Below are 53,018 nucleotides of genomic sequence, written 5' to 3' on the forward strand. Positions count from 1 at the left end.
CCTTTCTGGTCACTGCGTCGGGGATGTCGCTGGCGGGTATCGGTTCCGCCTTCTGGGGGCTGGTCGCTGGCGCGCTGTGCCTGCTGGTCCTGCGGCCACGTGAGCCCCGCAGCTAGGCGCCGCCGAAGAGGTCCAACGCCTGCAGTGCGACGCTGAACGCGATGCCCAGGCCCAGGGCCAGCCGGCTGACGCCGCTGCGCCGGTCGATATAGGCCTCGACGCGTGCGCCGTCACCCGCGCCGTCGGCTTCGGCGCGGGCGATCACCGCCCTGCAGCGGCGCAGATACAGCGCATTGGCCGCCAGTGACACTGCGATCTTCAAGGCCAACGTCAACCCCCATATCGCCGCGTCGTCCATTCCGGCCAGCACGATGGCGGCACCCCCCACCATGCTGATCAGGACGTAGGCCACCGCCATGCCGTACATACGCCGGTACAGCAGCCACTTGAAGTCGAACAGGAACGCGGCCCAGTTCCAGGGACGCGGCCAGCCCGGCGGATCCCGACGCAGCCGCCACAACTCGGCATAGACAGCGAAGTTGTCGGCCACCACGCGGGCGAGCCGTGGATGACGGTCATAGACCGCCATTGCGGCGTCCAGGCTCGACGGCGCATCGCCGGCAACCGGCGCAGCGTAGGGATTGCCATCCGTGGCCGGATGTCCACTCACAGTGGCGAGCTGGACAAGGTCTGTACCAGCACGTGGCGACCGGCCGGTGCGATGGTGATCACGTCGGGCCCGGCATTGGCCGCTTCCAGGCAGACGTAATCGCGCCAGCCGTCTCCCACGTCGGCCATCTTCGCTGCCGCTTCCGCGCCAGGATTCCAGGCCACCAGCGAGCGGCTGCCTTCGGTACGGATCGTGATGCGACGCTTCAGCACCGGATCGCGCAGGACGTAGTGGCCACCTGCCCCGGTATAGATGCGGTCACTGCGGCCCGGGTCGCGCGGATCGCGCAGGGACCACGGGCCCTGCTGGCGCCGCGCCTGTGCATAGTTCTCGAACTTGTCCAGATACTCCAGCCCGTCCACGCCATCGACTTCGACCTTGCTGGCATCGCCCACGCGGAAGTAGTTGTGCAGCGCCTGGGTGATCGTCACCGGCACGGTGCCGGGATTGTCGGTCACCAGCTGCTGCCGTAGTTCACGGCCGATGCGCAGGGTCATGGCCAGGCGCAGGGCGAGGTTGTCCAATGCAGGGGGAGCCAATACGAGTTCGATGCTGCCGTCGTCCAGCCGGCGGGCCTCCTTCAGCTCCCACGGCAGGGTGCGCACGAAACCATGCGCGGGCACATCGTCGCCTTGCCCCTGTCGCCCGAAATACGGCCAGCACACCGGGCTGCCGCCGCGGATGGGGGTCGGCAATGCGGCACGGCGTGGCGAAAGCCACAGCAGATCGGGCTGCCCCTTGGGTACGAAGGAGAGCAGCTGGCCGCCGAACACACTGATGGCTGCGGTGGCCTGGGGGGTTTCCACCAGCCAGGCATCAAGCCCCTGGAACTGGCCACTGCGTACGCCCTGGATCTGTTGCACGTTGGATCGACTCCGTATGGCCGGCGACTGCACGGCACTGTAGTTGCTGGGAAGCGTGAAGCGGGTGGAGGCCACCGCAGGCGGCGCCGCGCTCTGCAGCGCGCGCAGGATGCGTTGGCCGGCTCGTCCATCGGCCGTGCTCCATCCCAGGCGGCGCTGTTCGGCCTGGATCGCCCGGCGGCTGGCTGTGCCGATCATGCCATCAGCGGTACCGATATCATGCCCCCGCGCCAGCAGTAGGGTCTGCAGCTGACGGCGCTCATCACGGCCCAGCCCGGGGTCATCGGTCGGCCAGGCGGTGGCCAGGCCGCTGCCGCCGCGCAGGCGATCAGCCAGCGTCGCGATCGCCAGCGCATAGCTTTCGGCGGCGTTGTAGCTGTAGATCGCATCGTAGTTGCGGAACACCAGCAGGGCCGGCCCCTTGATGCCGGCGGGCAGCAGCAGTGCCGCCCGCGCGTCGGCAGCCAGACCCGCCGGAGCCAGCGCGCTGCCGTCCAGCGCTGTCACGCCCTGCGTACGCCATTCAGCCAGTGACCGGCGTTGGGTACGGCCGGCCAGGCTGGTATTGAAGCCGTCGGCAACACGCACCTCCATGCCCCACGGTTCTCCCGTGCGCCAGCCGGCGCGCTTGAGGTAGTTGGCGGTAGACGCCAGTGCGTCGGGAATGCTGCCGACCAGGTCACGGCGACCGTCGCCATCGCCGTCGACGGCGATGCGTGCGTAGGTGCTGGGCATGAACTGCGTATGGCCGAACGCGCCGGCCCAGGACCCGGTCAGACCTTGAGCCTGCAGATCACCGCGATCGATCAGCGTGAGCAGGGCCAGCAGTTCGCCACGGAAGAACGCCTGCCGCCGGCCGGCGCAGGACAGCGTCGCCAGCGACTGCAGCAGCGGACGCTTGCCGAATACACGGCCATAGTCGCTCTCCACGCCCCAGACGGCGACGATGGTGACCGGATCGACGCCATACTGCGCGGCGATGCGATCAAGCAGGTCGCGGTGCTGCTGCAGCATGGCCCGTCCATCGTCGACGCGCTGGCGGTCCACCAGTGCAGCCAGGTAGTCCCAGATCGGGGTGGAGAATTCGGGCTGCGCATCCAGCAAGCCGAGCACGCTGGGATCAGGACGCAGGTCGGCGGTGATCGCACCGAAGCGGTCTGCGGCAATGCCCTGGGTAGCTGCCGTTGCCTGCAGCTGTGCCAGACACCGGGTGAACGCGGGATCGGGCGGGGTCAGGTCGGGCGCCGTTGACGGCGCGGCCAGTGCCGCGGCCAGGCCGAGTGCGGTCAGGGTGGGCATGGCGTCCTCCGTGTTGCCGGTGCTGACACCATACTAGAGGCTGAGCGACCGGCGATGCTGAAGCAGTTGCCGGCCGTTGGCCTCTCTAGAGCGTACGCAGCAGCCGCAGGCCGTAAGCTGGACTGTCAGCGTCCCAGCGCTGCGCAACCTGCAGGCCGGCCTGCCGCACCAGCGCATCAAAGCCGTCATCGGTGTACTTGTGGCTGTACTCGACGCGGATCGCCTCACCGGCCTCGAAGTGGAAGGTGCGGCCATCGAGGTGGACGTCCTGCGCCCGCTGGCTGACCAGATCGGTCTCGATACGCAGACGTTCGGTGCTGTAACGGGCACGGTGGCGGAAGCCGTCCAGATCGAAGTCGCTGCCCACCTCACGGTTGAGGCGGACGAGCAGGTTGAGCGTGAATGCCGCGGTGATGCCTTCGGCGTCGTTGTAGGCGGCTTCGATCAGCGCGGGGTCCTTGTGCAGGTCGATGCCGATCAGGGCCAGGCCGTGGTCACCCATGGTCTGACGCATGGCCCGCAGCAGGGCGAGGGCGTCCTCGCCGGCAAAGTTGCCGAGCGTGGACCCCGGGAAGAACAGCAGGCGCCGCGCGGGCTCGCGCTCCGGTGCGGGCACGTCCACCGGACGGGTGAAGTCAGCGCAGACCGGCAGCATTTCCACGTCGGGAAGCGCGGGAGCGAGGTGATCGATGCTCGACAGCAGCGCCGCCCGGGAGATCTCGATGGGGGTGTAGGCCACGGGATCCTGCAGCGCGGCCAGCAACAGCGCGGTCTTGCGACCACTGCCGCTGCCCAGCTCGACCACGTGCAGGCGCGGGCCCACCACGCGTGCGATATCCGGCAGCACCCGATTCAGCAGGGCCAGCTCGGTGCGCGTGGGGTAGTACTCCGGCGTGTGGGTGATCTGTTCGAACAGGCGTGATCCGCGCGCATCATAGAAGTACTTCGACGGCAGCTGGCGCGCAGTGCGCGACAGTCCGGCCAGTGTGTCGGCGAGGATCTGCTCGCGGCTGGGCGTGAGATCGGTCAGCGCCTGCAGCGCATCCTGTACGGTGCTCACGGCAGATCCCTCGCCAGGCGCAGGCCGGAGAACTGCCAGCGCGCAGGTGGCATGAAGAAGTTACGGTAGCTGGCGCGCACATGCCCGCGCGGGGTGGCACAGCTGCCGCCGCGCAGGACCCACTGCCCGCACATGAACTTGCCGTTGTACTCACCCAGATTGCCGGCGAACGGACGGAATCCGGGGTACGCGCCATAGGCGCTGCCGGTCCATTCCCAGACGTCGCCGAACAGCTGCCGCAGTCCCCTGCCCTGTGCTGCAGCAGGATGCAGATGATCGTCCTCGGCGAAATGGCCGGCGATCGGCTGCGACGTCGCGGCGGCCTCCCACTCGAATTCGCTGGGCAGGCGCGCACCGGCCCAGCGGGCATACGCATCGGCTTCGTAGTAGCTGAGATGGCACACCGGCGCATGCGCGTCGAGGTCGCGCCAGCCGCCGAGCGTGTATTCGCGCTGGAGGGCGTCATCCCAATAGAGTGGATGCTGCCAGTCCTCGCTTTCGCGCAGAGCCCACCCCTCACTGAGCCACCAGCGCGGATCGCGGTAACCGCCGGCTTCGACGAAGTCCCGGTACTCCGCGTTGCAGACCGGTCGATCAGCCAGCATGTGGGCCGGCAACAGCACGCGATGCGGTGGCGATTCGTTGTCGTAGGCGAAGGCGGCGTGTTGTGGCCATGCCGGTGCGCCGACGGTGACGATGCGCTCGGGAGATTCGATCCAGCCCAGCGGACTGGCTGCGCTGACGGCGGCGCGCAGGTCCTGGCGGTAGGGCGGATGCAGCGGATTGCACCAGAGCGCGTGCTTGATGTCGGTCAGCAGCAGCTCCTGGTGCTGCTGCTCGTGCTGCAGGCCCAGCTGGAGATGCTGCAGGGCTTCATCGTCAAGATCGCCATCGCGGAGACGCGTCAGCAGGTGTGCATCGACCTGCTGCCGGTAATCGAGTACCTGCTGAAGCGACGGGCGCGAGAGCAGGCCACGCTGCGGCCTGGCATGCGCCGGTCCAATACTCTTGTAGTAGCTGTTGAACAGGTAGTCCCACGCGGGGTCACATGCCGGTGCGCCGGATAGACCGGCCAGCACGAAGCGGTCGAAGAACCACGTGGTGTGCGCCAGATGCCATTTGCTCGGGCTGGCGTCCGCCATGCTCTGCAGCATGGCATCTTCGGCACTGAGCGGTTCGGCCAGCAGCACGCTGCGGGCGCGCGTCTGCGCATAGCGGTGGGCGAGTTCACGCTGCGGAGCAGCGACGGCGACGGTAGCGCTGTCCATGCAGCCAGCATCCAGCGGTGCGGGTGAGCGCAACGTCATGGCGTGACATCACGCCGTTCACATCGATGCCGTCGCGTAACCGGTTCAGATCGCGTCGAGGTAGTACCAGCGTCCGTCGATGCGCTCGAACCGGCTGTGCTCGTTCATTCTCACCGCACTGCCGCCGCCCACCCGGTAGCGGGCGGTGAATCGCACTTCGGCATGGTCGGGCCCATTCACCTGGTGCTCGTGGACGGTCAGGCCAAGCCAGTGCGTCCGCTGGCCGGGCGCCTCGTCCAGTGACAGCTCGGCGGGACGGGTGGCCGGATGCCAGGTGGCCCGCAGGTAGTCGGCCAGACCACGCACGTACGCGCTGTAGCGCGAGCGCATCAGGCGCTCGGCGTCCGGTGCGGGCTCGCCGGCATGGAAGCGGCCGCAGCAGTCGGCGTAGTCCGTGGCGAGGCCACAGGGGCAGGAATCGGCAGGGTTTCGGCTCATGAGGGTATTGTCGCTCGAGTCACGTCGGGCATCCATCGGCGATAGGCGTATGCTGTCGCGCCCCCACATTGAATGATCCCCGTGCTGGAACTGGTTCCCCCCGAGTTGTGGTGGCTGGTGGTGATCGCCTTCATTGCCGGCCTGGTCGATGCTGCCGTGGGTGGAGGGGGACTGGTACAGCTGCCCGGCCTGTTCACCGTGCTGCCCCAGCAGACGCCGGCGATGCTGTTCGGTACCAACAAGTTCAGTTCGATGTTCGGCACGGCGGCGGCGGCGTGGCGCTATGCACGCAACGTGCGGTTCCCCTGGAAGCCGGTACTGTTCGCCGCGGGCACGGCATTCGTGTTCTCGTTCGCCGGGGCTACGGCGGTGAGCCTGCTGCCCAAGGATGCCGTGCGGCCGCTGGTGCTGGTGCTGCTGGTGGCGATGCTGGCCTACACCCTGTGGAAGAAGGATTTCGGCGCGCTGCACCGGCCGCAGGAGATCGGCCGGCGCGAACTGACCATCGCGCTGGTGATCGGCGCTGCGATCGGCTTCTACGATGGATTCTTCGGGCCAGGCACCGGCAGCTTCCTGATCTTCCTGTTCGTGCGCTTCTTCGGCCTGGACTTCCTGCGTGCGTCGGCCGCATCGAAGGTCGTGAACCTGGCGACGAACATGGCGGCGATCTCGTTCTTCGTGCCGACCGGCAACATCCTGTGGTTGTTCGCGCTGCCGATGGCCACGGCCAACATCATCGGTTCGGTGGTGGGCACGCGGCTGGCACTGAAAGGCGGCACGCCGTTCATCCGCAAACTGTTCGTGGGCCTGGTGGTGGTGCTGATCGCGCGGATGGCGTGGGATACGTTCCGCGGTTCGTGAGGGACGTTATGAAATGGTAGGTGCCAACCTTGGTTGGCACGTTGTTTCAGGTCGCGAAGAGCAGCCGAGCATGGCTCGGCTCTACAGGTGGATTGCCCGAGGCGGTCAGGCTTCGGCTTCCTCCGGTTCATTGGCCTGCTGGCGGCTGCGCTCGGGCAGCTTCAGGCGCCTTCCTTCTTCGTCGTACTCGATCAGCAGCACGCCCGAATCGTGGCGGCCACTGATCTCGACGAAGCAGGCACCACCGATGAAAGGCTCCAGCGTCATCACCGACTTCAGCGGCGTGGCGACCACCATCTGGAAACCGAAGTTGTCGAAGATGTTCATCGCCAGCGCGGTGAACTCGTTGTCGGCCTTGTCGAAGGCCTCGTCGAGCACGACCGCCGCGTAACTGGGCAGCTGGCTGTCAGCGCCGCCGAGCTGGTAACGCAGCGCTGCGGCCAGGCAGGTGGTGGCGAGCTTCTGCCGCTGGCCACCGGACTTGCCGGCGCCGCTGCGGTAGATTTCCACCTGCTGGCGCGTTTCCGCATCGAGTTCGACGCCGATGAACTCCACATGCATGCGCACGTCCAGGACCAGCTCGCGCCAGCGCTTGTCCTCACCTTCCTGCGAACCCAGGCGGTTGACCAGCTGGCGCAGCACGGTGAACTGTGACTCCGCCAGTTCACGCTGCTCGGTCTGCTGCTGCGACAGCACTTCGCGCAGCTGCAGCTGGAACTCCAGCACTTCCGGCAGCCGGCGGTCGCTCAATTCGATGGTCAGCAGGGTGCCCCGGTTGAACGGCACCTGCTCCAGGCTGGCGTTGACTTCGTCCAGGCGCTGGCCAATCGACTTGCGAGCCTCGGCGCTGTGGCGCTGCAGGGCCAGCAGGTTGTTCTTGCTCTGGTTCTGCAGCAGATCGAAGAAGCGTTCCTCATGCTGCGGCAGGCCATCGCGTTCGAGACGGTCGAGGCGGGCGAGGAAGTCCTCGGCCGACGCCACCGATGCGGTGAAGTCGCCGGATTCTTCCGGCCACTGCTGGATGAAGCGGCGGAAGCAGCCGACCAGCTGGTTTTCGATACGGTTGAGGTCCTGCTGCGAGGACGACAACTGTTCGTTCAGCGCGTTGCTGACCTGGCGCATGTGCGCTTCCAGCGTTTCCAGGCTGAGCGGGCCCTGTTGCTGCAACCGCTCTGCCAGGCCGCTCTCCTGCGCTTCGGCCAGCGTTGGCAGAACCAGCGCGCGGCTCTGCTGGCGCGCGCGGTCGAGGCGGTCACGTTCCCGGACCAGCTGGCCGCGCTCGACGCGGACATCCTCATAGGTGCGTCGGGCCTGCTCGATGTCGGCGCGCACGGCGTCGATCTGCTGTGCCAGCCTGGCCAGGTCGGCATTCCCTTCGCGCAGGTCGCGCAGGCTGGCTTCGATGTCGGTCAGGCGCTGCTGGGGCGCGGCGACGTCGATCTCGTTCCATTGGATACCCGCGAGCTCGTGGCAGGCCAGGCGGCGCTCGTTGTCACGATCGCGCTGGCCACGCAGGCTCGCGATATCGGTCTCGCAGCTGGCGATGCGCTTGGCCAGTTCCTGCGCCTCACGTTCGAACGCACCGACCTTGTCGTGATTGTTGAAACCGAGAATCCAGCGACGGCGGTCGCCCACGGCACTGCGGTCGTCCTTCTCGAAGCGATCGCCCGGATGCTTGACCTGGCCTTCGCGGGTGATGCCGCGGTCGACGTTGCGCAGCTGCCTGGCATCCACGCATTCGTAGTCGAATCGCTTGCCCAGCTCACGCCGCAGCCAGCTCTCGAACACGTGGTCGCGCAGCTCCAGCTTGTGCAGCAGCGACTTCGCCGATGGTTCGCGGGCGAACGCCTCGTCGTTGCGGCGCACGCGGTAGTAGGTGAAGCGCATGCCGAGGTGGGTGCGGTTCACCCAGTCGGCAACCGCGTTGTAGTGCTTGTCGTCAACCAGCAGCGACAGCGCGAAGCCACCCAGCACGCGTTCGATCGCACCCTGCCAGCCCTGTTCTTCGGAGCGGACCTGGATCAGCTCGCCGACGAACGGCAACGCCACCTCGGAAATGCCGGTCTCTTCCGCCAACCGTGCACGCAGCTTCTGCATCGGCGCCGGAATGTTGGAGGGCGTGCGCTGCATCGCGTCAAGTTCGAGGCGGACTTCAGCGAAGCGACGCTCGTCATCGCGCTTGCCACCGAGGCGCTCGCTGATGGCATCGTCCAGCGAGGCCGAAGCGCGCTGGCGATCCTGCAGTTCGTTCTGCGCACGCTCGACCAGTTCGGCGAAGCCATGGGCATCGTCGGGCAGTTCGGCCTGCAGTTTCCGTGCGGCTTCCTGCGCCTGGTCGCGCTTGGCCTTGCGGCGATCGCGCTCGGCTTCGGCGCGGCCCTGCTCACGCTCCAGCTCTTCGATGCGCTCGCCGCCCTGCTGACGCCGCTGCAGTTCCAGCTCGGCCAGGCGTTCGCTGTGGTTGTCCAGCGCAGCGCGGCGCTGCGCCTCTTCCCCCAGCAGGCCACGGTCACGCACGTCCATCTCGCGCAGGCGCGCTTCGATCAGCGCCTGACGGCGGCTCTCGCGGAAACTGTCGACGCCCAGCTTGAGCGCCTCGTCGTCACCGCGCTGCCGGTGCATTTCCTTCAAATCGGCGTAATAGGCGCGCGCCGGCAACAGCGTCTCCACCTGGCGACGGGCGGTGACCACCGCCTGATGGGCCCCGTCAAGCTCGGCGAAATCACTCACCAGGCGCTCGGCGGCGTCGAACGTCTTCGGCGTGTCGAGCATGAAGTCGCGCAGGAAGACGTTGAGATCACCCAGGTTCTTCGCTGATTGCGTCTTGTGCAGCAGGCGCAGCGCCATCTCGTTGTCGATGCCGAGCAGGTCGCGGAAGCGCTCGGCATAGCCGGAGAAGGTGTCGAAGTGGTGGACGTCGGCCAGCTTCTGCTTGAGCTTGCGCAGGTCCAGATCGAAGCCGCCCAGATCCTTGGCGATGTCGAACGGACGCTCGGCGATCATGTAGTGCTTGCGCACGTCGCCGGCCGAGGTGCCGTTGCCGGAGATCCACAACAGGCGCACCAGGCTGACCACGCGGCCGTCGCCGGCGCGGTACTCCAGCACCAGTGCGGTCCAGGTCGCACCCTTGCGCAGGTACTGCGTGGCAATCTCGCCGGTGCCACTGTCCTGCTGGTCGGCCCACGCGCCGCGCACGTAGGACACCAGGTTGCGGTCGCGGCCACTGCGCTCGGCTTCGCGTGCGGCCGCGTTGAAGTCGACGATGGCCGGCGGCGTCAGCAGCGCGGACATGGCATCGAGCAGGGTCGACTTGCCCGAGCCGGAACGGCCGACGAACAGGAAGCCACGCTCGGCGATCGGTACTTCGGTCAGGCCGTTGAAGGTGCCCCAGTTGTGCACCTGCAGGCGGCGCATGCGGAACTGCTGCAGGCGCGGGTCCGGCAGGCCTTCATTGAACAGGGCGGGGGTGTGCTTGGAAATGGCCATGCGGTGTTCGGGTCTCTCAGGCTTCGGCGGCCGGGGTTTCGCGCAGCTGGCGGTACACCGCCGAAAGCTGGGACACGTCTTCGGCGGAGAACAGCAGCTTCAGCGCCGGCGAGACTTCGTGGCGGTCGTCCTGGCCGCTCAGGCGGGTCAGGATGTGGTTGTCCTTCATCTTCTGCACGGCCGATGCAACGCGGCGGTTGAAGCCGGCGCGGTCGGTGGACAGGTTCTTCTCGTAGATGGCCAGCGCTTCGGCCATCTCGGCGTCGGCGACCACCGCGCGGTTGCCGCGCGCGTCGGCCTCAGCCAGCTGCTGGCGCAGGAACAACAACAGCACCGAGTCGATGAAGGTCAGCGGCGAGGTCCGCAGCAGTACCGGTGCATCGACGTCTTCGGTGTCGGCCTGGCGGGTGAATGCCACACCGCTTTCGCGGTCGAGCACCAGTTCCAGGAACAGGTCGGACAGCGCTGAACGGATGCCCGCCTCGCTGCGCACCAGTGCCGGCCACAGCTTGGCGTGGCGCAGCTGGTCGATGCTGGGACCGATCAGCAGCTGGCACAGCGCGCGCCGGGCATCCAGCGGCAGGCGGCCGGTATCACCCAGGTAGTACACGCTGTTGCCGCGCCGTGGCTGCGCTTCGAGCATCGCCGGCTCGGCCTCGTAGGCGTCCTCGGCCTGGTCGGCAGACGGTGCTTCGATGGGGTCTTCATGCCAGCTCATGGCGTCTCTCCTGGGTGAACCAAACCAGCGGGATGCGTGCGCGGCGCAGTTGGCCGTCGCCGCCACGCCATTCGGCGAGCTCCTGTTCGCCAGCGACCACGCTGCCGAAGCGCGTGCCCAGCGACAGGTAGCCGATGACGCTGCCCAGGCCCTGCGGCGCTTCGCGCTGCGACAGCGCCTGGGCGATGCTGAGCCGCGGCTGCGCATCGAGCAGGTCGTGCAGGTCGCGGCGCAGGGTGCGGAAATCGATTTCGGACGAGGCCACCAGATCACCGACGCTCTCCAGGCTGATGCTGGCCGCGTCGTTGTACTCGACATTGCCATCGACCTGGGCGCTGCGGGGGTCGTGCAGCTTCCACTGCGACCACGAGCGCAGCCGGCTGGTCGTCAACTGCAGGTCACGGCCAATCGTGCGCTGGGCCGGGAACTCGTCGCGCAGAGCCAGCGCTTCGGACTGGGCCTGCTTGAGCAGCTGATTGAGGCGACGCTGTTCAAGATAACCGCGGCTCTGCACGAAGCCGCGCAGGCTGCGCGCGAAATTCTGCAGGACATCGTGTACCTGGCCGCCGCGTTCAAGCATGGTGCTGGTGAAGCTGCGCAGGAAGTTGCGCTCGTTGCGATCCAGGCGGCGTGCAAAGCCGCGTGCCAGCACGGCTTCCAGCGCGGCATCGAGCTGCGCGCTCTGCTCGGCATCATTGAGCAGCCGCCAGAATGCCTGGAAGCTGCGGCCGGCATCGCTTTCGCCGATCACGTCCACGCCCTCGAACAGCTGCGACAGCACATCGCCACGTTCGCCTTCGTCATCGATGATGCGCTCGCGGAACTCACGGTTGAGCTGCTCGAAGCCGTCGCGCACCCGGCGGAAGTCTTCGGTCAGCTCGTCGGCCAGACCGATGATCTGGCGGGCGCGCTCCAGTGCACGCTTGCCGTCCAGGGCGACCACACGACCGGCGCTGACCCGCGCGATCTCGGCGTCAATGCGGTCGCGCTCGTCGCGCAACGCAGACAGGCGTGCGTCGGGATCGGATTCGGTCTGTGCAGCCAGCTGCGAGAGCTGTTCGATGACCAGTGCCAGGCGGCTCTCGGTGGCAGCCACGCGCGCCTGTTCGAGGCTGTCGGCGAAGCGGATCGCCTGCAGGGCCTGGGTCGACAGTTCGTACTGCTCCTGGTCGGCACCCTCGGGCAACCGCCGCTCCAGCCAGCCCTGGGACAGCCAGTGTGCGATGTAGGCCTGCGCCGTGCGCGGCAGGTCACGGGCCAGTTCGTCCCCATTGAGCTGGTCCAGCGCGCGCTGCAGGCGCTCGTTGAGCACCGAGGACGGCAAGGTGCGTTCGCCGTCCATCAGCAGGCTCTGCAGCAGACCGATGATTTCGGGCGCGTGGTCGGCGGCAAGCAGCTTCCATTGGGGCTGTTCGCGCAGGTGACGGTAGCGGGAGATGCGTTCGCGATGCTTCATGCAGCGAGGGGATCGGGAAAGACAGGCGGCTGCGGGCAGCCACGCACGGCCGTCGCGGGGACAGCCGTGGGCAGGCCGGCCACCATGGGCCGGCGGTGAGGGGAGAAGCGGCTCAGCGCTTGCCGCCCACTTCGATGAAGCGCAGGAACTCGGCGCGGGTACGCGCATCGTCGCGGAAGCTGCCGAGCATCTTGGAGGTGACCATGCTGACCCCACGCTTGTGGATGCCGCGGGTGGTCATGCACTCGTGGGCCCCTTCGACGACCACCCCGACGCCGATCGGCTGCAGCACGTCCTGGATGCACTGGGCGATCTGCGCCGTCATCTTTTCCTGCACCTGGAAACGGCGGGCATAGGCCTCGACGACGCGCGCCAGCTTGCTGATGCCCACCACCTTGCCGGCCGGCAGGTAGCCGACATGCACGCGGCCGATGATCGGCGCCATGTGGTGCTCGCAGTGGCTTTCGTACTCGATGTCACGCAGGACGATCAATTCGTCGTAACCGGCGACTTCCTCGAAGGTCCGCTCCATGTAGGCGCGCGGGTCATCGCGGTAACCGCTGAACCAGTCGCCATAGGCTTCGGCGACGCGGCGGGGGGTGTCCAGAAGGCCTTCGCGGGACGGGTCCTCTCCGGCCCAGCGCAGCAGGGTGCGCACGGCATCCTCGGCCTGGTCCTGGGTCACGTCGCCCTGCGGGGCGGCCTTTTCGTTGTTCTTGCTCATTGCGTACAGCGTCCCGAACGGGGGGCGAGCATCGTACCTGACCGGGGGGTGGGTCGTCCTGTAGGGATGGTTCATCGGGGGTTCTTCCGGCGCCTCGTGGCTGCTGAGCGAGAGGGGGAAGGGCAGGCCGGGCAGGACACGCCGCAAGTACGTCCCTGTAGGCTCGGCCACGGCATCCATGCCGTGGACGGTCCTGCCCGGCCTGCCCCTCCCCTCTCCGACAATGTCCTGCTGGCGCGGTCGGCCCCCCGAAAGCGGGGTCAAAAGCGGGGGTTCATGGCTTCGGAAGCGGCGCGCCGCTGCCCTGGTGGGTGCGGACCGTTGGTCCGCACTGCTTCTGCTCTTGCCTTTAAGGAGCCAACCCACCGCGTTCGCGGGATGTGGGGCGGGTGGCGGAGGACCGGGGGTGGGTCGTCCCGTGGGGATGGTTCATCGCGCCCCGGCAGTCGGGGTCGAGGGCCGACGTTCATGGCTCGGGAACGTGCCGTGGTAGCGCCGGGCCATGCCCGGCGGGCTCTATGGACGGGCCCCATGCCGCTCGCCGGGCATGGCCCGGCGCTACCGCAATGGGGCGCCCATTCAGAAAACATATTGATAGGAATGAAATTAGTAGTATCCTATCTATCTATGGACCGCCCCCTCGACGAGCGCACCGTGCTGCAGATGCAGCTCAGCTCCGGCCTGCTGTATGCAGGGCGGCAGTGGCAGCGCCTGGCCGACAGCCGGTTGGGCAGCTACGGGATCTCCACCGCCTGCACCATGCCCCTGCTGATGATCGGCCGCTCCGGCGGCGGCATCCGCCAGGTCGCCCTGGCCCAGCAGTTGGGCATGGAGGGCCCCTCGCTGGTACGCCTGCTGGACAAGCTCTGTGCCAGCGACCTGGTCCGCCGTGAAAGTGATGCAAGCGACCGTCGCGCCAACCTGCTGTGGCTGACCGAGGCCGGCCAAGCCCTGGTGCAGGAACTTGAAGATCAGTTGATCGACCTGCGTCAGGACGTGTTCGGCGCGCTTTCCATGGATGAACTGCACGCCGTGCTGAAGGCATGGCGCCTGCTGGCCGAGGCCGCCGACCGCATCACGTGAGACCGATGTCCCCGGATGCCGCCGCTGCCGTTGCCACGCCAGCGGCTGTTACCCGTTGTTGTTGTGCCGTTGTTCCTCCCCTCCCCCATCTGCCCTGCCCTACCGATGCCTGGTGAATTCAGTCTCCACGGAGTGTTCATCCCGACCCTGCTCGGGTTGATGCTGCTGGCCTATCTGCTCAACAGCGGTCTGCACGCGCTGCTGCAACGCGCCGGTGCCTACCGCCATGTCTGGCACCCGGCGCTGTTCAACCTGGCGCTGTACGGGATCGTGCTGGGCCTGCTTTTCCACCTTCTGCGCTGGATGCAATCGTGAACAAGATCGTGAAGAAGTCCCTGCCGGTGCTGCTCACCGGTGCCGCCGTGATCGTCGCGCTGCTGGTGCTGCGCCAGCTGTGGGTCTATTACATGGACGAGCCCTGGACCCGTGACGCCCATGTCGGCGCGGACGTGGTGCAGATGGCGCCGGATGTGTCCGGCCTGGTGGAGACGGTGAACGTCGCCGACAACCAGGCGGTGAAGAAGGGCGACCTGCTGTTCGTGGTCGACCGTGCGCGCTACCGCATCGCACTGGAGCAGGCACAGGCCAGCCTGGCCGAGCGCCAGGCGTCGGTGGCCCAGCTGAAGCGCGAGATCGGTCGTGATCGCAGCCTGCAGGACCTCGTCGCTGCCGAGGACGCCGAAGTGCGCCGGGCCAAGCTGCAGGCCGCACAGGCCGCGCTGGCCACGGCACAGGCCGCAGTCGATCTGGCCGAACTCAATCTGGGCCGCACCGAAGTGCGCGCACCGGCAGACGGCCGGGTCAACGACCGTACGCTGCGCGTCGGAGACTACGTGGTGGCCGGCAAACCGGTACTGGCGTTGCTGGATACCGGCTCATTCCGCATCGATGGCTATTTCGAGGAGACCCGCCTGCAGGGTGTGGTGCCCGGGCAGCGCGTGGACATCCGCCTGATGGGTGAATCCAGGCCATTGCAGGGACATGTGGAGAGCATCGCCGCCGGCATCGAGGACCGCTACCGCAGCAACGGCAGCAGCCTGTTGCCGAACGTCACACCCGCATTCGACTGGGTGCGGCTGGCGCAGCGCATTCCCGTGCGGATTGCCATCGATGATCTTCCCGCGGGTGTTGAGTTGATCGCCGGCCGCACTGCCACCGTGACGGTGGATACCGGCCGCCGCGCGGATGACAGCAAGGCCGGCCCCACGCCGACGCGGGGCCGCCTGTGAATACCGCACTGTCCCGCCTCGGCCTGATCGTCGCACTGGCCAGCCTGGCCGCGTGCAGGACCGTTGGTCCCGACTATGCACTACCGGAAGGCTCGGCATTCAAGCGCCCGGAGGCGAATGCGGCGTTCATCGATACGCAGAACCCGCAGATCGCCGCCAACCAGCCGCTGCCGGCGCGCTGGTGGTCGCTGTACGACGATCCGGTGCTGGACGGCCTGATCAGCCAGGCGCTGCGCGACAACGTTGAGTTGAAAGCCGCTGATGCCCACCTGCGCCGCGCGGCGGCCGTGTACGAACAGGCACTGGACGCCGGTGGCTTCGAGTACGAGGCCGAGGCCGGCGTCAGCCGCGCGCAGTTGTCGGCCGAATCGTTCCTGCAGGAACACGAACTGCCGGTGATCAACCTGGCCGATGGCAAGTTCGCGGTCAGCTATCAGTTCGATCTGTTCGGCAAGCTCAAGCGCGGTGCGGAAGCGGCGCGGGCCGACGAGCAGGCAGTCGCTGCGGCGCGCGACCTGGCCCAGGTCAGCGTGGTCGCACAGGTGGCCGACAGCTATCTGGAGATCTGCCACGCCAATCACGAACTGCATGTGGCCGAGCATTCGCTGCAGCTGCAGCAGCGCGGCCGCTCGGTCACCGAGCGATTGATCGCGGCCGGCCGCGGCACGCCGCCGGAACTGGCCCGTGCCAATGCCCAGGTCGCCCTGCTGGAGGCCGCGTTGCCGCCGTTGCGCGCGCAGCGCTCGGCGGCGGCATACTCCCTGGCCGCCCTGCTCGGCCAGACCCCCGGCCAGTTGCCGGGCGGAGTGATCGACTGCGCACAGGCACCGTCGCTGACGCAACCGCTGCCGGTCGGAGATGGCCGTGCGCTGCTGCAGCGTCGTCCGGATGTGCGCCAGGCCGAACGCAGGCTGGCCGCGGCCACCGCGCGCATTGGCGTGGCTACTGCCGAACTCTATCCGGACATCCGTCTGGGGGCTTCGATCGGCGCCGCCGGCCTGCTGGAAGATTTCGGCCAGCCCATGACCCAGCAGTGGTCGATCGGGCCGCTGATCTCGTGGACGCTGCCGTCATCGGGCAGCCATGCACGCATCCACGCTGCCGAAGCGGGCGCCGATGCGGCGCTGGCCGAGTTCGACCACACCGTGCTGCAGGCACTGCGTGAGACGCAGACCGCTCTGGACCGCTACGCACAGGACCTGCGCCGACTGCAGTCGCTGCGCATCGCCCAGGAACAGGCCGCGCTGGCAGCCGAGCAGAACCGCCGGCTTTACCAGGGTGGGCGGACACCGTACCTGGCCAGCCTGGACGCCGACCGCAGCCTGGCCACCAGCGATGCCACACTGGCCGCGGCCGAAGCACAGGTCTCGCGCGATCAGATTCACCTGTTCCTGGTGCTCGGCGGTGGCTGGCAGGCGACGGCCGCTCCACGGGCCACGGCGAACTAAGTGATGAACGCCGTGACCGATCGCCAGGCGTGGCTGTTCTCGATCAAGACCTACCTGGCCGCGATCGCCGCCCTGTACATCGCCATGGCCGGCAACCTGTCGCGCCCGTACTGGGCGATGGGTACGGTCTACATCGTCAGCCAGCCGCTGCTGGGACCAACCCGCGCCAAGGGCGTATACCGCATCGTCGGCACCCTGGTGGCCGGCCTGGCCACACTGCTGGTGCTGCCCGCGCTGGTGGAAACCCCACTGCTGCTGAGCGCGGCGATGTCGTTCTGGCTGGCCGGCTGCCTGTTCCTGGCCCTGCTCAACCGCGGCCCGCGCGGCTATGCCTTCCTGCTCGCCGGCTATACGACCGCCTTCATCGGCTTCCCCGCCGTGACCTCGCCGGAGACGATCTTCGACACGGTCGTGGCACGCAGCGAGGAGATCATCCTCGGCACGGTGGTGGCGGTGCTGTTCGCCTCGCTGCTGTTCCCGGCTTCGGTGCGGCCGATGCTGCGCGCACGCATCGGCACCTGGATGGAGGATGCGGCGCAGTGGTGCCGGCAGATCCTGGAGCGAGGCCGCGCGCATGCACCGCGCAACCGCCTGGCCGCCGATCTGGTGCAGTTCGAGGCATTGATCGAGTTCCTGCGCCGCGATGATCCGCGCCACACCGGCGCGGCGGTCTCCATGGAGCGGCTGCGCGAGCGCATGCTGTTGCTGTTGCCGGTGCTTTCCTCCATTGCCGATCGCCTGAGTGCGCTGCGAAGCAATGGCCAGTCGCTGCCCGATGGGCTGCCGGCAGTGATCGACGACATTCACGAATGGCTGCAGCAACCGGCCAGTGCCAGTGATTACGCCCGCCTGCGTGCGCGCATCAGCGCAGTGAAGCCGCAGGTGGACCGCGACCTGCAGCACCTGCAGTTGGCCAGCCTGCTGCTGCGGCTGGAAGAGCTGGTGGACCTGTGGCAGGACTGCCGCACGCTGCAGCAGGCGATCGACCACGGCAACGCGCCGCTGGACCGCGCGCACTATCGCATCCGCACCGACCGGGTCGCCGCCGACAGGCACGTCGACTACGGCATGGCGCTGTTCTCGGCGCTCAGCGCCGGCGTGGCGCTGATGGGCTATTGCGTGCTGTGGATCGCGCTGGGCTGGGAAGGCGGTGGCAACGGCGCGATGATGGCTGCGGTGACGGCGGCCTTCTTCGCGGCACAGGATGATCCGGCACCGAGCATGGTCTCGTTCCTGGTGTGGGCGATGGTGGCTTCGCTGGTCGCAGGCGTGTACCTGTTCGGTGTATTCCCCGCCGTTCACGACTTCGGACTGCTGGCACTGGTGCTGGCGGTGGCGTTCCTGCCGCTGGGCCTGCTGCTGCACCACCCCAAGAGTGCGTTGTTTGCGCTGCCGCTGACGGTCAATCTGGCCGCGCTGCTCAGCCTGCAGAACACCTACAGCGCCAACATCCAGACGTTCGTGAACTCGTCAGTGGCGATGTTCATCGGCATCGGCTTTGCGGTGGTGATGACCCGCCTGTTCCGCTCGGTAGGTGCCGAATGGACCGCGCGGCGGCTGGTCCGGCAAGGCTGGACCACCCTGGCGGAAGCGGCCGAAGGCCGCGGACAGCAGGACAGGCAGCGCTTCGCCGCGCGCATGCTCGACCTGCTCGGGCTGCTGGCCCCCCGGCTGGCGGCGACGCCGGAAGGCAGCGACATCGCGTCGGTGGACATGCTCAATGAAGCCCGCATCGGCCTGAACATCCTGCAGCTGCGGCGTGCCCGGCTGGAACTGCCCGACCGCAGCCGCGAGGCCGTTGAGCAGATCCTGCAGGAGATTGCCGCGCACTATCGGCGCCAGGTCGCGGCACGCCGGCCGATCACCGCCGATCAGACGCTGCGCGAGCGGTTGGATGCCTCGCTGGGGCGGGTCGGCAGCGTGGCGGCCTGCAAGGCACGCGACGAGGCGTTGATGGGCCTGGTGGGCCTGCGCTTCGCCCTGTTCCCGGAGGCGAAAGCGTTGGCGCCGGGGCTGGCGGATGCTGAATCGCCGTCCATGTGATGCGATCCGCCGGGCATCGCCCGGCGCTACCATCGCTACCCCGTAGCGCCGGGCGATGCCCGGCGGCCTTTCGCCCCGACAACAGGACGGTTCAATGAGTTACGACATGATGGTGTTCGAGGCCAGCGTCGCCCCGCGTGAGGCGGCAGCGTTCATCGCCTGGTTCGAGAAGCAGACCGCCTGGGGCGAGAACCACGAGTACGACGATCCGGTGGTCAGCAGTCCGGCGTTGCAGGGCTGGTTCGCCGCGATGGCACAGGAGTTCCCGCCCTTGAATGGTCCGCTGAGCAACGATGAGGACGATCGCGCCGAGGTCACCGACTACAGCATCGGCCGGCACGTCATCTACGGTGCGTTTGCCTACTCCGTGGCCGAGCGTGCGCATGGCCGGGTACAGGACCTTGCGGAGGAGCACGGGGTGGGCTTCTTTGATGTCAGCGCGGATGAAGCGGCCATCGTGTTCCCCGATGGCCTGGTGCTGATCGCGGAATGACGCCGGGTCGGATCCCGTTCCCGTTGGGAAGGGGATCCGACCCCGGTTCAGAACAACTGGCCCTGCACCGTGGGCTGTTCCATGCGCGCTGGTTGTTCGGCCACCTCTTCTGCACCCAGCCGCCAGGCCAGGCCGCCGATTCGACTGGCATGGCGCTTGAGCGCGGCCTGCAGCACATCGGCACTGGCCGCCACATGCAGGACCTGGCGGGCACGGGTCAGCCCGGTGTAGATCAGCTCGCGCGACAGCACGCGACTGTCCTGCCGTGGCAGTTGCAGCCAGACCTCATCGAACTCCGAGCCCTGTGCCTTGTGCACGGTCATTGCGAACGCGCTCTCGTGCGCCGGCAATGCGGCCGGATGGAAGGCGCGCGGCTGATCGGCGGTGTCGCCGGGGAACCACGCCACCATCGCGCCCGTGCTGTCGCGCAGGCAGATGCCGACATCGCCGTTGAACAAGCGATGCCGATAGCTGTTCTCGGTTACCAGCAGCAGGCGCCCCTGGAAGTAGCCCGGGGTGGTGCCGGCCAGCAGCTGTTCGATCCGCTCGTTGAGGCCACGGGCTCCCTGCGGCCCTTCACGCAGCGCGGTCAGCACGCGCAGGCGGCCGGCCTGCTGCAGTGCCAGGACCGGGTCCCGGATATCGGCCAATGCACGCCAGCGGCCCAGCAGATGCTCACGCTGGTCACGCAGCGGATCCGGCTCCCCTTCGTGGAAGCGGACTCCCGACAGTTCGCCACTGCGCAGCAGTCGCAGCGTGGTGACGCTGTCGCCATCGCGGACGGCACGCGCCAACGGTGCCAGATCCAATGCGTCGCTCTGCCGGTAACCGCGCTGCAGCTGCACCCGCCGACCGGTGAATGCATGGACCGGCGCCGGCGGCTGCAATGCCGGTGCCGCCAACACCCCCTGCAACGCCAGTGCATCATCGACGCGCGTGCCCATGCCATCACCGCTGGCTCGCAGGATCGCGCCCAGCACGTCGCCGGCTTCGACCGAGGGCAGCTGGTCAGGATCGCCGAGCAGGATCAGGCGGGTGCCGCTGGCGATGGCATCGACCAGCTTGGCCATCATCGGCAGATCGATCATCGACGCTTCGTCGATCACCACCACATCCAGCGGCAGCGGATTATCGGCGTGGTGGCGGAAACGGGGCGAGTCGGGAATGACGCCCAGCAGGCGATGCAGCGTGGTACCGGTGGTAGGCAATGCGGCGCACAGCGCCGGGTCCAGGCCCTCCTCCTGCAACCGCTGCACGGCCAGACGCAGGCTTTCGGCCATCCGCTCGGCGGCGCGGCCGGTCGGTGCGGCCAAGGCCACCTTCGGCGGTGGCTGGCCGGTATGCGCTGCCTGCGCAGCCAGCAACAGCAGCAGACGCGCGATGGTGGTGGTCTTGCCGGTGCCGGGTCCTCCGGTCACCAGCGCCAAGGGATGACGCAGGGTCACGCCTGCCGCGCGCGCCTGATGATCCTCGGCATCCCGGGCCTGCGGGAACAGCCGTGCGAACAGAGGCGCCAACGCGGGCAGATCCGGCGCCGGCAGCGGATGGCCGCCGATGCGCTGCAGGCCTGCCGCCAGCTGCCGCTCGTACTCGCGATAGCGGCGCAGGTACAGCAGGCCATTCTCCATCACCAGCGGGGCGTCATCTGCGACAGCATCGGCGCGCACGGGGGTCGCGACCCAGGGCGAGGCGCGCAGCTGCTCGATCCAGGATTGCGGCGCCGGCCAGGCGGATACGCCTTCCAGCAGCCGGTGCGGCTGCGCCGGATCGAAACCGGCATGCCCCAGCGATACCGCCAGCGAGGCCAGGGCCGCCGCCAGGGCCACGTCCTCCGGGGTGTCCGTGCGCAGGCGCTGCAGGCCGGTCGCCAAGGCGTGGTCGATCGTCCGCAGCTGGCCATTGCGGTACAGATCCCTGAGCAGGCTCATGCGCTGGCTCCAAGCGCGCGTGCCGCCAGCTCGGCCTGGGCCTGCCTGCCTCCGGCGAACAACGCATCGAGCGCGTCCACCAGTTCGAGCGGGAAACGATCGGTGTAGACACCATTGCCAGTGCCATCCAGGCCGCGGCAGAACAGATAGCGGATGCCGCCCATGTCGCGTTCGTAGCGGTAGGCCGCCCCCAGCCGGAAGCGCAGCCAGCGATGCAGCGCGACGGTATAGATCAGGGCCTGCAGGTCGTACTCGCTGTGGCGCATGGCGATGGCCAGCAGGTCGGGGCTGTAGCCCGGCAGCCGGTTGGATTTGTAGTCGAGCACGTACCAGCGGCCATCGCGCACGTAGGTGAGGTCGATCATGCCGGTCATCAGCCCTTCCAGCCGGCGGCGCTGGCCGAAGCCCCGGCGCGCGCTGGCGATGCCATGGGCATGCAGTACATCCAGCAGCGCCGGCACAGCGGTCGGCTCGATGGCGAAGTGGAAGTCGATCTCGGCACGACGATCCTGCGCGGGCACGCTGTACAGCGCGCCGCCCTCCGGCAGCTCCGCGATGAGGGTCTGGCCGACCAGTGGCACCAGCACCGCGATGCCGTCATCCAGGTCCGCATCTGCATAGCCCTCTTCGCGCAATGCCTTGCGCAGCACGGCGGCCTGGCCTTCCGGCGCTTCCTGGCCAGGCTGCCAGGCGCCCCATGCGGCGAAGTCGACGTTCTCCATCGCTTCGTGCAGCACGTTGCCGAAGCGGCTGCCCATGAAACGCGGGTCGACCGGCGCGGCCTCTTCGGTCGCGGCAGGATCCGGCAGCGCGGGCTCCAGGGGCAGCTCCGCGCCAACCGGTTCGTCGGCCGCCGGCGCCGGAAGTTCGGTGGCGGCCGCCTCGATGTCACTGCCACTGCCGGCATCGGCATGGGCCAGCTGGGTGAAGCTGTATACCCACCAGTCGTGGGGCACGCGACGCGCCTGCGTGCGCACTGCCGGAAGTTCGCCGTCCATTTCCACCGCCAGCTGCGGCAGCTGCGCCACCGGCTCGCTGTCGTCGACCTGCACATCGGCGCACCCGCGCAGGGCCTGCAGGTCGCCCAGCAATGGCGCCAGTGCGGTCCTGGCAAGACCGGCGAGGTCACCGATGGCGATCCACAGCGCGTGCTCGGCTCGGGTCATGCCGACGTACAGCAGGCGCGCGTCCTCTGCCTGCTGTTCGTGCCGCGCCTGGCGGCTGACGGCGTCCCACACCTCGTCCCTGTCGAGCTTCCAGTGCAGCTGGCGCTCGCCGTCCAGATGCACGGTGCAGTGTGCAGCGCTGTTGTTCGCGCCGCGCTCGATGCCCACGAACGGCAGGAACACCAAGGGGTATTCCAGGCCCTTGCTCTTGTGCAGGGTGATGATCTGCACACGGCGCGCGTCCGATTCCAGGCGCAGCAGCTGCTGCTCATCGTCCTGGTCGGCGCTGGCCATCCGGCCCTGCAGCCAGTCCAGCAGGCCATGCATGCCCAGCGCCTGTGCCGACGCCTCCTGCAGCAGCTCGCCGAGCTGGAGGTAATTGGTCAGCCGGCGCTCGCCATCGATCAGCGCCAGCAGGCGTTCGCCCTGTGCGGCGCAGACGTCGGCGATCACCGCGAACGGGCCGCCGCGTTGCCATCGTTCGCGCCAGTGCAGCAGCTGCGCCTGGAATCCCCGCTGCAGGTCGCCTTCGCGTTCCATCGTTGCGATCGCACTGGCAGGCTGGCCGAGCAGCACGGTGGCCAGCGCGGTGCGCAGGCGGCCTTCGTCGGCCGGTTGCAGCAGGGCCAGCAGCAGCGCGCGCAGGTCGCGGGCTTCGCTGGTGGCGAACAGGCTCTGCCTGCCGGCTGCCACCGCGGGAATTCCAACAGCCGCCAGCGCACGCTGCACAAGCGTGGCCTCGCGATGCGAACGCACCAGAACGGCGATGTCAGCCGGCTGCACCGGGCGACCACGCAGCAGGGCCCTGCCGGCGCGCGCGTCCACCAGCACCTGGTGAATGGCGGCCACACACGCCCGCGTCGCTGCCTCGCGGGAGGCATCGGCAGCCAGCGGCCTGTCACCGCCGCTGCGCAGCACGCGCAGGGTCAGGGCTGCGGCGGCATGGCCATCACGCTGGTAATCCGCATCTACACGTACGCCGCCCGGCCGCACCGGCTCGAAGCGGATGTCACGCTCGAGGAAGGCGTCCTCACCGCCGTTGTCGTACAGCATCTGCAGCACGCGCAGCAGCGCAGGCCGCGAGCGGAAATTCTGGTCCAGTGCCGGCGCAGGCTGCGCAACCTGCCTGGCCTTGAGGTAAGTATGGATGTCGCCGCCGCGGAAGCCATAGATCGCCTGCTTCGGATCGCCGATCAGGAACAGCGCTGGCGCCAGTCCCAGTTCGCGTACCTCCGGCGAATCGCCGAACAGGGTGTGGAAGATGCCCCATTGGCGGTCATCGGTGTCCTGGAACTCATCGACCAGGGCAATGCGGTACTGCGCGCGCAGCCGTTGCACCAGCGTCAGCCGTTGCGGCCCCTGCAGGGCAAGCGCCACGCCGTCGATCAGGTCATCGTAGGTCTGCACCCGTCGCGTCTGTTTCAACAGGGCCAGTCGCTGCGCGGCTTCGGCGCGCAGGGCGTGCAGGAAGCGGATCGCGCGCTGGCGAAGCCACGACATGACCACGTCGGCGGCATCCCACCAGGCCTGCAATGCGTCGAAGAGGGGCGCATCCGGGCAGGCGCCCTGCTGATCGTTCCGGCAGAGTGCCTGCATCGAAGTGGGCAGCAGCTTCTCCAGATGGAGTTTTCCATCGCGTGACCAGTCCGCGACCGCCTGCCCGGCGACCAGGGTGGAGAATGCCTTGTCGAAGCTCGGCCGCTTGGCACGACGTCCATCGAAGACCTTCTTCTCGAACGCCGTGGCGATCTGCCCACGGGCCGCATCAAGACCAGAGTCGATGGCGGACGCGAGGACCTGCGCGGCCTGCAGCATCCGCGGCCGCGGATCGTCCGGCAGCGTCGGCAATGGCAATGGATGCAGCGGCGGTGCGGCCAGCAGCGCGCGCAGGTCGCCTGCCAGTGCGTCCGGGCTCGACCACAACAAGGTCAGCGGCTCCAGTGTGGCCGGATCGTTGGCGTGCACGCGCCACAGGTCAGCCGCCAGTTCCTCCATCAGCTCGCGGTCGCTGGTCAGCAGCTCCGGAGGATCGAAGGTGTGGCCGCTCTCCAGTGCGTGCTCGCGCAGCACGCGGGTGCAGAAGCCGTGGATGGTGAAGATCGCGGCCAGATCGATTTCGTCGGCAGCGACCTGCAGGCGACGCTTCAGCGCCGCCGCGCTCTCATTGCCGGCATCGAGATGGCGCCTCAGGATCTGCCGGGTCAACCGCATGTCGGGTGCCTCGCCGTCGCCCGGAGGCAGGTCGACCATCCGCGCGGCCAGCGCCAGTCGCTCACGGATGCGCTTGCGCAGTTCCTGGGTAGCGGCATCGGTGAAGGTCACCGCCAGGATCTGGCCGATACGCAGGCCCTGCTCGACCACGAGCCGGGTGAACAGCGTGGCCAGGGTGAAGGTCTTGCCGGTGCCGGCACTGGCTTCGATCAGGCGGACGCCATCCAGGGGCAGTGCGAGATACGGGTCGATACCGGGATGTTCGATGGGGCTGCCTGCCACGGTAGCGTTCATCCGGTGACCTCTGTATGTGAACCGGCGCCGGGCACGCGGCCTTCGCGCAGCGCGCCGAACACCACCTGGCTGTTGTGCAGCAGCTCGGCATACCGGGCATCGTCTGCGAAGGGATCGGCACCGCGCATCAGCAACTGCCAGGCGTCACTGCGGGATTCGCCCCAGCTGCGGTCGCTGCCATGCCACTGCTTCCAGCCCTCGCTGCGCTGTTTCTCGCCGCTGGTCGTGTACAGCACCCAGCCGGTGTAGGGAGCGAACCACAACGGCTCACGCAGGCCACGCCGGCGCAGCTGCAGCAGCGCGCGCAGGGCGGCCCGCGCCGCGGGCACGGACAGTGCCGGCAGGACGTGCGGACCCTGACCGGCGTCACCGCCGTCGTGGAACTGGACCAGCGGCAACGCGTCGCCTGCCGCATTGGCCAGCAGCCAGTCCAGCCCCTGGCGGATCACCGCGTTGCCGTTGAGCGTGCCCGCGCGCAGCCGCACCAGACCACCGGGATGGCGATCGGCAACCCGGCCGTGCAGGCGCACGCCGTCGATCTGGACCTCATAGCGGCGGCTTTCCGGCTGTACGCCCTGCATCCAGCCCAGCATTGCGTCGGCATAGGGGCGGGTCTTCGATTGTTCCACCTCGAACTGCCGCTCGCCCAGCGCGCCGGATGGCACCAGCGCGCGTGCGCGCAGCCTCGGGTAGAGCGGGTCGTCATCGCCGGTGAGGGTGGCACGCACCACCGCGGCCTGCACACTGCGCGTGTCCGGCCCTCGCGCGGACAGCACCAGCGGCTCCAGATCGACGACGTCCTCGACCTCATCGGCCAGTCGAAGGCCCAGAGACTGCGACAGGAACTGCCCAGCCGGGTCGCACAGGAACCGGCGCAGGCTTTCCAGAGACAGTTCTTCTTCCACCGCAGCTTCGACCGGCGGCGGCAGCGCCGCCGCGTCGAACCACGGCGACAGCCCGCCACGCTGCCCGGCCAGGCGACCGGCTGCCGGATGCCATTGCCGGCGGTAGCTGAAGCGACGCGGGTCGCCATCGCCGAACGCGGCGGGGGAGAACGGCTGCAGCGCGTGGCGGACCGTGAATGCCGCGGCGGCGGCGGCTGGATCGAGGTGGTAGGCCGCCACGGCGTCGATCAGCTCGCTGACCAGCACCGACGGTTCCCGCACGCTGCCATCGCGCGGATCGGCGCCGAGATAACTGAGGTAGAACACGTCCTGTGCGGCGGCGAACAGCTGCAGGAACAGGAAGCGATCGTCCTCGCGGGTGGAACGGTCGCCCGGGCGGCGTCGGGGCGTGTCCAGTTCGGCGGTGAGCTGGTTCAGGCCGGCCGCCGGATCGCGACGCGGGAAATCGCCATCATTGAGGCCGAGTACGCAGATCACCCGGAACGGCAGCAATCGCATCGGCACCATGCGGCCGAAGCTGATGCCGCCGGTCAGCAGAGGTGCACGCGTGTCGGCTTCGGCCAGGGCGGAGCCGAAATGCGCACGTATCACTTCAGGAGGCACCCCGTCGCTGAAGCCGGCCTTGTCTGCGTCTTCGGCGAACTGGTTGAGCAGTTTGCGCAGCCGCTCCAGCGCGCGCTGGCTGTTGGGTGAGCCGGGCGGGGTCGGCAGCAGCGCATCCAGCAGCGACAGCAGGCGCTGCCGCCACTGCGCCGGAGTCAACGTCTCGCCAAGACGGCGCTGGTAGGCGGCCAGTACCCGCAGCAGGCGCAGCAGGCGGTCCAGCGCATCCAGCGCGCCACCTTCCAGCCCGGTCCACGGCGCGACGCCGGCCAGGTCGGCATCGCTGCCGGTGGCATGGCCCAGCAGCAGGCGATCCAGCGCGAACTGCCAGGTGTAGGCATCATCCGGTGGCGCGCCGTGCTGGGCGCGATGGTCCGCATCCAGCCCCCAGCGTGCGCCCGCCTGCTGCAGCCAGCCATGCAGGCGGTCGAAGTCGGTCGCGTCCAGTCCGGCTGCCTCGGCCAGGGGCGCGCTGGCCAGCAGATCCAGCATTTCATTCAGGCCGAACCGCGAGACCGGCAGGCCAATCAGGTGCACGAACACATCGGCCAGCGGTTCGCCCGCCAGCGGACTGCTGTCGGCCAACGCGTAGGGAATGTGGTCGTCCTCGCCACCACGGCCACCGAACACGGCCTCCAGGTAGGGCACGTAGGGATCGATGTCCGGCGCCAGCACGGCGATCTCGCGGGCCTGCAGCGGCGGGTCGAAGCGGTCATCCTCAAGCAGGCCACGCAGCTGGTCGTGCAGGACCTGCAGTTCGCGCAGGCGGGTGTGGCAGGCGTGCACCTGCAGGCTGGGATCATCGCCGGCCAGGCCATCACGCAGTTCGCCGGACGGCAGCGCCCGACGGTGGAACAGATCGCGCTGCAGGCGGTGCAGCAGGCTGTCGGACAGGCCGCCGTCGGCCATCGTCGGCCGCGCGTCGTCTTCCGGGTCGATGTAGGCGGCGATCTCACCGGCCGGGTGTACCACTTCATAGCTGCCCAGCACCGCCATGAAGTCGCGGCCGGCTGCGCCCCAGGCTTCCAGCAGGCGGTTTTCTCCCGCCGCTTCGCCGAAGGGATCGGGAGCGCCGCTGCGCAGCCGCTCGGCCAGGGTCTGCAGGTCGCCCCAGTACGACTGCACCGGGGTGGGCAGGTAGAAATGCAGTTCGCCCACCCGCGCCTGGGTCGCCATGACCCGCAGCACGTCCGGGGAGATGTTGAGCGTCGCGAATGCGGACATGCGCGGCGGCAACCCCTGCGGCAACGGCTGGCCGGCGCCCTCGAAGCGGTCCAGGTAGGTCTGGATGCGGCGCGCGCGGTAGCCATGCCCACCGGCAACGGCGCGCCACAGGATCGCCTGGGGATCGGCCGGGTCGGCCCCGGCCTCCCAGCGCAGCAGCCAGTCGCGCCGCCAGGCCTGGTATTTCTCGAACACCGACGCCAGCTCGCCGGCCAGGGCCCAGGGTTTCAGCCCATCGCTGCCGGCAAGATAGGACTGCAGCGCGCGCATCGGTGGTTGCCCGAGCAGCGCCGGATCGCGCAGCGCCCGGTACAGCCGCCAGTGCAGGCCGGCAGCATCGAGATCGTCGGCTTCGCCATCGACGTTGGCGTTGAGCGCACGGGCGACGAACTCACCCGGGGTGAGGAATTCGAGGTTGGCGGCGACACCGTATTCGGCGGCCAATGTCGCCTGCAGCCAGCGCCGCATCGCTACCTGCGGGATCAGCACCACGTCCGGTGCGAGCAGCGGCTGCCCTGGCATCGGCGCACGGACGTTGCGTGCCAGCAGCGCGGCCAGCACATCCAGCGAGTTGGAATGGTAGAGGCGGAAGTCGCTGCCCGGGTCACTCATCATGCACAGTGTGCAGCACGGCTGGCAGTATTCAATGGTCAAACCTGTCACCGGCACGGATTGTTCCGGGTCGCCCGGCGATTGTCCCGACCTGCCCGGGGCCCTGCCGTGCCACAATACTGCACCGTCCAGTCTGCTTATGTTCAGCCGGCTGACCCGATCCTTCGATGTCGAAAAAATGTTAATGGTGCCCATGTCGGCTTCCACCTCCAGTCTGGTGCAGTTGTCCAACGTCCGCATCGACCGGAGCGGACGCACGATCCTGCGCGACGTTTCCCTGCAGGTGCCGAAGGGCAGCATCACCGCCGTGCTCGGTCCCTCCGGCAGCGGCAAGTCGACCCTGCTGGCCGCGCTGACCGGCGAACTGCGCCCGGCGGCCGGCGATATCACCCTGTTCGGCAAGCCGATCCCGCACCGCAGCGCCGAGCTGCTGGAGATGCGCAAGAGCGTCGGCGTCCTGCTGCAGGGCAATGGCCTGCTGACCGACCTCACCGTGGCCGAGAACGTCGCCCTGCCGCTGCGCACCCACACCCGCCTGCCGGCGGCGGTACTGCGCCGGCTGGTGCAGATGAAGCTGCATGCGGTGGGATTGCTGGCCGCAGCCGACGCCTGGCCGCGCGAGCTGTCCGGCGGCATGGCGCGCCGCGTGGCGCTGGCCCGTGCGCTGGCGCTGGATCCGCCGCTGATGATCTATGACGAGCCGCTGACCGGGCTGGACCCGATCGCGTCCGGGGTGATCATGAGCCTGATCCAGCGTCTCAACCACAGCCTGGGACTGACCAGCATCATCGTCAGCCACCACGTGCACGAGACGCTGCCGATCTGCGACCAGGTGATCGCCATCGCCAACGGCGGCATCGTCTTCCAGGGCACGCCCGACGCGCTGCAGTCCAGCCAGGACCCGTTGCTGCGTCAGTTCCTGCACGGCCAGCCCGATGGCCCCATCCCGTTCGACGCCGAGCCGCGCGCGAGGGTCGCCTGATGCCCTTCATCCAAGCCACCCGCTCGCTGGGCCGCGCCGGCCTGTTCTCGCTGACCGTGCTGCGCGGTTCGCTGCCGACCCGTGATTTCCTGGCCGAACTGACCCGCGAGATCTACAAGATCGGCGCGCGCTCGCTGCCGATCATCGCTGTCGGCGGCGCCTTCGTCGGTCTGGTGTTGACCCTGCAGGGCTACCGCACGCTGACCACCTTCGGCGCGGCCGATGCCCTGTCGACCCTGCTCGGCTTGTCGCTCTACCGTGAACTGGCCCCGGTGCTGACCGCGCTGCTGTTCATCGGCCGTGCCGGCAGCTCGATCGCCGCCGAACTGGGCCTGATGCGCGCCACCGACCAGATCAAGGCACTGGAGCTGATGGCGATCGACCCGGTGGCCAAGGCCGTGGCGCCGCGCTTCTGGGCAGCCGTGCTGACCGTGCCGCTGCTGACCGGCATCTTCTGTTCGCTGGCGATCAGCGCCAGCTACTTCGAAGCGGTGCACGTGCTCGGCCTGGACAATGGCGTGTTCTGGTCGGCGCTGCGCAACAGTGTCGACTTCTGGGACGATTTCGGCGTGGCGATGCTGAAGTCGGCGATCTTCGGCGGCACTGCAGCCCTGGTCGCCGCCTATGTCGGTTTCCACGCCGAGCCGACCATCGAAGGCACTTCGGTGGCCACCACCCGTGCGGTGGTCAATGCCTCCCTGCTGGTGCTGATGTTCAACTTCGTGCTGTCGGCAATGCTGTTCACCTAACCCTTCCATCGGCGGTGCGCGGTGCGCGCGGCCACAACGACTCGATCAGGTACTCCCCATGGCCATCCGCGGTCCCAGACTCGAATTCTCCGTCGGCGCATTCCTGCTGCTGGCCCTGGCGTCGCTGCTGGTGCTGGCCGTGGCTTCCACCAACCAGCGCTGGAGCTGGGGCGGTGACGGCTACGAGCTGAAGGCGCGCTTCTCCCAGGTCGGCCAGCTGCGCAAGCAGGCGCCGGTCAAGATCGGCGGCGTTACCGTCGGCCAGGTTGCCGCGATCGACCTGGACCCGGTCAAGTTCGAATCCATCGTGACCCTGCGCATGGATAGCAAGGTCAAGGACCTGCCGGCGGATACCTCGGCCGGCATCTTCACCAGTGGTTTGCTGGGCGAGAGCTATATCGGTCTTCAGCCCGGTGGTGATCCGGAAGTGCTCAAGCCCGGTGAGGAGATCGTCTTCACCCAGCCGGCGGTGGACCTGATCCAGCTGGTCGGCAAGTACATGTTCAGTGGCGGCGCCGGCGGCGGCGCAGACCCGAAGCCCAACGATGGCGCACAGGCGCCTGCAAAGGAACCGCAACCATGAAGATGAAACTGATCCCGGCCCTGCTCGCGTCCTCGCTGCTGCTGGCGACCCCGTTGCTCGCCCAGGCGCAGGCCGCGGCCCCCGCTGCCGCCGCTCCGCAGGCCCAGGCCGGCAAAGTGGTGATCGATGCCAGCAGCCGCATCCTGTCCACCCTGCAGCAGCGCAAGAGCGAGTTCAGCAGCAATCCGTCCAGCCTGCGCTCCTACATCGACAGCGAACTGAACCGCACCTTCGACCGCGACTACGCGGCGCGCCTGGTGCTGGGCACGCATGCACGCGGCGCGTCGGATGCGGACATCAAGCTGTTCGCCGATGCGATGGCCGACAGCCTGATGCAGCGCTACGGTTCGGCCCTGCTGAACATCCAGGGCAGGCCGAGCTTCCGCCTGAAGGGTGAAAGCCCGCTGCCCGGCAACCGCGGCGTGCGCGTGAGCACAGAGCTGGTGCGTGCGGGCAACGAACCGACGCCCGTCGAGTACTGGATGCGCAACGTGAACGGCCAGTGGAAGATCTTCGACGTCAACATCGAGGGCATCTCCTACGTGCAGACCTTCCGCAACCAGTTCGACAGTCCCCTGCGCCAGAAGGGCATCCGACAGGTGGCCAACGAACTGCACAGCGGCAGCATCCAGGCCGGACCGGCCGGCAATGGCAAGTAACGCGCTGGCACTGCTGGAAGGCGGCACCCTGCGCCTGCGCGGGGCGCTGGATCGTGCCGCAGTGATTGCCCTGTGGCCGCAGCTGCAGGCGTTGCCGGCGCAGCTGGCACGGCTGGAACTGGGCGAGGTCGAGCGCGTGGACAGCGCCGGCCTGGCCCTGCTGGCCGAACTGGCCGCGCGCGCGCGCAAGGCCGGCCACCCCCTGGTGATCTCCGGCATGCCCGCCGGCTACAACGAACTGAGCGCAGCCTACCGGCTGTCGCCCGACCTGGATTTCAACGCTACTTCTGCTGCGAGCTGACATGAACGTCGTACGCGCTCTCCCCCTGATCGTCCTGGCCGCCGCGCTCAGCGCCTGTGCCGGCAAGCCCGCGCGCAGCGATGCGCCGGTTGCCGATACGCTGGTTCCGGCCAGCCCGACCGCCGCCACCGATACCGCCACCGATGCCCCCGCACCGGCAGCGGAGCCCACCCCCGTGGCCAGCGGCGAAACGGCCACGGCCAATACGCCTCCGGCCACGGACGCGTCTGCTGGAACCAGTGCCTCGGCTGCCGCTGCGCAGCCCGGCGGCGACGATGATTTCGACGCGCTGTACGGCGCCGACGGTGCGGCTGGCAACGCGGTGGCCTACGACCCGTGGGAACCGTTCAACCGCAAGGTGCACCGGTTCAACGTGGCGGTCGACAATGCCGTCGCGCGACCGCTGGCGACGGCTTACACCCACGTGGTGCCACGCTTTGCCCGCACCGGTGTGAGCAACTTCTTCAGCAACCTGCGCTCGCCGGTAACGATCGTCAACCAGCTGCTGCAGGGCCGTCCGGATGATGCCTGGGACACGCTGGGTCGCTTCCTGATGAACTCGACGCTGGGTATCGGTGGCCTGTTCGATCCGGCCAGCAAGGCGATGGTCGCCAACCGCAAGGAAGACTTCGGCCAGACGCTGGGTGCATGGGGCTGGCGTCGCTCGCGCTACGTCGAGCTGCCGTTCTTCGGTCCCCGCACCGTGCGTGATGTGTTCGGCCTGGCCGGCGACATGCCGCTCTCGCCGATCCGCAACATCGAAGAGGACAAGGTCCGCATCGGCCTGCAGGGCCTGCAGCTGGTCGACAGCCGCGCGCAGCTGCTGGCGGTGGACGATCTGCGCAGTTCGGCGGTGGACGAGTACGCGCTGGTCCGCGATGCGTGGCTGCAGCGTCGCAACTACCAGATCGAGAACGATCTGCGTGGCAAGCGCAACCGCGGCCAGGACGATCCCAACTCGCCGATCCCGATCGATGCGATGCCGATGCCGCAGTGGGGCAACTGAGTCCTGCCGGCACCCCATGAAAAAACCCCGCCTCGGCGGGGTTTTTCATGGCGGGCGATCAGGCGCCCAGTGCGGCGTCGACGGCCTCGCGCAGACGCGCATCATCGGCGGCCACATCCGGCGCGAAGCGGGCGATGACCGCGCCGTCGCGGCCCACCAGGAACTTCTCGAAGTTCCACAACACCGCCGGCGCCGGGTGGATCGGAATCTCCTTGCTGGACAGTCGCTCGCGCAGCGGGCCTTCGCCGATGGCCTGCGGCTGCGCGGCGATCAGCTGCTGGTAGAGCGGGTGCGTGTCATCGCCGGCCACGCTGATCTTGGCGAACATCGGGAAGGTGACATCGTAGGTCAGCTGGCAGAACTGCTGGATCTCCGCCTCGCTGCCCGGCTCCTGGCCAAGGAAATTGTTGGCCGGGAAACCGAGCACTTCCAGCCCCTGTGCCTGCTTCTGCGCATACAGCGCCTGCAGGCCCTCGTACTGCGGGGTCAGGCCGCACTTGGAGGCGACGTTGACCAGCAGCAGCACCTTGCCCTGGTAATCGGCAAGACTGGACGGCTGGCCGTCGATGGTGGTGAGGGGAATGTCCTGGATCGGGGTGCTCACGCGGGGTGCTCCGGCAACAGCGGGGAATGGCCCATCAGCATAGCGCCACGTGGCTGCGCCGGAACGCCTCAATCCACGCAGAGCGTGCCCTGTGCCTTGCCGTCGTCGATGCGCTGACGACAGCCGAAGTTCTGGCTGACGTCACGCTGGCAGGTGCCGGTGGCTGCCGTGCCGGCGGCGATGCCGTCGCTGGCCAGGCATTGGCCGGTGCAGTCACGCTTGCTGCTGCAGGTCTTTCCTGCGTCGGCGTATGGAATCACGCACTGCAGGCGCTGCAGGCGTCCCAGCGGCTGCAGGGTGCCGCCGGCGGCCTGGCAGTCCACATCACGCGCGTCCTGGTAGGCCTGCGTGGCCTCCGAGCCTGGCTGGGCATCACCGGCCTGCGTGGCAGGCGGTGTACTGCTGCATGCAGCAAGCACTGCCGCCAGGGCGGCACTGGCGGCAAGGTGGAAACGCATGGCGGTACCTGTTGGCGATGGACAGGCCGCCAGCATACGCATCGCCCCCGTCGGCAGGGTGTCTGCGTCGCTCAGCGGGCGTCGGTCCCGCCTTCACTTCCGTCGTCCTCGCCGCTGCCTTCCGCATCCCCTTCGCCCAGGTCGCCGAGCAGCGATTGCGCCTGCTCGGTGGCCAGCGATTCCACTCCGCGCAGCCTGCGCTCGATGGTGCGCGTCTTGCGGCTGGCGTCGCCGATGCTGCGGCCCACGGTGCTGATCTGCTTCTCGGCCTTCTCGAGGATGCCGGCGAACTTGCCGAATTCGCTCTTCACCGCCCCCAGCAGGCTCCACACCTCGCTGGACCGCTGCTCGATGGCCAGCGTGCGGAAACCCATCTGCAGGCTGTTGAGCAGAGCGGTGACCGTGGTCGGCCCGGCCACGACCACGCGGTGATCGCGCTGCAGGCCGTCGACCAGGCCCGGACGCCGGATCACTTCGGCATAGAGGCCCTCGGTAGGCAGGAACATCACTGCGAAATCCGTGGTGTGCGGCGGCACGATGTACTTCTCGCAGATCGACTTGGCCTGCACCCGCACCGCGCGCTCAAGCTGGATGCCCTGCAGGCGCACGCCCTCGGCATCGCCCTGCTCCTGCGCATCGAGCAGGCGCTCATAGTCCTCACGCGGGAACTTGGAGTCGATCGGCAGCCATACCGGCGTGTCGTCGTTCCTGCGGCCCGGCAGGCGCACGGCGATGTCGACCATCTCGCCACTGTCTGGACGGACCTTGACGCCCCGCGCGTACTGCTCCTGGGTCAGGGTCTGCTCGAGAATGTTCTCCAGCTGCACTTCGCCCCAGCTGCCGCGGTTCTTGACGTTGGTCAGCACGCGCTTGAGGTCGCCGACGCCGGTGGCCAGCTGCTGCATCTCGCCCAGCCCGCGCTGCACCTGCTCCAGGCGTTCGGAGACCAGGGTGAACGACTGGCCCAGTCGTGTTTCCAGCGTCGACTGCAGCTTCTCATCGACGGTGTGGCGCATCTGCTCCAGCTTCTGGGCGTTGTCGTTCTGCAGCGCGCGCAGCTGTTCTTCCAGAGTGGCGCGCATCTCGGCGATGCGCTGTTCATTGCGCTGGGTCAGCTCCTGCAGCCGCAGGCCCAGGCTATCGGTCAGGCGCTGCTGGGACAGTGCACCCTCTTCGCGGCCCTTGCGTGCATCGTCCACCAGGGTCTGGCGCAGCGCGCCGAGCTGGGCATCGGTGCGGCCGGTGAGTTCCTGCAGCTGCTGGCCGAAGGCATGGATGCGCGCCTCCTGCTGCTGGCCGAAGCTCTCCAGCTGGCCTCGCAGTTCCTGCAGCCGCTGCGCCAGCAGGGCGCCGCTGCGCTGCTGGCTGTCGGCGGCTTCGGCGCGTGCCTTGCGTGCATCCTCGCCCAGCGCCTCGCGCAGCAGGTCCAGGCGCTGGTCGGTGCGGGTCGACAGGTCGGTCAGCGCCCGGGCAAAGCCATCCAACTGTTCGCGCAGTTCACTGCGGCCCGTCCGTGCCTCCTCGCGTACGGCCTGCTCCAGCCGATCATGCGGTGGGCGGCGCAGCAGGGCGACCAGCTGCAGGATGAGTACGACCAACAGGAGGCCGGCGATGAGCAGGGATTCGGTTTGCATGGCACCAGTGTAGGCTGGGCCAGTCTCAACTGCTGCGTCCCGCCCCGGTCATGCTCGCGCTGTTCGGAAAGCCCACGTCGATCAACGTACGCAAGGTGCTGTGGCTGTGCGCCGAGCTCAGGCTGGCCATCGAGCACGACCCGGCACCGTCGGCACGGCAGCTGGCCGGGCTGAATCCGAACCTGCAGGTGCCGGTGCTGCGCGACGGCGGCTTCGTGCTGTGGGAATCGAACAGCATCTGCCGTTACCTGGCCTCCCGCGCCGGACGCGCTGACCTGCTGCCGGCAGATGCGCAGGCGCGTGCGAAGGTCGAGCAATGGATGGACTGGCAGGCGACCGACCTCAACAGCGCCTGGCGCCACGTGTTCATGGCGCGCGTGCGGCAGCATCCTGACTATCCCGACGACGGCCGCGCCGAGACCGGCCTGGCCCGCTGGAATGAGCTCATGGGTCTGCTGGATGCCCAGCTGGCCGGCACGGGAGCGTATGTCACCGGCGACGACTTCACCCTGGCTGACATCGCGCTGGGCCTGTCCACCCAGCGCTGGCGCAGCACCCCCGGCGCCAGGCCCGCGCTGCCCTGCCTTGACGCCTGGTTTGACCGCCTGCGGTCGCGACCCGGGTTCGCCGAACACGTCGACAACGGTGAACCCTGAGGCAGCGGCACGTACCGCGAGGCCTCCTGCAGGGCCGGGTCATGCTTTGCTCTGCAGGAGGCAGACAGGCCTCTACCAGCCCTCGAGAACGATCTTGCCCTTGGCGCGGTGACTCTCCAGCACGGCATGCGCGCGACGCAGGCTCGCCGCTTCAATGCGGCCGAAATGCTCGCCCAGCGTGGTCTGCAGCACGCCGGCATCGACCAGGTCCGCGACGCGGTTCAACAGCACGTGCTGCTGCTGCATGTCCGGCGTCCGGTACAGCGGGCGGGTGAACATCGATTCCCAATGCAGCGACAGCGCCTTGCGCTTGAGCGCCATCACATCCAGCTGGCCAGGATCGTCGATCAGCCCCAACTGGCCCTGTGGCGCCAGCACCTCCACGATCTGCGCGAAATGCTGGTCGGTGTGGGTCAGGCTGGCGACATGCTCCACCTGCGCGATGCCCAGCCGTGCCAGCCCTTCGGCCAGTGGCTGGCCGTGGTCGATCACATGGTGCGCGCCCATCGCGTACACCCAGTCCTGCGTCTCCGGGCGCGAGGCGGTGCCGATCACGGTCAAGCGGGTCAGGCGACGCGCAAGCTGCACCAGGATCGAGCCGACGCCACCGGCCGCGCCGATCACCAGCAGGGTCTGGCCCTCGCCTGCGCCCTCGGCGATGCGCAGGCGATCGAACAGCAGCTCCCAGGCCGTGATCGCCGTCAGCGGCAGGGCTGCGGCGGCCGCATCGTCGAGGCTGGCCGGCTTGCGGCCCACGCTGCGCTCGTCCACCAGCTGGTACTCGGCATTGCTGCCGGACCGGTCGATCACGCCTGCGTAGTACACCGCGTCGCCCGGCTGGAACAGGGTCACCTCACTGCCCACCGCATCGACGATGCCGACGGCATCCCAGCCGAGCACGCGCGGGCCATCGGTGGCCATGTTGCGGCGGACCTTGGTGTCGACCGGGTTCACCGCCACCGCGCGCACCGCCACCCGGAGGTCGCGCGGGCCCGGCTGCGGAAGCGGCAGGTCGATATCGATCAGGGCCTGTGCATCGTCGATCGGCAGGCCGGCATGGGAATAGGCAATGGCGCGCATGGCAGCGGTCCAGTGGGAAAGGAGGCCACAGCGTGCGCCGCGCACGGTCCGCCGGAAAGGCGCACAATCGGGCAGGACTTTCACTCCTGCGATGAAAATGATCCGCTTCGACGACCTGCAGCTCTTCGTCCGTACCGCCGCGCTGGGCAGCTTCTCGCAGGCCGCGCGCGAGGCCGACCTGCTGCCCGGACAGGTCGCCGCCGCCGTGGCCCGGCTCGAGCGCGAACTGGACCTGCGCCTGTTCGTGCGCACCACCCGCAGCCTGCGGCTGACCGCCGAAGGCGCGCTGTACCTGCCTTACGCGCAGGAGGTGCTGGCGACCCTACGCGAAGGCCAGGCCCGGGTGCAGGGCGAGGATGCCGAGCTGCATGGCACGCTGCGGCTCTCTGCCCCGTCGGACTTCGGACGCAACCTGCTGCTGCCGTGGCTGACCCGGTTCCGTGCGATGCATCCGCGATTGCGACTGCATCTTCGCCTGTCCGACGAAGTGGCTGATGTATTCCGCGATCCGGTCGATGTGGCGATCCGCATCGGGCACTTCGATGATGCCAGCTATGTCGCCCTGCCCCTGCTGGAAGGCAACCGGCGCGTGCTGGCGGCGTCGCCCGGCTACCTGCAGCGGCGCGGCACGCCGCAGCGGCTGGAGGATCTGCGCGAGCACGACTGCCTGGCCTACCAGCTCGGTGGTCGCGCCTACGACCGCTGGGCCTTCGAGGTCGACGGCCGTCGCGTGGTGATCCCGGTACAGGGCCCGCTGGTGTGCGACGACGCCGATGTGGTGCGGCGCTGGGCGGTGGCCGGTGAGGGCATCACCTACAAGTCCTGGCTGGACCTGCGCGAGGACGTGCTGGCCGGGCGCCTGCAGCTGCTGCTTGGCGGTGTGGGCAGCCACATCCCACTGCAGCTGGTCTGCCCGCACCGCAAGCAGTTCTCGCCCGCGGTGCGGCAGCTGCATGCGCAACTGCGCCAGCACCTGCAACCACTGCTGTCGGGCATGCCCGAGGGTAGCGGCAGCCCCCTGTCGCAGCGCGCGGCACTGGCCGACAATACCGGCTCCCCGTAGCAAGAGAACATCGCCATGCCGTGGATGGGCATCCAGGACCTGTGGACGTTTCTGGTCGCCGTGCTGGTGTTCCTCGCCCTGCCCGGGCCTGGCACGTTCACCCTGTTGACCGCCACCGGCCGGGGCGGGGTGCGCGGTGGTTACACCGCACTGGCCGGCCTGCTGGTCGGCGACCAGATCCTGATGTGGCTGGCCCTGGCCGGCGTGGCGGCCCTGCTGAAGGCCAACCCGCTGGTCTTCCACGCCGTGCAGTACCTGGGCGCGGCCTATCTGGTGTGGGTGGGCATCAGCCTGCTGCGCACGCCCAGGCAGGAGGGGGGCGATGCCGGCCCGATCCGGATGCAGCCGGGCCGCTACTTCCAGCAGGCGATCCTGGTCAGCCTGCTCAATCCGAAGGCGATCCTGTTCTACATGGCCTTCCTGCCGCTGTTCATCGACCCCAGGGCGCACCAGGGCATCGCCACCTTCGTCGCGCTGGCGGGGATCATCTTCGTGGTCAGCATCGCCTACTGCTCGCTGCTGATCTGGGTGGGCAACCTGGCGCGGCGCCGGTTGATCCAGCATCCGCGCGTCAGCGACGCGCTGCGACGCGTGGCCGGAGTGTTCCTGGTCGGCTTCGGCATCCGCCTGGGACTGAACGGCTGACCGGCACGGCGACGGCTGTCGGGCCCGTTCCGCAACCTTTGTGCTGATTCCGGCAGTGTCGTCGCGGTCATGCGCGCGCTGCGCCAGGCATGACCCCCGTCAGTGGTAATGCTGCGCTGCATTCGGTCACACTCGGAGACTTGTCGTTATCAGTCACCCCTTCCGAGGCCTGCATGTCCCTGCTCCGGCGCAAGTCCCTAGATTCCGTCACCGTCCACGAAGCCGGCAGGCGACTGGTCCCGACACTCAGCTGGCCGCACCTGATCGCGCTGGGCATCGGCGCCATCGTCGGTACCGGCATCTACACGCTGATCGGCGTCGGCGCCAATCTCGCCGGCCCGGCCGTCCTGATCTCCTTCGCCATCGCCGGTGCGGTCTGCGCCTGCGCAGCCCTGTCCTACGCCGAGCTGTCGACGATGATGCCGGCCGCCGGCAGTGCCTACACCTACAGCTACAGCGCGTTGGGCGAGGTGTTCGCCTGGGTGGTGGGCTGGAGCCTGATCCTGGAGTACTCGCTGGTGGTCAGCACGGTGGCCGTGGGCTGGTCGGGGTACTTCGTCGGCTTCCTGGAGTGGGTCCACACCCAGTTCGGCTGGGACGTGACCCTGCCGGCCGCGCTGGCCGCGGGTCCGCACGTGGAAGGCGGCATGATCAATCTGCCGGCGATCGTCATCACCTGGCTGGTGGCCCTGATGCTGATGGCCGGCACCAAGGAGAGCGCGACCCTCAACGCGATCCTGGTGGTGTTCAAGCTGATCGCGCTGGCCATCTTCGTGGCAGTGGCACTGCCGGCCTTCGACAGCAGCAACCTGCAGCCGTTCATGCCGTATGGCTTCGCCAAATCACTGGGTCCGGATGGTGTCGAGCGAGGCGTGATGGCGGCCGCCGCGATCATCTTCTTCGCCTTCTACGGTTTCGACGCGATCTCCACCGCTGCCGAGGAGACCAAGAACCCGGGCCGCGACCTGTCGATCGGCATCATCGGTTCGATGATCGGCTGCACCATCGTCTACGTGCTGGTGGCGCTGGCCGCCGTGGGTGCGATGAGCTACGCGGTGTTCGGCCACAGTGCTGAGCCGCTGGCGCTGATCATGCGCCAGCTCGGCCACCCGACCGCGGCGATGGTGATCGGTGTCATCGCGATCATCGCCCTGCCGACCGTGCTGCTGGCCTTCCTGTACGGGCAGAGCCGCATCTTCTTCGTCATGAGCCGCGATGGCCTGCTGCCGCGTGGCCTGTCCAAGGTCAGCGCGCGCACCGGTACGCCGGTGGCCACCACGCTGTTCACCGCGCTGGTGGTGTCGGCCCTGGCCGGCGTGGCACGCCTGGACGAGATCGCGGCATTGGCCAATGCCGGCACCCTGGCGGCGTTCACCGCGGTGGGCATCTGCCTGGTCGTGCTGCGCGTGCGTGAACCGAACCGCGAGCGAACCTTCCGCACGCCGCTGGCCTTCATCGTCGGGCCACTGGCCGCGCTGGGCTGCATCTACCTGTTCATCAGCCTGCCGCACACCACGCAGCTGTACTTCCTGCTGTGGAATGTCGCGGGCCTGGTGCTGTACTTCCTGTACAGCCGTCGCCATGCGCTGATCGCGCGCTGATCCAGACCGCGCCGGGCACGGCCCGGCGCAGATCCGGCCCGGGCGGGGCGGTTACCCGCCCTGCCTGGCGGCGTAGTCCTGCGCCTGCCGCATCACCCGCAGCAGATTGCCGCCCCAGATGCCGGCGATCTGCTGTTCCGTGTATCCCTTGCGCAGCAGCCACGCGGTGATCTTCGGCAGCTGGCTGACATCGGGCAGGTCACTCAGGCCGCCGCCGCCGTCCCAGTCCAGGCCGATGCCCACGTGTTCGGGCCCGACCACCTGGAGGATGTGCTCGAAGTGGGCGAAGAAGTCCTCCAGGCTGGCGTGCCGGACGGGGTGTTCGTGGTCCAGTGCCTGTTCGGCCTTCAACAAGGCCACGCCCTGCTCGATGCCCATGCCTTCCCAGCCTCCCAGCTGCCGGCTGAGTGCTTCTTCGGCCTGTTTGCGCTCGGCCGTCTTGCCGGTGTCGATCAGATAGCCGCCATAGGCGTTGACCTGGATCACACCACCGGCCTTGGCCAGCTTCTTCAGCCGCGCGTCGTCGAGGTTGCGTGGATGGTCGTAGACCGCCTTGGCTGAACTGTGCGAGAGCACGAACGGCACCGGCATCATCGCCAGCAGATCGTCGAACACGGCATCGGAGGCATGCGACTGGTCGATGACAATGCCGAGCTTCACCGCCTCGCGCACCAGCGCCTTGCCGGCCGGGCTCAGGCCTTTCCACTCCGGTCCCTTCGGATCGGTCGCAGAATCAGCGAACTCGTTGTTGGCGAAATGCACCGTGCTCAGCAGGCGCAGGCCGGCACGGTGATAGAACGAAAGCAGGCTGGGGTCGGCCACCAGCGGGCTGGCGTTCTCCATGCTGATGTAGACCACGCGTTTGCCGGCGGCCTTGATCCGCGCCGCATCGTCAGCGGTCAGGGCCAGGGCGAACCGATCGCCGTTGGCCGCCACCATTTCGCGGATTTCCAGCAGGCGCTGCAGGCCGTGATCGCGCTCGGCCAGGTGGGCGGCGGCGCTGCGGTCGCCCTGGTCGGTGTAGATCGCCCAGAACCCGCCGTCCAGTGATCCCTCGACCATGCGCGGGTAGTCCACCTGTGACAGCGCATTGCGATCATGGCGCTGTTCGATATCGAAGCCGGTGCGGCCAAAGTTGGCCGGCGTATCCAGGTGGCTGTCGAGCGTCAGCAGGCGCTGCTGCAATGTCTTGGCACGCGCAAGCTCCTGCGCGCTGAACTCGATGGCATGGGCGGTCAGCGGCGCGCTCAGCGCCAGGGCAAGCAGCACGGACAGACGGCGCAACGACGGCATGGGGTTCCTACCGGCAATGGGAAGAACCCGACCATAGCGCTGCGGCCGGCCAATTTGTAGAGCCGAGCGCATGCTCGGCTGCCAGACAGATCAGCCGAGCGTGGGCTCGGCTCTACAGCGCCACGCGGTCAATCAACCACGCGGCAGAACACCGCCTTCAGGTAACGCGATTCCTGCACGTGGGCCATGAACGGATGATCCGCGCCGGCACCGGCAACCTTCAGGATCTGCAGGGTGCGGCCGGAGAAATAGGCCGCACGGCGCAGCATGTCCAGGAACTGGTCCTCGGCCACCAGGCCGGTGCAGGAGAAGGTGGCGAACAGGCCACCGGGCTTGACTACGCCCAGCGCCAGCTTGTTCATGTCCAGGTACTTCTTCAGCGCATTGATCACCTGGTCGCGGTCGCGGGTCATCTTCGCCGGGTCCAGGATCACCACGTCGTACTGCTCACCGCGGTTGGCGGCGTCGCGCAGCCACGGGAAGATATCGGACTGGATGAACTTCGGGCGCACGTTGTTCAGGCGCGAATTGCCCTTGGCGATCTGGATCACGTCCTCGTCGATGTCGATGCCGATCACTTCCGAAGCACCACGCGCCGCCGCGTACACGGCAAAACCGCCGGTGTTGCAGCACAGGTCGAGCACGCTCTTGCCTTCCACCTGCTGGCTCAGCCACTCACGGTTCTCGCGCTGGTCGGCGAAGAAACCAGTCTTGTGCGCACCGGCCGGGTCGGCGCGGAACTTGATGCCGTACTCGGTGATCACCGACGCTTCGGTGGTGGTGTTGCCGTGGAAATCGAAGCTTTCCTGCTTCTGCACGTGTTCGTCGGCGAAGCTGTGGAAGCGGCAGCCGGGGAACTGCTCACGCAGCGCATCGTAGATCCACTCGCGGTGGCGGAACATGCCGGCGGCAAAGAACTCGACCACCACCAGGTCGCCGTAGCGATCGACCACCAGGCCGGACAGGCCATCGCCCTCGCTGTGCACCACGCGCCAGGCGTCGGACACGGCGTCCAGCTTCAGCACGTCACGGCGCAGCGACACCGCCTGGGCGATCTTGCGCGAGAACCAGCCGGCATCAACCGCAACGGCCTGATGGGTTTCAAGAATGCGCACGGCGATGCGCGAGTGCCCGTTGTAGAACCCGCGCCCGATGAATTCCCCGTCCACCCCGACCACGTCGACGAGGGAACCGGGCTTGGGCCGGACGGTCGGCTTCTCGACCAGTTTCTGGAAGATCCACGGGTGGCTGGAGCGCCACGCGTTCTTGAGGCGGACAACGGGAAGGGGGGTATTCATCCACCTATTGTAAACCGGCCGCCGGGAGTCAGATCCCCGCAGGGGCTCTGACCCCTCTCTGGCGGGAACATGGGCTCGGGGCCCCTGCGGGGATCAGCCCCCGGTGCCCGGGCATTTGACGGCGGACGCGGCAGGCCGCAGAATCGGCGCCAGAAGGGGAGTAGCTCCCAGACGTTGTCGCCGTCATTTCGAGCCCGCAGGCTCCGGTGCAACGGCAGTTCCAGCCGACTGGAGCTGCGAGCGAGACCTTCGCCGTACTGGCGAAGCTCTGTCCCTGGATCCCCTCCCGATCCTCCGTTGCAGATCCTCGCCGTCCGGCCTGGCATTCATCTTTCCAACGGACATTCCCAATGCAGACGATCGGTAACATGTGGTTGTGGGGCGGCTTCGCAGCGGTGGTGGTCATCGCCCTGCTGGTCGACCTCGTGTTGATGCGCCATGGTGGCCCGCACAAGGTCACCTTCAAGGAGGCCCTGTGGTGGTCCATCGGCTGGGTCGCGCTGGCCCTGCTGTTCAACGCCGGCCTCTGGTACTACCTGAATGAGACGGCCGGCCAGGTCGTGGCCAACAAGGTCGGTCTCGAGTTCCTGACCGGCTACCTGGTCGAGAAGGCGCTGGCGGTGGACAACATCTTTGTCTTCCTGATGATCATGAGCTACTTCGCGGTGCCGGAGGAACAGCGCCAGAAGGTGCTGATCATCGGCATCCTGGGCGCGATCGTGCTGCGTACGATCATGATCTTCGCCGGCAGCGTGCTGATCAGCCAGTTCCATTGGCTGCTCTACGTGTTCGGCGCCTTCCTGCTGTTCACCGGCTGGAAGATGTGGTTTGCCGCCGGACAGGAGCCGGACCTGGAGAGCAACCCGGCCCTGCGCTGGATGCGCAAGCACCTTCGCCTGCTGCCGGAGTACGCAGGCAACGCCCTGAGCGTGAAGCGCGACGGCGTGCGCTGGTTCACCCCGTTGTTCGCGGTGCTGATCCTGATCGCCGTCACCGACGTGATCTTCGCGGTGGACAGCATCCCGGCGATCTTCGCGATCACCACCGATCCGTTCATCGTGCTGACCTCCAACGTGTTCGCGGTACTGGGCCTGCGTGCGATGTTCTTCCTGCTGGCCGGCATGGCCGACCGGTTCCACCTGCTGCCGTACGGCCTGGCACTGGTGCTGGGTTTCATCGGCATCAAGATGATGATCATCGACCTGTTCAAGATCCCGACCCCGGTCTCGCTGGGCGTGGTCGCGCTGATCATTGCCGCCACCGTCGTGCTGAGCCTGAAGTACCCGCCCAAGGAAGGCGAAGGCCAGGCCTGATCGCGGCTGGCAGACATGGCCAGCGGGATTGTCCCGCTGGCCGCTTCCACTCTCCCGCAGCGGTGGCCTTGGTTTCGCGCCAGCCACCGCCATTGCTTGAGGTATGAACAGCAACGCGCCCCTGCCCGCCGGCGACGTGCCGGCCCCCCGCAACGACCGCCTCCGCATCCTGCGGGCGTTCAATGTCAGCCTGGCCGCCGTGCTGGTGCTGGTGGTCGTGTTCGCCCTGCAGGGCACGTTCGACTGGCGCCCCTGGGCGGTAGCGCCGCTGGAAGCCAAGGGCCTGCTCGGCCTGCTCGGCGGCCCGCTGCTGCATGCCTCGGTCGAGCACATCGCCGCCAACAGCATCGCGATCCTGATCCTCGGCACCCTGGCCGGAAGCGTCTATCCCAGGGCCACCGTCCGCGCCCTGCCCCTGCTCTGGCTGGGATCGGGTGTGGGCGCATGGATGCTGGGCAATCCCGGCAGCGTCCATCTGGGTGCCAGTGGCGTGACCCACGGCCTGATGTTCCTGCTCGCCGGCCTCGGCCTGCTGCGCCGCGACCGCGCCGCCATCGCCACCGGCCTGATCGGCATGCTGTTCTACGGTGGCATGCTGATGACCATCCTGCCGCATGCCGACGGCGTGTCCTGGCAATCGCACATGGGCGGCGCCTTCGCCGGCATCATCGCAGCGCTGCTGTTCCGCACCGCCGACCCGCTGCCACCGCGTCCGCGCTACAGCTGGGAGGACGAGGAAGACAACGCAGAACCGCTGGCCGACGATGAACTGGAGCCGCCGTCGCCACACCGTGTGCCGGTCCTGTGGCAGCCGCGCGAAGGGCAGGATTACGTGGTCATCCCGTTCCGGCGGCCGGACGAACCGCGCGGCTGAGGTGGGATGGGTCCGCCGGGCATCGCCCGGCGCTACGGTTCACCGGCATCCCGGGTAGCGCCGGGCCATGCCCGGCGGCGTTGACGTGTCAGTTCGCCGCGTTGCCCGCCGCGCCAGTGCCATCCACCGCCTGCCGGCCCAGCGCCGGGTCATCGGTGAAGAACGCATCGATGCCGGTGGCCAGATAGGCGCGCATCTCGGCGATCGAGCCTTCGGCGTTGCGCGCGTTGTCCGCCCCCCTGCGCAGGTTGCTGGGCTGGAACTGATTCTCCGGGCGGAAGGTATACGGGATCACCATCAGGCCGGCCGCGTGCGCATCGCGCACCAGCGCGGTCGGCGTTCCCAGTGCACCGTTGACGTCCAGCGGAATGATCGAGCGCAGTTCAGGACCGATGCCATCGGCATAGGCCGCGATGTCCTTCAGGCCCGCTGGAGTCATCATCTGTGCATAGGTCAGCGTGCCCCCGGCCTTGGCGACGTCGGCCGGCTGGGTATCGCCCTTCCACAGCAGCTGCAGCAGGCGGATGTTGCTGTCCTGCGGGATCTTGCTGCGCAGGTAACGCAGGTTGGCGGTCTCGAAGGACTGGATGGTGACCGGGCCGACGTTGGTGTAGGCATTGCCACGCAGCGCGGCCAACAGTTTGTCTTCCATCGGCAGACCGATGGACTGGAAGTAGGTCGGATGCTTGATCTCCGGCACCAGACCGATGCCTCGATTGGCGCGGCCGGCCTGCTGGACCAGGAAGGCGAGGATTTCATCGAGACTGGCGATGCGGAACTGGCCGTCGTAGGCGGTGCTGCGCAGGTCGGGCAGGCGTTCGCGCGCGTACAGCGTCTTCAGCTCGGCCAGGGTGAAGTCTTCGGTGAACCATCCGTCCACCGTCTGCCCGTCGATGACCTTGCGGGTGCGGCGGCTGGCGAATTCGGGATGCGAGGCGACATCGGTGGTGCCCCCGATCTCGTTCTCATGGCGGGCCACCATCACCCCGTCCCGGGTCATCACCAGGTCCGGTTCGATGTAGTCGGCTCCGTCGGCGATGGCCTGTGCATACGCAGCCAGGGTGTGTTCCGGCAGCAGCGCGCTGGCGCCGCGATGACCATAGACCGACGCCTTGGCCGCGGCCGGGAGAGAGGATTCAGCACTCATGGCCACCGATGGTGCCACGGCCAGCGACAACAGCAACGCACAACCCCACGACTTCACTGCAACGTCCCCCAACGGTAGGTGATGGGCGGCAGTATGCGGCGGCAATGTGACAGGTGGGGGACCTGGGGTCGGATCCCCGCAACGGCTGTCACCCCATGTGGCAAACGGGGTCAGAGCCCCTGCGGGAATCTGACCCCGGCTTACTTGCCGATGCAGAAGCTGGAGAAGATCCGTCCCAGCAGGTCATCGGCGCTCATCTGCCCGGTGATCTCGCCCAGCGCGTCATGCGCCAGGCGCAGCTCTTCGGCTGCCAATTCCAGGTGTTCGTGGGCCAGCTCGCCATCAGCGCGACGGGCATGTTCCTGCGCACGCTCGATTGCATCCACGTGGCGGGTGCGCGCGGAGAACTCGCCGTCCACCTGTTCGCCCGCGCCTGCCGACGCGATCGCGCGCAGGCGCGCGTGGAGGTCGTCGAGTCCTGCACCGGTGGCGGCCGAAACGAACACACGGTCCGGATCGTCCACGGTTGGGCCGGCCTGCAGCAGATCCGACTTGTTGTGGATGTAGACCTTGTGCGGCACAGCCCTCACCGCTTCGCCGATGGCCGCCTCTCCCGCCGCCGGATCGCGTGCATCCAGCACGATCAGCGCCAGGTCGGTGCGTTCGATCTCCACGCGCGCGCGGCGCATGCCTTCGCGTTCGATGGCGTCGCCACCGTCGCGCAGGCCGGCGGTATCGACCAGGGTCAGCTCCAGTCCATCCAGGCGGATGGTCTCGCGCAGCGTGTCGCGCGTGGTGCCGGCGATGTCGGTGACGATGGCGCGTTCGCTGCCGGCAAGCGCATTGAGCAACGAACTCTTGCCGGCGTTGGGCGGGCCGATCAGCACCGCGTGCAGGCCATCGCGCAGGCGACGGCCACGCTCGGCATCGCGGCGCAGCAGGGCCAGGTCGCTGCGTGCCAGTTCCAGCCCGCGGCGCACCTGCGCGCCGCCCAGCGTATCCAGCGGCTCATCGGCAAAATCGATGGCCGCTTCCACATGCACGCGCAGCAGCACCAGCTGCTCGACCACGGCGTCGATGCGCCGCGAGAACACCCCATCCAGCGAGCGACGGGCAGCACGCGCGGCGCGGTTGTCGTCCGCAGCGATCAGATCGGCGATGGCCTCGGCCTGAGCCAGATCGAGCTTGCCGTTGAGGAAGGCGCGCTCGCTGAACTCACCGGGCCGCGCCTGCCGCGCGCCGAGCGCGATGCAGCGTGCAACCAGTTGCTGCAGCAACACCGGGCTGCCATGGCCCTGCAATTCCACCACTTCTTCGCCGGTGAAGCTGTTCGGTGCCGGGAACCACAGCACGATGCCATCGTCGATCACCTCGCCGTCGGCGTCGCGTAGACGTGCGTAATGCGCGTGACGTGGGCGCAGGCCGGTTGCGCCCAGTGCGTTGGCGATGGCGCCGGCGCGCGGGCCGGACAGGCGCAGAATGCCGACGCCACCTGCACCTGGCGCGCTGGCGATGGCGACAATGGTGTCGGTGCGGGTCGCGTCGTTCATCACTCAGAGTTTCTCCAGCTGTGCGCGCGCCTGTGCAGCACCACTGCCCTGCGGCTGCAGCGCCAGGTAGGTGGTGTAGGCCTGCTTCGCCTTGGCCTTGTCGCCGGCGTTGAAGTAGGCATCGCCCAGATTCAGATAGGCCACGGCGCGCGATGGGTCGATCTTCAGCGTGTTCTCCAGCCAGCGCGCAGCTTCAGCGTAGCGCTGCTGGCGGTAGTAGACGAAGCCGAGGTTGTTCGCGGCCTGGGCGAAGTCCGGGCGAAGCTTCAGCGCCTCGGTGAACTGCGCGACCGCCTCGTCGTACTGCTTTTCCCGGTACAGCTGCAGACCTCGGTCATTGGCTTGCTGCGCGCGTTGGCGATCCGACGCAGGACCGGCGCTGGGCACCACCAGCTTGGCCCTGCCGCCCTGCAGGTCGGCCACGGTCACTGGCGTCTGGCTGCCCTTGGCTTCACTGGCGGCCTCGACCTTGTTGTTCAGTGCGATCGCATCGGCAGTCAGCTGGCGCGTATCGGCGTTGAGGAATTCCTGGCTGTCCGGAACCTGGAACACGAACTCGCCGCCCTGCGAACCGGGCAGGCTGCCGAAGGCCGGCGTCTGGTGCGAAACGGCCGATACTGCCGGCGCCACGTAGGCGGCCAGTTCGGTACCGGTGATCAGGCCGTCGCCGTTGAGATCGCCCTTGCCGGCCAATGCCTGCAGCAGCACCCACGTGAACACCGAGTGCCCGTTCGGGCCGGCGTCGGCCACCTGCTGGTCGGCACCGCCGGCGGTCAACATCTGCCGCGCGCTGCGACGCGCGTTCTCGCGCAGGAACGACGACGACGAGGGGCCACTACGGGTCAGGCCCAGGCCGCTGTAGCAGGCATCCATCACGAACAGCACGTGCTTGGCCTGCATGCTCTCGGCGATGTTCTGGATGTCGGTCATCGCGATGGCGTCGGTGGCGAACTCCTTCGGGTCCGAATCGACCGGGATGATGTAGCCAAGGTCGCGTCCGGAGGCGAGCTGGCGGGTGGCGCCGTGGCCAGCGAAGAACACGAACACGCGGTCATTCTTTCCGGTGCGGTCATCGGCCAGGCGGTCGTGGAAGGCGGCGAGGATGTTGTTGCGCGTGGCCTGCTCGTTCTTCAGCACGATCACCTGCGAGGACGGGAAGCCGAACTGCCCGGTCAGAGTGTCGGCGACCGCCTGCGCATCATGGCTGGCGTATTCCAGTTTCGGCCACTTGGCGTAGCTGTCGATACCGACCACGATCGCCCATGATTTCTCGTAGCCGGTGGTGACGGTGGCGGCACCGGCATCACCCTTGCGCGCACGCGCCACGGTGAAATCGCGGCCGTTCCAGCCGGCAAACTGGTAACCGTCGGCAATCAGCCGGTCGAGGATCTGCGGCAGCGCCTTCACTGCGCGATCGTGGATGTCGTGGAACAGGATGATGCCGCGCTGTTCCTTGTTCACCTGGTCGAGCACGCGCTGCACGATCGATTCCGGCACCGGATCGGCCCAGTCCATCGAGTCGATGTTCCACATGATCGACTTCAGTCCGGCCTCGTTCAGCAGCTGCATGCCTTCGGCGTTGCGCGCACCGTACGGGAAGCGGAACAGCGGCGCGCGCTTGCTGTCCACATCCTTCAACAGCGTATCGGTGTCCAGCACCTGCTGGCGCAGCGCATCACCGGTGGTGCGCGAGAGCTGCGCATGGGTCAGGCTGTGGTTGCCCACCGCATAGCCGTCTTCCATCAGCTGGCGGCTGATCTTCGCCATCGGGCCGAGACTGACCTTGCCATCGGCTTCGACCTTGCCGAGGTTGCGACCGACCTCGAAGAACACGCCCGGCACGTCGTAGCGTTTGAGGATGGCCACCACTTCATCGGTATAAGCCTTATGCGGGCCATCGTCGAAGGTCAGCACCACGGTCTTGGCCGGCAGGTCGCGGCCGAAGATCTCGCGGTCGCTGTCCTTCATCGACATCGGATACGGCTCGATCACCCCGTAGTCGCGCAGGATCGCTTCGCGGCTGTAGTCCTTGCGCAGGTGGGCGATGTAGTCCTCCCACTTCTCGCGTTTGAGCCCGATGGCACGGGTGCGCTCGAAACGGCTGAAGATGCGGGTCAGTTCCTGGTTGTAGTTGCGCTCGATCTCATCGAGCGCTTCCAGATCCTCGCCGATGCGCTGGTGCAGCTTCACCGCCGGCAGCGAAGAGTCGGTGCCGATGCGCTCATGCAGATCGCGCAGCACTTCGCGGAAGGCCAGGCGGTCGGCGTCGAACAGTTCCGGCGCCGACTCGATGTAGTCCAGCACGGTGCCGAGAGTGGCGAAACGCTGGGAGCTGGAACCACGCAGCAGCGTATCGAACTGCGCGGCGATCGCCGTGCGCTGCTCCAGCCCATCGTGGAACAGCTGCTGGCCCACGCGTGTGGACCTACCACGATCGGCGGCCGACTGCTGTTCCTCGTCGGCCAGCAACACGATGATCCGGCGGTAGCCGTCGAGCTGCCTCTGCAACGCAGCCAGCAACGGCGCAGCGGCCGGATCGGCGGCCGCCGCCGCCTGCGCGCTGGGCTGGGTGACGGTGGTCGCCGGTGCCTTCGCGTCCTTGTCACCACAGCCGGCAACGGCCAGGGTAAGCAGCAGCGAAGGAAGGAACAGGCGGAACGACGACGCACGTGGCATGGCCAACTCGGAAGTGGGAGGAACGGTGTGCGGGGAATTCTAACGCCGCATGCGAAAAGCCCGCCTTGCGGCGGGCTTCTGCTGCGGTCAGCCGGCCAGCGGCCGACTCTACCGATTACTTCTTCTTGACCGGAGCCGACGCGGCGGTGGCCGGGACCGGGTCGCCGCCATGGCGCTTGGTCATCCACCACTGCTGCAGCAGGCCCAGGCCGCCGTTGACCACCCAGTACAGGACCAGGCCGGACGGCATGAAGGCCATCATGACGCCGAACACCAGCGGCATGAACTGCATCATCTTCTGCTGCATCGGGTCCATGCCCGGCGCAGGCGTGAGCTTCTGGGTGAACCACATCACCGCCACGTTGATCACCGGCAGGATGAAGTACGGGTCACGCGCGGTCAGGTCCTGGATCCAGCCCAGCCACGGCGCCTGGCGCAGTTCGACCGACTCCACCAGCACCCAGTACAGGGCGAAGAAGATCGGCATCTGGATGAGGATCGGCAGGCAGCCGCCCATCGGATTGATCTTCTCCTTCTTGTACAGCTCCATCATCGCGGTCTGGAACTTCTGGCGGTCATCGCCATAGCGTTCCTTCAGCTGCTGGATGCGCGGCTGGAAGCGGCGCATCTTGGCGCCACTCTTGTATTGCACGGCCGACAGCGGGTACAGCACCAGCTTCAGCAGCACCACCAGGCCGACGATCGCCCAGCCCCAGTTGCCGACCAGCTTGTGCACCTGGTTGAGCACCCAGAACAGGCCCTGGCCGATCACCGCCATCATCGAGAAACGGCTGTAGTCGACCACGCGGTCCAGGCCCGGCACGTCTTCCTTGGCGATCAGGTTGACCAGCTTGGGGCCGACCCACAGGCGCGCTTCGGTGCTGGTGGACTGGCCCGGGGCCAGGGTAAAGGCCGGTCCGCGCGCCTCGATCAGGTCACGACCGTCCACCTGCGACAGCACGTAGTGGGCAACCTGGTCCTTCTGCGGGATCCACGCGGTGAAGAAGTGGTGCTGCAGCATCGCCAGCCAGCCGCCGGTGATGTTCTGGTTCAGCGCACCGTCCTCCAGGTAATCCTTGAACGCACGACGCTGGTACTTCTTGTCGTTGTCGTACCAGGTGGCGCCGTTGAAGCTGAAGGAATCCGGGTTGGTCATGCTCCGCGACAGGATGGTCGGGGTGCGGTCCAGGGTGCGGTAGACGTAGCCGTTCCACGTGGTGGCGCCGGCATTGCTGACTTCATCCTTGAAGCGCACGGCGTACTCGTTGCGCGAGACGGTCAGGGTGCGCTTGATGGTCACGCCGTTGTCGGCGGTCCACACGAACGGGATCTGCAGTTCGTTCTGACCCTTGGCCAGCACGAAGTCGCGGGTGTCACCGACCAGCTTGAAACCGTCGGCGCCGGGCACCGGGGCGTTCTTGTCCTGGCTGGCCCAGCCGCTGATCGCGCTGTACGGATGCGCGGGATCTTCGGTCAGCAGGCGGACCGGCGGGCTGCCTTCATCCTTGGTCTGCGGGAACTGCAGCAGCTCGGCGTCGAGCACGCGGCCCCCGTCCAGCACCAGGCGCAGGACGTCGGTGGTGACGGTCACGCGCTGGGCGGCCGGGGTCGCGCTGGCCTGGGCCTGCGTGGGCGCCTGGCCCGGGGCCGCCGGCACCTGGGCGCTGGGAACGCTGCCTGCGGCGGCGCCCGGCACGGTCTGCGCCGCGGCCGGGGCAGAACGGGTCGTCGGAGCAGGGGTCGGAGCGGCCTGCTCGCGGCTCCACTCCATCCACAGCAGCACGGCCACCATCAGCCAGGCAAAAATGAGAAATACGCGGGTCTGGTTCATCAGCGGACAGGCTCGGCGGGGCCGGAACGCGGTGCCGGCTCGGTCAAAGAGGGAGTTGCGATGCCATCAGGCGGCGGCATTGTGCCGTCCACGCCCGGCGCGGGCAATGCACGCAGGCGGCGCAGCAGGCGCAGGAAGGCCTGGCGGATGTCGTCGTTGCTGGCATGACGCGCAGCACTACGGGCCACGACGACAAAGTCGCCTGGCTGGATATCGGTTCGTGTCTGACGCAGGATGTCGCGCAGGACGCGCTTGATCCGGTTGCGCCCGACGGCGTTCGGATCGACCTTGCGGGAAACCGCCAGACCCAGCCTGGCCGGCCGGTCAGCCGGCAGCCAGTGCAGGGTCATCAGCGGATCGGACACACGGCGGGCGCCGTTGAAGACCGTTGAGTATTCGGCACGCGTGCGAACCCGCGCAGAGCGAGGGAATCGCTTGCGCGGGTCTGCAGTATTCACTGTCGAAGGGATTGCGTCTGCCGCGATGTGCGGCATGGCAATCAGGCGCTCAGGACTTTGCGGCCCTTGGCGCGGCGACGCGACAGGATCTTGCGGCCGTCAGCGGTCTTCATACGGGCACGGAAGCCGTGGTCGCGCTTACGCTTGAGGTTGCTGGGCTGGTAGGTGCGCTTGGTGGCCATTGGGGCCTCTCGTATGAATGGGACGGAAAGAACCGGAAATTCTAGAGAGGTACCCCACCCCGCGTCAAGCCCTGGGGACTACGCGAATTCACCGGCCTGTGCAATAGCTGTGGATGTTTTTGTGAATAAGTAGGGGACAAGCATTCCGAAGGCGGGCGCTCGGTGGTAGTCTGAGCCATCCATTTCCCCCCTTTCCGGCCTGTGTTTGGGCGCCTTGTCGCGCCCCCACCCCGGCCATCGGACGATTATTGCTG

At 67.9% G+C, this 53,018-nt stretch carries 44 protein-coding genes (1 of these 44 cut by a window edge); 20 read left to right on the forward strand and 24 right to left on the reverse strand.

Features of this window, described 5'->3' with window-relative positions:
* Positions 1 to 116, forward strand: the final stretch of a protein-coding gene (locus N8888_RS18535) for a benzoate/H(+) symporter BenE family transporter (protein WP_065182158.1). 1,075 nt of this gene lie to the left of the window's left edge; only the last 116 of its 1,191 coding nucleotides appear in the window; the start codon falls outside the window, past its left edge; it ends in the stop codon at positions 114 to 116.
* Here the strand turns inward: N8888_RS18535 and N8888_RS18540 are convergent.
* The 5 genes from N8888_RS18540 to N8888_RS18560 form a co-directional block, all read right to left on the reverse strand.
* Entirely contained in the window at positions 113 to 670 is a 558-nt protein-coding gene (locus N8888_RS18540) for a DUF2628 domain-containing protein (RefSeq protein ID WP_263176563.1), read from the reverse strand. The two genes, N8888_RS18535 and N8888_RS18540, sit on opposite strands and share 4 nt — an antisense overlap.
* Positions 667 to 2,832: a lytic murein transglycosylase gene (locus tag N8888_RS18545; RefSeq protein ID WP_263176565.1), complete on the reverse strand. Its 2,166-nt coding sequence runs from the start codon at positions 2,830 to 2,832 to the stop codon at positions 667 to 669. The genes N8888_RS18540 and N8888_RS18545 overlap by 4 nt, the downstream gene beginning before the upstream one ends.
* Before the next feature lie 85 nt (positions 2,833 to 2,917).
* Positions 2,918 to 3,892, reverse strand: coding sequence for an L-histidine N(alpha)-methyltransferase (gene egtD / locus N8888_RS18550; protein ID WP_053520052.1), 975 nt, complete (start codon positions 3,890 to 3,892; stop codon positions 2,918 to 2,920).
* A complete protein-coding gene (gene egtB, locus N8888_RS18555; RefSeq protein ID WP_263176568.1) occupies positions 3,889 to 5,160 on the reverse strand; it encodes an ergothioneine biosynthesis protein EgtB in 1,272 nt (423 codons plus the stop codon). Before egtB ends, egtD begins: the two co-directional genes overlap by 4 nt.
* A gap of 84 nt (positions 5,161 to 5,244) precedes the next feature.
* Positions 5,245 to 5,637, reverse strand: coding sequence for a YchJ family metal-binding protein (locus tag N8888_RS18560; RefSeq protein ID WP_197572064.1), 393 nt, complete (start codon positions 5,635 to 5,637; stop codon positions 5,245 to 5,247).
* Positions 5,638 to 5,718: 81 nt separating this feature from the next.
* Between N8888_RS18560 and N8888_RS18565 the strand changes: the two genes are divergently transcribed.
* Positions 5,719 to 6,498: a sulfite exporter TauE/SafE family protein gene (locus N8888_RS18565; protein WP_053520049.1), complete on the forward strand. Its 780-nt coding sequence runs from the start codon at positions 5,719 to 5,721 to the stop codon at positions 6,496 to 6,498.
* Positions 6,499 to 6,603: 105 nt separating this feature from the next.
* Here the strand turns inward: N8888_RS18565 and N8888_RS18570 are convergent, their stop codons facing one another.
* From N8888_RS18570 to folE, 4 genes are all read right to left on the reverse strand, one after another.
* Complete coding sequence (locus N8888_RS18570) at positions 6,604 to 9,984, reverse strand: ATP-binding protein (RefSeq protein ID WP_065176260.1); 3,381 nt, start codon at positions 9,982 to 9,984, stop codon at positions 6,604 to 6,606.
* A 16-nt stretch (positions 9,985 to 10,000) separates the two neighbouring features.
* Positions 10,001 to 10,702 carry a DUF4194 domain-containing protein gene (locus N8888_RS18575; RefSeq protein ID WP_053520047.1) on the reverse strand — a complete coding sequence of 234 codons (702 nt, stop codon included), beginning with the start codon at positions 10,700 to 10,702 and terminating at the stop codon, positions 10,001 to 10,003.
* Complete coding sequence (locus tag N8888_RS18580) at positions 10,689 to 12,158, reverse strand: DUF3375 domain-containing protein (protein WP_053520046.1); 1,470 nt, start codon at positions 12,156 to 12,158, stop codon at positions 10,689 to 10,691. Before N8888_RS18580 ends, N8888_RS18575 begins: the two co-directional genes overlap by 14 nt.
* Positions 12,159 to 12,270: 112 nt before the next feature.
* Positions 12,271 to 12,882: a GTP cyclohydrolase I FolE gene (gene folE, locus N8888_RS18585; protein ID WP_004141296.1), complete on the reverse strand. Its 612-nt coding sequence runs from the start codon at positions 12,880 to 12,882 to the stop codon at positions 12,271 to 12,273.
* Positions 12,883 to 13,509: 627 nt separating this feature from the next.
* Between folE and N8888_RS18590 the strand changes: the two genes are divergently transcribed.
* The 6 genes from N8888_RS18590 (at position 13,510) to N8888_RS18615 (ending at position 19,178) form a co-directional block, all read left to right on the forward strand.
* On the forward strand, positions 13,510 to 13,965 hold the full coding sequence (locus tag N8888_RS18590; RefSeq protein WP_065174050.1) for a MarR family winged helix-turn-helix transcriptional regulator: 456 nt from the start codon (positions 13,510 to 13,512) through the stop codon (positions 13,963 to 13,965).
* Positions 13,966 to 14,070: 105 nt separating this feature from the next.
* Positions 14,071 to 14,280: a DUF1656 domain-containing protein gene (locus N8888_RS18595; RefSeq protein ID WP_111187110.1), complete on the forward strand. Its 210-nt coding sequence runs from the start codon at positions 14,071 to 14,073 to the stop codon at positions 14,278 to 14,280.
* Positions 14,277 to 15,194 (forward strand): efflux RND transporter periplasmic adaptor subunit, encoded by a 918-nt coding sequence (locus tag N8888_RS18600; RefSeq protein ID WP_053517256.1) that lies wholly within the window; start codon positions 14,277 to 14,279, stop codon positions 15,192 to 15,194. The genes N8888_RS18595 and N8888_RS18600 overlap by 4 nt, the downstream gene beginning before the upstream one ends.
* Entirely contained in the window at positions 15,191 to 16,642 is a 1,452-nt protein-coding gene (locus N8888_RS18605; protein ID WP_065174051.1) for an efflux transporter outer membrane subunit, read from the forward strand. Before N8888_RS18600 ends, N8888_RS18605 begins: the two co-directional genes overlap by 4 nt.
* A 3-nt stretch (positions 16,643 to 16,645) precedes the next feature.
* Complete coding sequence (locus tag N8888_RS18610; RefSeq protein ID WP_253118421.1) at positions 16,646 to 18,685, forward strand: FUSC family protein; 2,040 nt, start codon at positions 16,646 to 16,648, stop codon at positions 18,683 to 18,685.
* 94 nt (positions 18,686 to 18,779) lie between these two features.
* A complete protein-coding gene (locus N8888_RS18615) occupies positions 18,780 to 19,178 on the forward strand; it encodes a hypothetical protein (protein WP_053517252.1) in 399 nt (132 codons plus the stop codon).
* A gap of 47 nt (positions 19,179 to 19,225) precedes the next feature.
* On the opposite strand, the gene recD is transcribed toward N8888_RS18615, so the two are convergent.
* From recD to recC, 3 genes are read right to left on the reverse strand one after another with little or no spacing between them, the layout of a single operon-like run.
* Positions 19,226 to 21,106, reverse strand: coding sequence for an exodeoxyribonuclease V subunit alpha (gene recD, locus N8888_RS18620; RefSeq protein WP_263176594.1), 1,881 nt, complete (start codon positions 21,104 to 21,106; stop codon positions 19,226 to 19,228).
* Complete coding sequence (gene recB / locus N8888_RS18625) at positions 21,103 to 24,765, reverse strand: exodeoxyribonuclease V subunit beta (protein ID WP_263176595.1); 3,663 nt, start codon at positions 24,763 to 24,765, stop codon at positions 21,103 to 21,105. The genes recD and recB overlap by 4 nt, the downstream gene beginning before the upstream one ends.
* Before the next feature lie 8 nt (positions 24,766 to 24,773).
* Entirely contained in the window at positions 24,774 to 28,124 is a 3,351-nt protein-coding gene (gene recC / locus N8888_RS18630; RefSeq protein ID WP_263176596.1) for an exodeoxyribonuclease V subunit gamma, read from the reverse strand.
* A gap of 190 nt (positions 28,125 to 28,314) precedes the next feature.
* Here recC and N8888_RS18635 point away from each other — a divergent pair, with 190 nt between their 5' ends.
* The 6 genes from N8888_RS18635 to N8888_RS18660 are packed head-to-tail and all read left to right on the forward strand — an operon-like array spanning position 28,315 to position 32,401.
* On the forward strand, positions 28,315 to 29,103 hold the full coding sequence (locus tag N8888_RS18635) for an ABC transporter ATP-binding protein (RefSeq protein ID WP_065174056.1): 789 nt from the start codon (positions 28,315 to 28,317) through the stop codon (positions 29,101 to 29,103).
* Entirely contained in the window at positions 29,103 to 29,852 is a 750-nt protein-coding gene (locus tag N8888_RS18640) for an MlaE family lipid ABC transporter permease subunit (RefSeq protein WP_065174057.1), read from the forward strand. Before N8888_RS18635 ends, N8888_RS18640 begins: the two co-directional genes overlap by 1 nt.
* Before the next feature lie 58 nt (positions 29,853 to 29,910).
* Positions 29,911 to 30,435, forward strand: coding sequence for an outer membrane lipid asymmetry maintenance protein MlaD (gene mlaD / locus N8888_RS18645; protein ID WP_053517247.1), 525 nt, complete (start codon positions 29,911 to 29,913; stop codon positions 30,433 to 30,435).
* Positions 30,432 to 31,094, forward strand: coding sequence for an MlaC/ttg2D family ABC transporter substrate-binding protein (locus tag N8888_RS18650; RefSeq protein WP_053517245.1), 663 nt, complete (start codon positions 30,432 to 30,434; stop codon positions 31,092 to 31,094). Before mlaD ends, N8888_RS18650 begins: the two co-directional genes overlap by 4 nt.
* Positions 31,084 to 31,395, forward strand: a complete 312-nt coding sequence (locus N8888_RS18655; RefSeq protein WP_053517244.1) for an STAS domain-containing protein — start codon at positions 31,084 to 31,086, stop codon at positions 31,393 to 31,395. The genes N8888_RS18650 and N8888_RS18655 overlap by 11 nt, the downstream gene beginning before the upstream one ends.
* Before the next feature lies 1 nt (position 31,396).
* Positions 31,397 to 32,401: an MlaA family lipoprotein gene (locus N8888_RS18660; protein ID WP_065174059.1), complete on the forward strand. Its 1,005-nt coding sequence runs from the start codon at positions 31,397 to 31,399 to the stop codon at positions 32,399 to 32,401.
* Positions 32,402 to 32,459: 58 nt separating this feature from the next.
* Here the strand turns inward: N8888_RS18660 and N8888_RS18665 are convergent, their stop codons facing one another.
* From N8888_RS18665 to rmuC, 3 genes are all read right to left on the reverse strand, one after another.
* On the reverse strand, positions 32,460 to 33,005 hold the full coding sequence (locus N8888_RS18665; RefSeq protein WP_065174060.1) for a glutathione peroxidase: 546 nt from the start codon (positions 33,003 to 33,005) through the stop codon (positions 32,460 to 32,462).
* Positions 33,006 to 33,073: 68 nt separating this feature from the next.
* Positions 33,074 to 33,463 (reverse strand): hypothetical protein, encoded by a 390-nt coding sequence (locus N8888_RS18670; protein WP_263176597.1) that lies wholly within the window; start codon positions 33,461 to 33,463, stop codon positions 33,074 to 33,076.
* 71 nt (positions 33,464 to 33,534) lie between these two features.
* Positions 33,535 to 35,097 carry a DNA recombination protein RmuC gene (rmuC, locus tag N8888_RS18675; RefSeq protein WP_253118417.1) on the reverse strand — a complete coding sequence of 521 codons (1,563 nt, stop codon included), beginning with the start codon at positions 35,095 to 35,097 and terminating at the stop codon, positions 33,535 to 33,537.
* Between the two features lie 50 nt (positions 35,098 to 35,147).
* Between rmuC and N8888_RS18680 the strand changes: the two genes are divergently transcribed.
* Positions 35,148 to 35,753 (forward strand): glutathione S-transferase family protein, encoded by a 606-nt coding sequence (locus N8888_RS18680; RefSeq protein WP_263176599.1) that lies wholly within the window; start codon positions 35,148 to 35,150, stop codon positions 35,751 to 35,753.
* A gap of 72 nt (positions 35,754 to 35,825) precedes the next feature.
* Here N8888_RS18680 and N8888_RS18685 read toward each other — a convergent pair whose 3' ends face one another.
* A complete protein-coding gene (locus N8888_RS18685) occupies positions 35,826 to 36,833 on the reverse strand; it encodes a zinc-binding alcohol dehydrogenase family protein (protein WP_164151451.1) in 1,008 nt (335 codons plus the stop codon).
* A gap of 91 nt (positions 36,834 to 36,924) precedes the next feature.
* Between N8888_RS18685 and N8888_RS18690 the strand changes: the two genes are divergently transcribed.
* The 3 genes from N8888_RS18690 to N8888_RS18700 all read left to right on the forward strand — a co-directional run bounded on the left by N8888_RS18690 (position 36,925) and on the right by N8888_RS18700 (position 40,142).
* A complete protein-coding gene (locus N8888_RS18690) occupies positions 36,925 to 37,896 on the forward strand; it encodes a LysR family transcriptional regulator (protein ID WP_197600198.1) in 972 nt (323 codons plus the stop codon).
* 15 nt (positions 37,897 to 37,911) lie between these two features.
* Entirely contained in the window at positions 37,912 to 38,541 is a 630-nt protein-coding gene (gene leuE / locus N8888_RS18695) for a leucine efflux protein LeuE (protein WP_053517234.1), read from the forward strand.
* A 173-nt stretch (positions 38,542 to 38,714) separates the two neighbouring features.
* Complete coding sequence (locus tag N8888_RS18700) at positions 38,715 to 40,142, forward strand: amino acid permease (RefSeq protein ID WP_053517233.1); 1,428 nt, start codon at positions 38,715 to 38,717, stop codon at positions 40,140 to 40,142.
* A 51-nt stretch (positions 40,143 to 40,193) separates the two neighbouring features.
* On the opposite strand, the gene N8888_RS18705 is transcribed toward N8888_RS18700, so the two are convergent.
* Both N8888_RS18705 and N8888_RS18710 read right to left on the reverse strand, forming a co-directional pair.
* Positions 40,194 to 41,435, reverse strand: coding sequence for a dipeptidase (locus N8888_RS18705; protein ID WP_111187099.1), 1,242 nt, complete (start codon positions 41,433 to 41,435; stop codon positions 40,194 to 40,196).
* Positions 41,436 to 41,563: 128 nt separating this feature from the next.
* Positions 41,564 to 42,733 (reverse strand): class I SAM-dependent rRNA methyltransferase, encoded by a 1,170-nt coding sequence (locus N8888_RS18710; protein ID WP_263176603.1) that lies wholly within the window; start codon positions 42,731 to 42,733, stop codon positions 41,564 to 41,566.
* Between the two features lie 350 nt (positions 42,734 to 43,083).
* Between N8888_RS18710 and N8888_RS18715 the strand changes: the two genes are divergently transcribed.
* Both N8888_RS18715 and N8888_RS18720 read left to right on the forward strand, forming a co-directional pair.
* Positions 43,084 to 44,046 carry a TerC family protein gene (locus N8888_RS18715; RefSeq protein WP_053517229.1) on the forward strand — a complete coding sequence of 321 codons (963 nt, stop codon included), beginning with the start codon at positions 43,084 to 43,086 and terminating at the stop codon, positions 44,044 to 44,046.
* Between the two features lie 103 nt (positions 44,047 to 44,149).
* Entirely contained in the window at positions 44,150 to 44,920 is a 771-nt protein-coding gene (locus N8888_RS18720; RefSeq protein ID WP_053517228.1) for a rhomboid family intramembrane serine protease, read from the forward strand.
* Positions 44,921 to 45,008: 88 nt separating this feature from the next.
* Here N8888_RS18720 and N8888_RS18725 read toward each other — a convergent pair whose 3' ends face one another.
* The 6 genes from N8888_RS18725 to rpmH form a co-directional block, all read right to left on the reverse strand.
* Positions 45,009 to 46,124, reverse strand: a complete 1,116-nt coding sequence (locus tag N8888_RS18725) for a glycerophosphodiester phosphodiesterase (RefSeq protein WP_263176606.1) — start codon at positions 46,122 to 46,124, stop codon at positions 45,009 to 45,011.
* 143 nt (positions 46,125 to 46,267) lie between these two features.
* The gene (mnmE, locus tag N8888_RS18730) at positions 46,268 to 47,617 is read right to left on the reverse strand and encodes a tRNA uridine-5-carboxymethylaminomethyl(34) synthesis GTPase MnmE (RefSeq protein WP_263176607.1); all 1,350 of its coding nucleotides are present in this window, start codon (positions 47,615 to 47,617) and stop codon (positions 46,268 to 46,270) included.
* A 3-nt stretch (positions 47,618 to 47,620) separates the two neighbouring features.
* Positions 47,621 to 50,293 carry a polysaccharide deacetylase family protein gene (locus N8888_RS18735; protein ID WP_263176608.1) on the reverse strand — a complete coding sequence of 891 codons (2,673 nt, stop codon included), beginning with the start codon at positions 50,291 to 50,293 and terminating at the stop codon, positions 47,621 to 47,623.
* 115 nt (positions 50,294 to 50,408) lie between these two features.
* Positions 50,409 to 52,124: a membrane protein insertase YidC gene (gene yidC, locus N8888_RS18740; RefSeq protein ID WP_065174067.1), complete on the reverse strand. Its 1,716-nt coding sequence runs from the start codon at positions 52,122 to 52,124 to the stop codon at positions 50,409 to 50,411.
* Positions 52,124 to 52,618, reverse strand: coding sequence for a ribonuclease P protein component (gene rnpA / locus N8888_RS18745; protein ID WP_080375251.1), 495 nt, complete (start codon positions 52,616 to 52,618; stop codon positions 52,124 to 52,126). Before rnpA ends, yidC begins: the two co-directional genes overlap by 1 nt.
* Before the next feature lie 5 nt (positions 52,619 to 52,623).
* Positions 52,624 to 52,764, reverse strand: coding sequence for a 50S ribosomal protein L34 (gene rpmH / locus N8888_RS18750; protein WP_005411729.1), 141 nt, complete (start codon positions 52,762 to 52,764; stop codon positions 52,624 to 52,626).
* Between the last annotated feature and the right edge of the window lie 254 nt (positions 52,765 to 53,018).

Origin of the sequence: Stenotrophomonas maltophilia, from assembly GCF_025642255.1 — a bacterium.
Taxonomy (GTDB): domain Bacteria; phylum Pseudomonadota; class Gammaproteobacteria; order Xanthomonadales; family Xanthomonadaceae; genus Stenotrophomonas; species Stenotrophomonas maltophilia_P.

Coding starts and splice junctions, on each gene's coding strand:
- N8888_RS18545 (WP_263176565.1), bottom strand. CDS start 2,832: ATGCCCACCCTGACCGCACTCGGCCTGGCCGCGGCACTGGCCGCGCCG.
- egtB (WP_263176568.1), bottom strand. CDS start 5,160: ATGGACAGCGCTACCGTCGCCGTCGCTGCTCCGCAGCGTGAACTCGCC.
- N8888_RS18560 (WP_197572064.1), bottom strand. CDS start 5,637: ATGAGCCGAAACCCTGCCGATTCCTGCCCCTGTGGCCTCGCCACGGAC.
- N8888_RS18570 (WP_065176260.1), bottom strand. CDS start 9,984: ATGGCCATTTCCAAGCACACCCCCGCCCTGTTCAATGAAGGCCTGCCG.
- N8888_RS18575 (WP_053520047.1), bottom strand. CDS start 10,702: ATGAGCTGGCATGAAGACCCCATCGAAGCACCGTCTGCCGACCAGGCC.
- N8888_RS18580 (WP_053520046.1), bottom strand. CDS start 12,158: ATGAAGCATCGCGAACGCATCTCCCGCTACCGTCACCTGCGCGAACAG.
- folE (WP_004141296.1), bottom strand. CDS start 12,882: ATGAGCAAGAACAACGAAAAGGCCGCCCCGCAGGGCGACGTGACCCAG.
- N8888_RS18590 (WP_065174050.1), top strand. CDS start 13,510: ATGGACCGCCCCCTCGACGAGCGCACCGTGCTGCAGATGCAGCTCAGC.
- N8888_RS18595 (WP_111187110.1), top strand. CDS start 14,071: ATGCCTGGTGAATTCAGTCTCCACGGAGTGTTCATCCCGACCCTGCTC.
- N8888_RS18610 (WP_253118421.1), top strand. CDS start 16,646: ATGAACGCCGTGACCGATCGCCAGGCGTGGCTGTTCTCGATCAAGACC.
- N8888_RS18615 (WP_053517252.1), top strand. CDS start 18,780: ATGAGTTACGACATGATGGTGTTCGAGGCCAGCGTCGCCCCGCGTGAG.
- recD (WP_263176594.1), bottom strand. CDS start 21,106: ATGAGCCTGCTCAGGGATCTGTACCGCAATGGCCAGCTGCGGACGATC.
- recC (WP_263176596.1), bottom strand. CDS start 28,124: ATGATGAGTGACCCGGGCAGCGACTTCCGCCTCTACCATTCCAACTCG.
- N8888_RS18635 (WP_065174056.1), top strand. CDS start 28,315: ATGTCGGCTTCCACCTCCAGTCTGGTGCAGTTGTCCAACGTCCGCATC.
- N8888_RS18640 (WP_065174057.1), top strand. CDS start 29,103: ATGCCCTTCATCCAAGCCACCCGCTCGCTGGGCCGCGCCGGCCTGTTC.
- mlaD (WP_053517247.1), top strand. CDS start 29,911: ATGGCCATCCGCGGTCCCAGACTCGAATTCTCCGTCGGCGCATTCCTG.
- N8888_RS18650 (WP_053517245.1), top strand. CDS start 30,432: ATGAAGATGAAACTGATCCCGGCCCTGCTCGCGTCCTCGCTGCTGCTG.
- N8888_RS18655 (WP_053517244.1), top strand. CDS start 31,084: ATGGCAAGTAACGCGCTGGCACTGCTGGAAGGCGGCACCCTGCGCCTG.
- N8888_RS18660 (WP_065174059.1), top strand. CDS start 31,397: ATGAACGTCGTACGCGCTCTCCCCCTGATCGTCCTGGCCGCCGCGCTC.
- N8888_RS18670 (WP_263176597.1), bottom strand. CDS start 33,463: ATGCGTTTCCACCTTGCCGCCAGTGCCGCCCTGGCGGCAGTGCTTGCT.
- rmuC (WP_253118417.1), bottom strand. CDS start 35,097: ATGCAAACCGAATCCCTGCTCATCGCCGGCCTCCTGTTGGTCGTACTC.
- N8888_RS18680 (WP_263176599.1), top strand. CDS start 35,148: ATGCTCGCGCTGTTCGGAAAGCCCACGTCGATCAACGTACGCAAGGTG.
- N8888_RS18685 (WP_164151451.1), bottom strand. CDS start 36,833: ATGCGCGCCATTGCCTATTCCCATGCCGGCCTGCCGATCGACGATGCA.
- N8888_RS18690 (WP_197600198.1), top strand. CDS start 36,925: ATGAAAATGATCCGCTTCGACGACCTGCAGCTCTTCGTCCGTACCGCC.
- leuE (WP_053517234.1), top strand. CDS start 37,912: ATGCCGTGGATGGGCATCCAGGACCTGTGGACGTTTCTGGTCGCCGTG.
- N8888_RS18700 (WP_053517233.1), top strand. CDS start 38,715: ATGTCCCTGCTCCGGCGCAAGTCCCTAGATTCCGTCACCGTCCACGAA.
- N8888_RS18705 (WP_111187099.1), bottom strand. CDS start 41,435: ATGCCGTCGTTGCGCCGTCTGTCCGTGCTGCTTGCCCTGGCGCTGAGC.
- N8888_RS18710 (WP_263176603.1), bottom strand. CDS start 42,733: ATGAATACCCCCCTTCCCGTTGTCCGCCTCAAGAACGCGTGGCGCTCC.
- N8888_RS18715 (WP_053517229.1), top strand. CDS start 43,084: ATGCAGACGATCGGTAACATGTGGTTGTGGGGCGGCTTCGCAGCGGTG.
- N8888_RS18720 (WP_053517228.1), top strand. CDS start 44,150: ATGAACAGCAACGCGCCCCTGCCCGCCGGCGACGTGCCGGCCCCCCGC.
- mnmE (WP_263176607.1), bottom strand. CDS start 47,617: ATGAACGACGCGACCCGCACCGACACCATTGTCGCCATCGCCAGCGCG.
- N8888_RS18735 (WP_263176608.1), bottom strand. CDS start 50,293: ATGCCACGTGCGTCGTCGTTCCGCCTGTTCCTTCCTTCGCTGCTGCTT.
- yidC (WP_065174067.1), bottom strand. CDS start 52,124: ATGAACCAGACCCGCGTATTTCTCATTTTTGCCTGGCTGATGGTGGCC.
- rnpA (WP_080375251.1), bottom strand. CDS start 52,618: ATGCCGCACATCGCGGCAGACGCAATCCCTTCGACAGTGAATACTGCA.
- rpmH (WP_005411729.1), bottom strand. CDS start 52,764: ATGGCCACCAAGCGCACCTACCAGCCCAGCAACCTCAAGCGTAAGCGC.